The sequence below is a fragment of the Streptomyces sp. NPDC059832 genome (genome assembly GCF_042731715.1).
In the GTDB taxonomy this organism is placed as follows: domain Bacteria; phylum Actinomycetota; class Actinomycetes; order Streptomycetales; family Streptomycetaceae; genus Streptomyces.
This window is the reverse complement of the sequence record NZ_JBHWIY010000004.1, coordinates 465,684-522,042: the sequence shown is the minus strand read 5'-3', so window position 1 is coordinate 522,042 and position 56,359 is coordinate 465,684. Positions and strand designations below refer to the sequence as shown.

Genomic DNA, 56,359 nt, shown 5'->3' with positions numbered 1-56,359 from the left:
GACCAGGTGGAGGAAGGCCTCTTCGACGGTGTCCGCGCGGGCGTCGGCGCGCAGTGCCTCGGGGGTGCCGTCGGCGAGGATCTCGCCCTCGCGCATGAGGAGCAGGCGGTGGCAGCGCTCGGCCTCGTCCATGACATGGGAGGAGACGAGGAGCGTGGTGCCGTGGTCGGCGGCGAGGCGGTGGAAGAGGTTCCACAGGTCGCGGCGGAGCACGGGGTCCAGGCCCACGGTGGGTTCGTCGAGGACCAGGAGTTCCGGGGTGCCGAGCAGGGCCACGGCAAGGGAGGCGCGGGCGAGCTCGCCGCCGGAGAGGGTGCCCGCGAGGTCGTCGGCGTGGCCGGTCAGGTCGACCTCGGCGATGGCGCGGGCGACGGCGGCCCGGCGGGCGTCCCGCGGTCGGCGGCCCGGCCGGAGGATCGCCGCGAAGTAGTCGAGGTTCTGCCGGACAGTCAGGTCGGTGTAGACGGACGGGGCCTGGGTGACGTACCCGATGCGCGGGCGGAGAGTGGGGTGGCCCGCGGGGCTGCCGAGCACGTCGAGGGTGCCGGTGACCTTGGCCTGGGTGCCGACGACGGCACGCATCAGGGTGGATTTGCCGCAGCCGGAGGGGCCCAGGAGGCCGGTGATCCTGCCGGGTTCGACGGTGAAGTCGAGGTCGCGGAGGACGGTGCGGTCGCCTCGTACGACGGTGAGGCCGCGGGCCTCGATGGCGAAGCCCGGAGAATTCATCATGTGATGAATTTTGATCCTGACGGTGGCTGCCCGTCAAGAGCGCTGTGCGGTCCGGCCTGTGGGGCGGCGGGGGTCCGTGCGGCGCGGCGTGGTGCGTGGTGTGGGCGCAGGCGGTTGGGGGCGCGATCGGACGGGGGCATTCCACCTCTTTGTGCTTCCGCGACCATCAGCCGGTTCCGGATCCGGGCCGGGCATTCAACTCCCGTAAAGGACAATGAATTTCACCGTCCCTCGGTACCCATGCATCTCCCTGTCCATGACGTGTCCGTCAGTCGATGGAGGTGCTTCTCGTGCGTGGTTTTCCGAACTTCCCGAGCATTCGGCCCATTCCGATATCGCGAGCCGACTTCGCCGCTTCGCTCGTCGTCTTCCTGGTCGCCCTGCCGCTGTGCGTGGGGGTGGCCGTCGCCTCCGGGGTGCCGGCCGAGCTGGGCCTGATCACCGGGATAGTCGGCGGGCTCGTCACGGGCCTGCTCCCGGGCAGCAGTGTGCAGGTCAGCGGGCCCGCCGCCGGACTGACCGTGCTCGTGTACGAGGCGGTGCACAGCTATGGGGTCGGCGCCCTGGGGGTGCTGGTGCTGGCCGCCGGGCTGGTCCAGGCGGGGCTGGGGGTGCTGCGGCTCGGGCGGTGGTTCCGGGCCGTGTCCGTAGCCGTGGTGCAGGGGATGCTCGCCGGGATCGGCCTGGTGCTGGTCGTGGGGCAGCTGTACGTGCTCGCCGGCGCGGCGGCGCCCGGTTCCATGGGGCAGAAGCTCGGCGGGCTGCCGCGGCTGGTGCTCGGTACGGGAGTAACGGCCAGCGCGGTCGCCGTCGGGGTCGGGACGCTCCTCGTACTCACGCTGTGGCCGAAGTGGCGGCGGGCAGCCCGGATGGTGCCCGCGCCCCTGGTGGCGGTGGGACTGGCGGCCGGGGCGACCTGGCTGTTCGACCTGCCCGTGCGGCGGGTGGCGGTGGGCGGGCTGCTGGATGCCGTGCGGCCGCCGGGGCCCGGGGACTGGGCGCGGCTCACGGAAGTGGGTGTCATCGGCACCGTCCTCACGTTCGCGCTGATCGCGTCGGCCGAATCGCTGTTCAGCGCGGCGGCCGTGGACCGGCTGCATGACGGGAAGCGGACGGACTACGACAAGGAGCTGATCGCGCAAGGAGCGGGCAACGCGGTCTGCGGACTGCTCGGCGCGCTGCCGATGACCGCGGTGATCGTGCGCAGCGCGGCCAATGTCCGGGCCGGGGCGAGGACGAAGGCGTCGCGGGTGCTGCACGGGGTGTGGCTGTTGGTCTTCGCGGCTGTGCTGCCGAGCGCCCTCGGGGTGATTCCGGTGGCGGCGCTGGCAGCGGTGCTGCTGCATGCGGGCTTCAAGCTCGTTCCCGTACGGGCGTTGATGCCGCTGTGGCGTGAGCATCCTGGGGAGGCGGTGGTGCTCGTGGTGACGGCGGGGACGATCGTGGCGACAAGTCTCTTCGAGGGGGTGCTGGTGGGTCTGCTGCTGGCCGTCGCCAAGACCGCCTGGGACATCAGTCATGTGCACGTCGAGACGCACGAGGGCGACGACGGGACGTTACGGGTACGGGTGGCGGGCCACGCCACGTTCCTGCGGCTGCCGAAGCTGCTGGACGCGCTGGACGGCCTTCCGCACGACCGGGCCGTCGTGCTGGACCTCACCGGGCTGCACCACACCGACCACGCGTGCGCCGCGGCCCTGGAGGGCTGGGCCGCGGAGCGGGAGGCGCGCGAGGCGCTTCGGTGTGCGGATCAGGAGCGCGGCGGGGGTGAGGCCGGGGACGGGCCCGGACGGATCGCCACGCTCAGGTCGACCACGTAACTCTCCTCGACCGTGCCGCCCGGGAAGAGCTCCGCCAGTCGGTCGCGCTCCTCGGTGAGGAATCGGTGCGTGGGTTCCTCACCGAGGACGAGGAAGGCGGAGTGGCTGCCGAGGTTGGCGAGGTGAGTGTCGAGGGACACCCGTCGGCTCCAGGGCACCCGGCGGTACGCGAAGTGGAGCCCGGACGTCAGGTCGCGGGGGCGGACGGGCGAGCCGTGGGCGGAGTCGCCGGCGCCGAAGAAGCGGCGGAGGCGGGCGTCCTGCTCGGCGATCCAGGGGACGGAGTGGTCGGAGACGTTCCACCAGAGGGCGAGTGCGCCGCCGGGGCGCAGGACGCGCAGGGCCTCGGGGGTGGCGCGGCTCCGGTCGGTCCAGTGCCAGGACTGGGCATATGTGATCAGGTCGGCCGATGCGGTGGCGAGGGGGAGGCGGTTGCCGTCGCCGCGCACGATCGGCACGTACGGGAGTGCCCGGTGCAGTTCTTCCGCCATGCCGGGGCCCGGTTCGACTGCGGTGACCCGGGCGCCCCGGTCCTGAAGGAGTCGGGTGGAGATGCCCGTGCCCGCACCGACGTCGATGGTGCGGGCTCCGCGCAGGGGGCGGCCGGCCAGTTCCTCGACGGTGTCGAAGAGTGCGGGCGGGTAGCCGGGGCGGGCCGCGGCGTACTGGGCGGCTGCGCGGTCGAAGGAGAGGGCGCGAGGTGGAGCCGGGGTGGCGGATGAGGAGGTGCGCGACCGGGAATCGGAGTCGGAGTCGGAAGGGAGCATGGGGTCATCGTGGCCCGCACGGGGGGCCCTGCGCCGGTGCTCGCGGGTACTTGACCCGCGCTTGTGGGGCCCTACTTGCGCTTGGGGCGCTTGCCCTTGCCGGTCCTGCGGGCCGCCGGGTTCCCGGTGCGGGCCGAGCGGCGCTTCTCGTAGCGGGCCAGGGCCGTCTCGTACTCCGTGCGGTGCAGTTGCTCGCCCGGCGCCTCCCGGAACGTACGGAGGAAGTACGCGATCAGCGAGCCGACGAAGCCGATCGTCTTGAGACCGCGCAGATTGGCCTCGCGCGCCGGGTCGGCGGGGCGGCGGCTGAACCCTTCCCAGGTCTTGCGGAAGGCGATGGCGCTGCAGATGGCGAACATCAGGACGACCAGAATGCCGACGAAACCGCCGACGTCGGCGATCTGCAGTCCCTGGTAGGCGAAGCGGAGCACGAAACAGGCGGCGACCGCGGCGGCCAGGGAGCCGACCGCGGCACCGGCGCGGCGCAGCCCGTAGCCCCCACTGTGGTCGACCCAGGTCGTACCGAAGAAGCGCAGGGGCTCGGGCTGCGGGCCGGGCGTGGTGGAGCCGGGCGTGGCGCCGGCGACGGGGGCTTCGCTGTTCTCGCTCACGAAGTCGATTATCCCCGGGCGGCCGGGGTCCCGGACGCGCCGGTCGCGATCCCGGCCGCCGTCCCGGTCAGTCGCAGCGCGGCGCGATGTAGCCGTCGCTGCCCGTGTGGACGTAGGCGTCCGCCACGAACTGGCCGTTGGCGATGTTGTCCCAGAGGTTCGAGGTGCCGTACGGGCCGGTGACCCGCTCCCCCGGCTTCTGGCAGTAGACCGGCACCTTCATTCCGTACGGGAGGGTCCTGACGATCCCGTACTTGGTGCCCGGTCCCGTGCGGACGTTGACGCGGTAGCCGGGCGCGATCGGATACCTGGTGACGTCGTCGTTCCCGGCGAGCGTCTCCACGTCCTCGGTGACGTCGGTGACATCGGCTGCGGCGGTCGTGCCGCCGGTGTGCTCGTCCATGGCCATGAGGCCCTCCCCCGTCGAGAGATGGTGTGTACGACGTGTACGACGCGCAGGCTACAAGCCCCGTCCGGATCGCACGCACCATCGACTAGGCTCCGTGCGTCGCGCTTGCGGACGAACACACGGGGGTGGGCGATGCCGCCGCTGCGAGGTACCGGAGCCAATCCGGAAGCGGAGCATCCGGAGTACGCCGGGCAGTACCGTCTTGAGGCACGTCTCGGCGCGGGCGGCATGGGAGTCGTGCACCTGGCGCGCTCCGCCTCCGGGCTGCAGCTGGCCGTCAAGGTGGTGCACCAGCAGTACGCGGCGGACCCCGAGTTCAGGGCACGTTTCCGGCAGGAGGTCGGGGCGGCCAGGCGGGTCAGCGGCGCCTTCACCGCATCGGTCGTCGACGCCGATCCGGATGCCGTACGGCCATGGATGGCCACCCTGTACGTGCCCGGTCCCACGCTCGCCGACCAGGTGAAGCGGAACGGGCCGATGGCCCCCGCCGAACTGCGCAGGCTGACGGCGGGACTCGCCGAGGCGCTGCGCGACATCCATCGGGCCGGGGTGATCCACCGCGACCTCAAGCCGAGCAATGTGCTGCTCTCCGACTCCGGGCCCAAGGTCATCGACTTCGGGATCTCCCGGCCGTACGACAGCGATCTGCGCACCGAGACCGGCAAGTTGATCGGCTCGCCGCCGTACATGGCGCCCGAGCAGTTCCAGCGACCGCGCGAAGTCGGGCCCGCCGCCGATGTGTTCGCCCTGGGGGCCGTGCTCGTCCACGCGGCGACCGGCCGGGGGCCCTTCGACTCGGACAGTCCGTACATCGTGGCCTACCAGGTGGTGCACGACGAAGCCGATCTGGCGGGGGTGCCGGCGGACCTGGCTCCGCTGATCGGGCAGTGCCTGGCGAAGGACCCCGCCGGGCGGCCCACCCCGGACGAGATCATGACGACGCTGCGCCCGCCCTCGTACGACGCCGCCGCGTTCATACCGTCGCAGCGGCGGCCGGTCACCGCCGCGGCCCCCGTCCCGGAGACCGGGGCGGACGCGGGGGCGGCGGCCGACGCGGACACGCATGTGGGCGCGGGCGCGGCGGCGCGGGGCAGGAAGGCGGCCGGGGACGGCGGCGGCAGGCGGCGGTGGCTGGCGGCCTCCGCGGCGCTGCTGGTCATGGGGGCCGGCGGGGTGTGGGCCGTCGGCGCGGGGGGCGACCTCGGCGGCTCGGGCGGGACCGGTGAGCCGGGCGGGACGAAGGGGGCGGCGCAGGCGTTCGGCCCGTGGCGGATGTCGTTGCGGACCGCCGGCAGGGCGACGCCGGTCTGTTCCCCGGTGGACGGCTCCGGGGAGTCCGGAAAGGAGGCGTCCGACCGGTCCGCGGCTCTGTACTGCGCGGCGGGCGGTGTCGGTGTCGCCCGGCTGGACCCGGCGGACGGCCGGGTGCTGTGGTCCCGTCGCCCGGCGGGGGACAGCCCGACGGTCGGCGTGGTGTCGGTCTCCGGCGGTCTGGTGCACACGGCGGTGCCGGGCGGGAAGCTCCGGGCATACGACCCCACCAAGGGCGAACAGGTCTGGGACGCGGACCTCTCCCCGTACCTGGGCACCCCCTTCGACGCGGGTGACACGCTGCTGCTGGTCGCCGAGGACGGCACGACCGAGGCGCTCGACTCCGCGACCGGTGTCTCCCTCTGGCGGCATCCGCTCGCCGGGCACCGGCGCCCGGACTACGCGCTGTACGACGGCAGGACCGGGCTGGCCTACGCGTTCGAGCACTCGGCCTACGGGTCCACCACACTGGTCACGGCCGTCGACGCCGCGACCGGGCGCACCGCGTGGCAGCGCAGGCTGGACGGGATGCTGACCCCGGTGGGGACCTCGGACGGCGCGCTCGTCCTGACGGCCATGAACGGGGACGCCCAGACCGTCGGGCTCGTCCGCTACGAACCGGGGACGCGGCGGGTCGTACGGATGGCGCTGCCGTTCCGGATGAATGAACCGGAGGTCGTGCTGGGCGGGGACACCGCCTATCTGCTGGCGCACGGCGGGACGCTGGTCGCCGTCGACACCCGCCCGGCCGACGGCGGCAGGACGGTCCGCTGGCAGCTGGAGACCGCTGCCGGGCGAACGTCCGCGCCCGTCCTCGCCACCGGGAACCGGCTGTACTTCTCGACGGCGGACGGGCGGCTGCTGGCCGTGGACACCGAGCACGGGAAGCTGCTGGGGCAGACGGGCCCACGGCTGCGGAACGGGCGGCTCACGTACTCCTCGGCGCTGCCCGCCCCCGTCGCCGCCGGCCGGACCGTCTTCGGAACCGCGCCCGACGGGTCCGTGTTCGCCGTGGACGGACAGGACCCCGCTCGCTGGTGAGCGCGAGCGGGGTCCTCGTCGGTCGGCGCGTCGTCCGGCGCGTCGGTCGGCGCGTCGGTCAGCCGAGCTTGGACACGTCGCGCACCGCGCCCCGGTCGGCGCTCGTCGCCATCGCCGCGTAGGCGCGCAGTGCCGCCGAGACCTTGCGCTCGCGGTTCTTCGGCGCGTAGACGCCGTTCAGCGCCTCGCGGCGGGTGGCCAGCTCGGCCTCCGGGACGAGGAGCTCGATCGAACGGTTCGGGATGTCGATCCTGATCCGGTCGCCGTCCTCGACCAGCGCGATCGTGCCGCCCGACGCGGCCTCCGGCGACGCGTGGCCGATGGACAGACCCGACGTACCGCCGGAGAAGCGGCCGTCGGTCACCAGGGCGCAGCTCTTGCCGAGACCGCGGCCCTTGAGGAAGGAGGTCGGGTAGAGCATCTCCTGCATGCCGGGGCCGCCGCGCGGGCCCTCGTAGCGGATGACGACGACGTCGCCGTCCTTGATCTCCTTGCGGAGGATCTTGTCGACGGCCTCCTCCTGCGACTCGCAGACGACCGCCGGGCCCTCGAAGGTCCAGATCGACTCGTCGACGCCCGCCGTCTTGACGACACAGCCGTCCACGGCGAGGTTCCCCTTGAGGACCGCGAGGCCGCCGTCCTTGGAGTACGCGTGCGCCACGTCGCGGATGCAGCCGCCGGCCGCGTCCAGGTCGAGGGTCTCCCAGCGCTCGGACTGCGAGAAGGCGGTCGCGGAACGGACGCAGCCGGGGGCCGCGTGCCACATCTCGACGGCCTCCGGCGACGGCGAGCCGCCGCGGATGTCCCAGTTCTTCAGCCACTCGGCGAGGGAGTCGGAGTGGACCGAGTGCACGTCCTCGTTGAGCAGGCCGCCGCGGTGCAGTTCGCCCAGGATGGCGGGGATGCCACCGGCCCGGTGCACGTCCTCCATGTAGTACGTGCCGCCGGGGGCGACGTTGGGCGCGACCTTCGACAGGCAGGGGACGCGGCGCGAGACCTCGTCCATGTCGCCGAGGTCGTAGTCGAGCTCCGCCTCCTGGGCCGCGGCCAGCAGGTGCAGGATCGTGTTGGTGGAGCCGCCCATCGAGATGTCGAGTGCCATGGCGTTCTCGAACGCGGCACGGGTGCCGATGGAGCGGGGCAGGACCGAGGCGTCGTCCTGCTCGTAGTAGCGCCTGGTGATCTCGACGACCGTGCGGCCGGCCTCCTCGTACAGCGCCTTGCGGGCGGTGTGCGTGGCGAGGACGGAGCCGTTGCCGGGGAGGGAGAGGCCGAGGACCTCGGTCAGGCAGTTCATCGAGTTGGCGGTGAACATGCCGGAACAGCTGCCGCAGGTGGGGCAGGCGTTCTCCTCGATGCGGAGGATGTCCTCGTCGGAGATGCTCTCGTCGACTGCGTCGCTGATGGCGTTGACCAGGTCGAGCTTGCGGACCGTGCCGTCGACGAGGGTGGCCTTGCCGGCCTCCATCGGGCCGCCGGAGACGAAGACCGTCGGGATGTTGAGGCGCATCGCGGCCATCAGCATGCCGGGGGTGATCTTGTCGCAGTTGGAGATGCAGATCAGCGCGTCCGCGCAGTGCGCCTCGACCATGTACTCGACGGAGTCGGCGATCAGGTCGCGGGAGGGGAGGCTGTACAGCATCCCGGCGTGGCCCATCGCGATGCCGTCGTCGACGGCGATGGTGTTGAACTCGCGGGGCACGGCGCCCGCGGCCTTGATGGCATCGGAGACGATCCGGCCGACCGGGGCCAGGTGCGTGTGGCCGGGGACGAACTCGGTGAAGGAGTTGGCGACCGCGATGATCGGCTTGCCGATGTCCTCGCTCGCTACGCCCGAGGCCCGCATGAGGGCGCGGGCGCCCGCCATGTTGCGGCCGTGAGTGACAGTGCGGGACCTCAGCTGGGGCATCGTCTCTCGCTCCTTCGACGTTAAAGACTGTCTCCGAGCGTACGCCTCCGACTCCAAGATCTGGACACAGTGTCCGAAATGCGGGATGAATTGCTCGGTGGGTGGGCGGGCCGGCGGCGTGCGCGATTCCGTGGGGCTCGGGGGCCCTCAGGCTTCCGTCAGGTAGCGCTGCAGGGTCGGTGCGACCATCCCGACGATCTTCTCGGGGTCCGCCGAGGCCAGCGGTTCCGCCCGGATCACATAGCGGAGCATCGCGATCCCGATCATGTGCGAAGCCGCCAGCTCCGCGCGGAACGTGGCGTCCGGTACGTCGAGTGCCTCCGCCACGCGTTCCAGGAGCCGGCGCAGGACGAAGCCCCGGAGGACCTTCGCCGCCGCCTCGTGCGTCAGCGCGGATCGCATGATCGCCAGCAGCGGGGCCCTGGACGCCGGGTTCTCCCACACGGAAATGAAGTAGCGGGCCAGCCGCTCCCCCAGGCCGTCCGTGCCGTTGCCGAGGACGGCCGGGAGCACCAGGGCCGGCTCGAAGGAGAGCTCGATCGCGGCCGCGAAGACCTCGTCCTTCGTACCGAAGTAATGGTGGACCAGGGCGGAGTCGACGCCCGCCGCCTTGGCGATGCCCCGGACCGACGTCTTGTCGTAGCCGCGCTCCGCGAATTCGGTGCGGGCGGCCTCCAGGATGCGGGTGCGCGCGTCGGGGCCGGTGGGGGCGGCGGTACGGGAGGGACGGCCGCGACGCTTGGGTGCGGGGCCGCCGGTGGGGCCGGTGGGGTCCGAGTGGCCGCCGGGGTCCGAGTGCCCGCCGGGGTCCGAGTGGCCGCCGGTCATGGGCGCGGCGCGCGGATCGGGGACGACGCCAGGTGGAGCCGGGTGAAGGCCAGCGCCTCCGCCAGGTCGGCCTCGCGTTCGGCGGTGGACATGGCACGGCGGGTGTTGACCTCGATGACGACATGGCCGTCGAAGCCGGTGCGGGCCAGGTGCTCCAGGAGTTCGGCACAGGGCTGGTCGCCCCGGCCGGGCACCAGGTGCTCGTCCTTGTTGGAGCCCTTGCCGTCGGCGAGGTGGATGTGGGCGAGCCGGTCGGCCATCCGCTCGACCATCGCCATGCCGTCGGTGCGGGCCGTCGCGGTGTGCGAGAGGTCCACGGTGAAGTGGCGGTAGTCGTCGTTGGTGACGTCCCAGTCGGGGGCGTACGCGAGCATCTCGCGGTCCCGGTAGCGCCAGGGGTACATGTTCTCGACGGCGAACCGCACATCGGTCTCGTCGGCCATGCGCCAGATCCCGGTGACGAAGTCGCGCGCGTAATTGCGCTGCCAACGGAACGGCGGATGGACCACCACCGTCGTCGCCCCGAGCTTCTCCGCCGCGGCGCGGGCCCGCTGGAGCTTCACCCAGGGATCGGTGGACCAGACGCGCTGCGTGATCAGCAGACAGGGCGCGTGGACGGCGAGGATCGGAACCTGGTGGTAGTCCGAGAGCCGTCGCAGCGCCTCGATGTCCTGGCTGACGGGGTCCGTCCACACCATGACCTCGACGCCGTCGTAACCGAGGCGCGCGGCGATCTCGAAGGCCGTCGCCGTCGACTCCGGGTAGACGGAAGCCGTCGACAGGGCGACCTTCGCATCCGGGATGCGCACCACTGGTTCTGCCACTGGGCCAGCGTACGGGCAGTGGTACGCCGCGCCGAGGGATCCCGGCGGAAAGTGAGCAGGGCCATGGCGGACTTCCGGCCACCCGGCGGCACTCGGCCCGGCGCACTCAGCCCAGCGCGGCCCGCTCCGCCGGCAGGTGGTCCAGGCGGCGCAGGATGACGCCCTCGCGCAGCGCCCAGGGGCAGATCTCCAGCTCCTCGACCCCGAACAGATCCATCGCTCCCTCCGCGACCAGCGCCCCGGCGAGCAGCTGCGCGGCCCGGCCCTCGGAGACGCCGGGCAGATCGCCCCGCTGCTCGACGGTCATCGCCGCCAGCTTCGGCACCCACTCCTCCAGCGCCTTGCGGGTGAGGCCGCGCTGCACGTACAGGCCCTCGGCGGAGCGCGCGGCGCCCGCGATCCTGGCGAGCTGCCTGAAGGTCTTGGACGTGGCCACGACATGGTCGGGGCGCCCGAGGCGGGTGAACTCCCCGACGCTGCGGGCGATCCTGGCCCGGACATGGCGGCGCAGCGCCTTCACCTCGGCCGGGTCCGGCGGATCGCCCGGCAGCCACCCCGCGGTGAGCCGGCCGGCCCCGAGCGGCAGCGACACCGCGGCGTCCGGCTCCTCGTCCATGCCGTACGCGATCTCCAGCGAACCGCCCCCGATGTCCAGGACCAGCAGCCGTCCCGCCGACCAGCCGAACCAGCGGCGCGCGGCGAGGAAGGTGAGCCGGGCCTCCTCGGCGCCGCTGAGGACGGCGAGGTCGATGCCCGTCTCGTCGCGCACCCGGGCGAGCACCTGGTCGGCGTTGCTCGCCTCCCGTACCGCGGACGTGGCGAACGGCAGGACGTCCTCGCACCCCTTGTCCTCGGCGGCCTGGAGCGCGTCGGTGATCGTCGCCACGAGCCGGTCCACACCGTCGGGGCCGATCGCCCCGTCCTCGTCGAGGAGTTCGGCCAGGCGGAGCTCCGCCTTGTGCGAATGCGCGGGCAGCGGGCGCGCGCCGGGGTGCGCGTCCACCACCAGCAGATGCACCGTGTTCGAACCGACGTCGAGGACTCCGAGTCTCATACCCGGAACGCTACCGGGACCGCGGACCCGGGCCGACCAGTGATCGGAACCGCGGACTCGGGGCCGGCCGCCTTACTCTTGGCGCGTGCCAAAGACGAAAAAGGCGAAGCCGGGCAAAAACACGAAGAAGCAGGGAACGAAGCAGGAGATGCGGCAGCAGGAAGTGAACGGACCGAACCGGTCCGAGGACGAGACGGGGATCGACTTCGCGCGCGCCTGGGTGGAGTTCCCGGACCCCGCGGACGAGGAGCAGATCTTCCGCTGCGACCTGACCTGGCTGACCTCCAGGTGGACCTGCATCTTCGGCAGCGGCTGCCAGGGCATCCAGGCGGGCCGTGCGGACGACGGGTGCTGCACGCTGGGCGCGCATTTCTCGGACGAGGACGACGAGAAGCGGGTGGCGAGCCATGTCGAACGGCTGACCCCCGATCTGTGGCAGTTCCACGACGTCGGCACCGGTACCGGCTGGGTCGAGGTCGACGACGACGGGGAGCGCCAGACGCGGCGCTGGAAGGGTTCGTGCATCTTCCAGAACCGGCCCGGATTCGCGGCGGGCGCGGGCTGCTCCCTGCACATCCTGGCGCTGCGGGAGGGCAAGGAGCCCCTGGAGACCAAGCCGGACGTCTGCTGGCAGCTGCCGGTCCGGCGTACGTACGACTGGATCGACCGGCCCGACGACACGCGGGTGCTCCAGGTGTCGATCGGCGAGTACGACCGCAGGGGCTGGGGCCCCGGCGGTCACGATCTGCACTGGTGGTGCACCTCGGCGACCTCGGCGCACGGGGCCGGGGAGCCGGTGTACGTCTCGTACCGGCCCGAGCTCACCGAGATGATGGGCAAGGAGGCGTACGAGCGGCTCGTCGAACTGTGCGAGGAGCGGCTGTCCTCGCTGCTGCCGATGGCACCGCACCCGGCGGATCCGGTCGATCCGGCGTGACCACTGTGACGACCGGGGCGACCGGGGCGTGAATCCCGGGCGGGGTGGGGCGGCCGGGCCCGGCGGCCGGGCGCGGGCCGCGGACGGCCCGGTTCAGCCCGTCGCGCCCTGCCCCGGGTCGGTGGGGGTCGTGGAGTCGGACGGGTCCGGGGACGGCGACGGGTGATCGGTCGGGTCCGTCGGTGACGGTGTGGGGTCGCTCGGGTCGGGTGTCGGGTCGGTGGACGGTGTGGGACCCGGCGAGGACGTGGGCGGGCCGGGGGTGGCGGAGGGTTCGGCCGGGTGCCCCGGGCCGCCGGGCGAGGGCGTCGCCCCGTGCCCCCGGATCACCACCGCCGAGCCCGACGGGGCGAGGGCGATGCGCGCGCTCCACGGGCCGCCCGGTTCCCGCCAGTGGTCGACGAGGACGCGGACCGTGATGCTCTCGCCCGCGGCGAGCGTGCCCGAGGAGCGGCTCAGCCGGACCCAGGACACGTCCGCGCGGGCCGACCAGGCGACGGGCGCGCCGCCCGACGCGGTCAGCCGGATCAGGGTGGTGCCGCCGGAGGAGCGGGCCTCGACGGTGAGCCCGCCGGCGCCGTCCCGGCCCGGACCCGAGCTGATCACCTCCGCCGAGACGTCCGGGGCGCGGCCGTCCTCGAAGCGGGCGCCGGGCTCGGGGCGGGCATTGCCCGCGTTCTCGTAATGGCCGTCCGCGGTGCCGTCGGGTCCGTGCCGGGCATCGGTCTCGGTGGCGGTGACCGACGAACCCTCGTGGCCCTCGCCGGTCTGCGGGGCGCCGCGGTAGGCGGTCCACAGCGCGATCACCGGGGCGGCGACGACCGTGGCCACCACCGTCGTCGTCACGACCCTGGCCCGCAGCCGGTCCCGGCGCGCGGCGTGGTCCTTCGGGTCCATGGGGAAGCCCGCCCGGTCGAAGCGCGGGCCGCCGGAGCGGTTGCGCTGGGCGTGGACCATCGCGACGTACGCCGAGGGCCGGGGCGCCTCGACGACCGGCAGCGCGGCGGCCGGGGTGACCGCGGCGCCGGGCCACGGGCCCTCGGCCCCGGCCCGTTCGGCGGCCCTGCGGCAGCGGGGGCAGTCGTCGACATGGCGGACGAGTTCGCGGCGCAGGGCGGCGGAGAGCAGAACGCGGTGTTCGCCGGTGAGCCGGGCGACGATGGGGCAGTTGCCGGTCTCGACGACGGCGAGGGCGGCGCGGGTGCGTTCCACCTCGCAGGCCGCGGCGGCCAGGAGCTCACGGGTGGCCGCCGGTTCGAGGCCCAGGACGGAGGCGACGGCGCGCGGGGCGAGGCGGTGGCGGACCGCGAGTTCGAGTGCTTCGCGCTGCTCGGGGGTGGTGCCCGCGGCCTCGGGCCAGGCCAGCTGGGCGAGCTCACGGCGGTGCGCCTCGTCGGCGGCCTCGGTTTCGGGGGCGCGGGCCGGGCCGACGGGGGCGCCGCCCGGCGTGAACCCGGCGGGGGCAGAGGTCTTCGCCGCGACGGCGGGGGGCGTACGGCGTCCCGCGCGCGCCCCCTGGATGGCCGTTCCGCCCGGCTGCTTGCCCGGAGGCCCGCCCGCCCGCCTCGTCTCCTGCTTCGACGGCTTCGACGGTGCCGCCTGCTTCGAGGAGAGTCGCCCCGGCTGCTTCCCGGCCTTGTGCCGGTGCGCCTGACGGCCCTGCTTCTGCTCGGTGAGCTTGCGCAGGCACATCCATCTGGCCAGCGCGTACAGCCAGGATTTACGTTCCTCCTCGCCCGCCGGGCACCGGCCGCCCTGCCGTTCCGCAATCGCGAGCACACCGCCGAGCGCCTCGGTGGCGGCGTCGTGGTCGCAGAGCACGGAGAGGCAGTAGGTGAACAGGCCGTCGAGATGCGGTTCGTAACGGGCGGGTGGCCGACGCGGCGAAGAGGGCGTCGAGAGGCGGGGCGCACTGCGCCGCGCCCGGTGTGCGCCGGTGGTGTGCGTGGGGGGCTCCAGACCGCTGCTCGTCACCTTGCGACCGTAGGCAGCACAGGGCACACCTTTAGCTCCCCTTGAGCACTTTTAACCCTTACGGGTGAACGTATCCCTCAAAAGAGGACAGGAATTCCCGATTCCACCGGAAGCGCCCCGGCGCTCACCCGGAAGTTCCCCGGCCTCCGGAGGGCGCGCACCCGCCACCGGGCGCCGCCGCCGGACCGCGCCGGGCGGCACTGTCGTACCCCACCTATACGGTTGCGCCATGGCTGCCCGTACGAAATCCGCGAAGGACCGGCCGTCCTACCGCTGCACCGAATGCGGCTGGACGACCGCCAAGTGGCTCGGCCGCTGCCCCGAATGCCAGGCGTGGGGGACGGTCGAGGAGTTCGGCGGCGCCCCCGCCGTGCGGACCACCGCGGCCGGCCGGGTCAGTACCGCCGCGCTCCCCATCGGCCAGGTCGACAGCCGGCAGGCCACCGCCCGGTCGACCGGCGTCAGCGAGCTGGACCGGGTGCTCGGCGGCGGTCTCGTCCCGGGCGCCGTGGTGCTCCTCGCGGGCGAACCGGGCGTCGGCAAGTCGACGCTGCTGCTGGACGTCGCCGCCAAGGCGGCGAGCGAGGACCACCGCACGCTCTACGTCACCGCCGAGGAGTCCGCGAGCCAGGTGCGGCTGCGCGCCGACCGGATCCGGGCGATCGACGACCATCTGTACCTCGCCGCCGAGACCGACCTGTCCGCGGTCCTCGGCCATCTGGACGCCGTCAAGCCCTCGCTCCTCGTCCTCGACTCCGTGCAGACCGTCGCATCGCCCGAGATCGAGGGGGCGCCGGGCGGCATGGCGCAGGTCCGGGAGGTCGCCGGGGCCCTCATCCGGGCCTCCAAGGAGCGCGGCATGTCGACGCTCCTGGTCGGCCATGTCACCAAGGAGGGGGCAATCGCGGGGCCCCGGCTGCTGGAGCATCTCGTCGACGTGGTGCTGTCCTTCGAGGGCGACCGCCATGCCCGCCTGCGGCTCGTACGGGGCGTCAAGAACAGGTACGGCGCGACCGACGAGGTCGGCTGCTTCGAGCTGCACGACGAGGGCATCACCGGCCTCGCCGACCCCTCCGGGCTGTTCCTCACCCGGCGCGACGAGCCCGTGCCCGGCACCTGCCTGACCGTCACCCTGGAGGGCAAGCGTCCGCTCGTCGCCGAAGTGCAGGCGCTGACGGTCGATTCCCAGATCCCTTCGCCCCGGCGCACCACCTCGGGCCTGGAGACCTCCCGGGTGTCGATGATGCTCGCGGTCCTGGAGCAGCGCGGCCGGATCAGCTCGCTGGGCAAGCGGGACATCTACAGCGCGACGGTCGGCGGTGTGAAGCTCTCCGAGCCCGCCGCGGACCTCGCCGTCGCGCTGGCCCTGGCCAGTGCCGCGAGCGACACCCCACTGCCCAAGAACCTGGTGGCGATCGGCGAAGTGGGCCTCGCGGGCGAGGTCAGAAGGGTCACGGGGGTCCAGCGCAGGCTGGCCGAGGCGCACCGCCTGGGCTTCACGCACGCGCTGGTTCCGACCGACCCGGGGAAGGTCCCGGCCGGTATGAAGGTCACAGAAGTCGCCAACATGGGCGATGCGCTGAGAGTCCTCCCGCGCCGGTCTCGTGCACAGGCCCCCCAGGAGGAGAGCGCACGCCGGTAGACTTTGCCCTGGTCTCGCCCGTCCGTACGAACGGTACGAGGGACGTAAGGGCACCGCAAACCTGTGACCGGAGGAGTGCAGTGGCAGCCAACGACCGGGCAGCATCGCCCGGAAAGTCCGGCCAAGGCACCGGTAATGAGGCGCTGATGCGCGCCTCGCTGAGCGCCGTGGCGCCCGGAATGGCGCTGCGGGACGGCCTGGAGCGCATCCTCCGTGGCAACACCGGCGGGCTGATCGTGCTCGGCATGGACAAGACCGTCGAGTCGATGTGCACCGGCGGATTCGTGCTGGACGTGGAGTTCACCGCGACGCGCCTGCGTGAGCTGGCCAAGCTCGACGGCGCGCTGATCCTCGACAAGGACATGACCAAGATCCTGCGCGCCGGCGTGCAGCTGGTGCCGGATGCCTCCATCCCCACCGAGGAGACCGGCACCCGCCACCGCACGGCGGACCGGGTCTCCAAGCAGTGCAACTTCCCGGTCGTCTCGGTCTCGCAGTCGATGCGCCTGATCGCGCTCTACGTGGACGGGGAGCGCCGGGTCCTGGAGGAGTCCGCCGCGATCCTCTCCCGCGCCAATCAGGCACTCGCCACCCTGGAGCGGTACAAGCTCCGGCTCGACGAGGTCGCGGGCACGCTCTCCGCGCTGGAGATCGAGGACCTGGTGACGGTCCGGGATGTCACGGCCGTCGCACAGCGGCTGGAGATGGTCCGCCGGATCGCGACCGAGATCGCGGAGTACGTGGTCGAGCTGGGCACCGACGGCCGGCTTCTCTCCCTCCAGCTCGACGAGTTGATCGCGGGCGTCGAGCCGGAGCGCGAGCTGGTCGTGCGCGACTATGTGCCGGAGCCGACCGCGAAGCGGTCCCGTACGGTCGCCGAGGCGCTGACCGAGCTCGACGCGCTCTCCCACACCGAACTGCTCGAACTCGCGGTCGTGGCACGGGCCCTGGGCTACAGCGGCTCGCCCGAGACGCTGGACTCGGCGGTCTCGCCGCGCGGCTTCCGGCTGCTGGCGAAGGTACCGCGGCTGCCCGGGGCGATCATCGACCGGCTGGTGGAGCACTTCGGCGGTCTGCAGAAGCTGCTCGCCGCCAGCGTGGACGACCTCCAGACGGTGGACGGCGTCGGCGAGGCGCGGGCGCGCAGCGTGCGCGAGGGCCTGTCACGGCTGGCCGAGTCGTCGATCCTCGAACGGTACGTGTAGAGCCGGTTCGTGCAGAGCCGGTACGCGCAGAGCCGGTACGCGCCGCGGCGCGCAGGACGATCGGGGCCCGGGAGACCGGGCCCCGCCGTTTCTCCGGGCCCGCCCCGGCGCTCGCGCGCTCGGCCCTTCGCGAGGACGTCAGTCCTTCGCGAGGACGTCAGTCCTTCGCGAGGACGAACGAGGCGCGCTGCACCGGCTCGCCCGGCGCCTTCGCCTCGACCAGATACGTACCGGGCCCCGCCGTCCCCGCGGGCGGCGTCGCGCACTGCGGGGAGCTCTTCCTGCGGTCCCACTCCACGGTGTGGACGACGGTCTCGCCCGCCGGAACCCTCAGCAGCAGAACGCCCGCGTCGCGCGGGCAGTCCTTGGAGGACCACACCTGGCTGTCGTCGCCGCCGGCCTCGGTGATGGTGAGCACCGCGCTCTTCGGCCCGAGGTCGGCCTTGCAGGTGGTGGCCGAGGTGTTCTTGACGACCAGCTTGAACTTCGGCTTCTCGCCGGGGCTGTAGTTGAGCTCGGTGCTCAGGCTCAACCGCAGTGCCGCGGAAGTGCAGTCGGGGAGCGGGGAGGAGGCCGGGACCTGCCGGCCGGCCGTACCGCCACCGCTCGCGCCGCCGGCTCCGGTGTCCGTACCGCCGCCGGCGTCCGTACCGCCGCCGCCCGTGGCGTCGCCCGCGCCCGTACCGCCGCCGTCACCGCCACCGCCGTCACCGCCCGAGTCGCCCGACTCGTCGCGTCCGCCGGGCTGTTGGGTGATGGCCGGGCCCGATCCTCCGGGGCCCGGCGTGATCTCGTGTGCGGGGCCCGACCCGGCGGGCCGGGAGTCGTCCTTGCTCTCCTTGTCCCCGCCCGAGGTGACGACCCATACGATCAGCAGCGCGAGCAGCGCAACGAGCGTCGCCGCTACGGCCCTCCGTCGCCAGTAGATGGTGGAGGGAAGCGGACCGATCGGATTACGCAAAGATCCCACGGCTCAAACTGTACGAGAGATCGGCACCAACTCCCGCCCCACCCGCCGCCCTGGGTCTCAAGTTTTACGGATCATCATCACGGACGGCCCGTTCCGGCCCCGTACCACCGCCGAGTTGGCCTCCGGGCATCGCCCGGATGAACTCCCGGTTTCATTGACTACCCTCTGTCACATGGATAGTTCAGTTACGGCCCCGCTCTACCGGGACATCACCGACTTCGCACATGACATGCCGTCATGGGTGCAGCATCTGGCCGAGATATGGACGGAGCTCGGGCTCCTGGTCTTCGGTGCCCTGTTCATCACCGGGTGGTGGCGTGCCCGGAACCAGGGCGACGGCGCCCTGGCGCTTGCGGTGCTCGCGCCCGTCGCGACGGCCTTCGGCTATGTGGCCAGCGAGGTGCTCAAGTCGGTGGTGGACGAGGAGCGCCCGTGCAGAGCGGTCGTCGGCGCCGCGGCCTCGCTGGTGACCTGCCCGCCGACCGGCGACTGGTCGTTCCCCAGCAACCACTCCGCGATTGCCGGTGCGGCGGCGGTCGCTCTGGCGCTCGCCCGGCCCCGGCTGGCCTGGCTCACGGTGCCGATGGCTCTGCTGATGGCCTTCTCCCGGGTCTTCGTCGGCGTGCACTATCCGCATGACGTGGCGGTCGGGCTGCTGCTGGGCGCCGTGGTCTCGGCCGTGGTGGTCGCCGTGCTGCGCCGCCCGGCACAGTCGCTCGCCCGGACGGTGCGGAGCAGCCGGGCGCCGGTGGCGGCCTGGGCGTCGGGGCCGGGCGAGGCCCCGGCCGGCCGCTCCCGGCATCGGGCCAAGCGGCGCTGACGGCTCCGGCCGAACCCGGCCGGGCCCGCTTGGGCCGGTTGCCGGACCGCCGGGGCGCGGACGGGTGGCATTATCACCCCAAGGGCCCTCAGGAGGAGCAACACCACCGTACGCGGAACCGTCGTCCGCCCTTCCGTGCCAGGATCGGCGGTGCGATGACTGCCATGACTGCGACACAGACGCCCCCCACCTCCCTCCATTCCCCCGTGATCGGGTGGTTCGACCAGCACGCCCGCGATCTGCCCTGGCGCCGCCCCGAAGCGGGCGCCTGGGGCGTGATGGTGAGCGAGTTCATGCTGCAGCAGACCCCCGTGAACCGGGTCCTCCCGGTGTACGAGCAGTGGCTCGCCCGCTGGCCCCGTCCCGCCGACCTGGCCGCCGAACCGCCCGGCGAGGCGGTCCGCGCCTGGGGCCGGCTCGGCTATCCCCGCCGGGCGCTCCGCCTGCACGGAGCCGCGCAGGCCATAACGGAGCGGCACGGCGGCGACGTACCGAGCGAGCACGGCCAGCTGCTCGCCCTGCCCGGGATCGGCGAGTACACCGCGGCGGCCGTGGCCTCGTTCGCGTACGGGCAGCGGCATGCCGTGCTCGACACGAACGTCCGCCGGGTGTTCGCACGGGCCGCGACCGGGATCCAGTACCCGCCGAACGCGACCACCGCCGCCGAGCGCAAGCTCGCCCGAGCGCTGCTCCCCGAGGAGGACGAGCGGGCCGCCCGCTGGGCCGCCGCGACGATGGAGCTCGGGGCCCTCGTCTGCACCGCGAAGAACGAGGACTGCACCAGGTGCCCGATCGCCGGGCAGTGCGCCTGGCGGCTGGCCGGGAAGCCCGCCCACCAGGGGCCCCCGCGGCGTGGTCAGACCTACGCCGGCACCGACCGGCAGGTCCGCGGACGGCTGCTCGCCGTGTTGCGCGAGGCCATGACGCCGGTGCCACAGTCGGCGCTGGACGCGGTGTGGGACGAACCGGTGCAACGTGCCCGCGCGTTGGACGGCCTGGTCGCCGACGGCCTGGTCGAACCGCTGGCCGGGGGGCAGTACCGGCTGCCGCTGAGCTGAGCTCCTCGCCCGCTCCGCTCCCCCGCTGTTACACAACCGATGGACAGCCGTGCGTCGGCGTATGGCTGCTCCGCACAACCCCGTGACAACAGCTCCGTAGCGTCTTCGACATCAGCCCGACCGATCGATGGCTGACGGCGGTACTACGGGGATCCACGGGGACGGAGGCGGTTGGAATGGCGCATGGCGAGGTGCTCGAATTCGAAGAGTACGTACGCACTCGGCAGGACGCGCTGCTGCGCAGCGCGCGGCGGCTGGTCCCGGACCCTGTGGACGCACAGGACCTGCTCCAGACCGCGCTGGTCCGTACGTACGGCCGCTGGGACGGCATCGCCGACAAGTCCCTGGCCGACGCCTATCTGCGCCGCGTCATGATCAACACCCGTACCGAGTGGTGGCGGGCCCGCAAGCTGGACGAGGTCCCCACCGAGCAGCTTCCCGACGCGAGCGTCGAGGACGGCACCGAGCAGCGCGCCGACCGCGCCCTGCTGATGGATGTGCTGGGCGTACTGGCTCCCAAGCAGCGCAGCGTCGTCGTGCTGCGACACTGGGAGCAGATGAGTACGGAGGAGACGGCTGCGGCGCTCGGCATGTCTGCCGGTACGGTGAAGAGCACGCTGCACCGTGCGCTGGCACGGCTGCGCCAGGAGCTGGAGAGCCGTGAGGCGGCGAGCAGGGAGGCCCGGATCCGCGAGGAGCGGGGTCCGGCGGCCGACCGCGCTCCGGTACGTGCGCGGGCGCAGGTGGGCAGGCATACGGACGAACGGGGGCGGGAGCGTTGCGCGGCCTGACAGCCAGCGGCGACGGGGACGACCGTGGCGGTGAAAGAGACGACGGTGGCCGCGCGGCCACCATCAGACGTGGCCGGGTACTGACCGGCTGGGCGGCGAGCGCCACGACCCTGGTCGGGCTCGCCGCCTTCGGGCTGCTCACTGTCGGCTGCTCGACCGGCGGCACCGGCACCCGGGACGAGGGCCCGGCCGGCACCCAGCCCGTCGCCCAGGTCACCCCCAGCGACGAGCCATCCTCCTCCGCGAAACCCTCCTCGCGGATCGATCCCGTGACCCTGCTCAAGCACGACCCGAAGGTCAGCGAGCGGGTCAGAACGGATCTGAGGCCCTGCACCGGCTCCGAGTACCCGGTGGACACCTCGTACGGCACCATGACCGGCGGTCCCTCGGCCGATGTCGTGGTGAACGTGATGACCTGCGGCGATTCGGTGGGCGTCGGCACCTATGTGTACCGCCCGCGGACCAACGGCGGGTACGAGAACGTGTTCGCCATCGAGCAGCCCGCGGTCTACGGCACCATCGACCGCGGTGATCTGGTGGTGACGACCCAGGTGTACGAGAAGAAGGACTCGGTCGCGTACCCCTCCGGCGAGGAAGTGATCACCTACCGCTGGGCGGGCAGCCGCTTCAACGAGCACGACCGGGTGCACAACGACTTCAACCGAGCCGTCGGCAGCGGCGGAGCGGCTCTTCCGGGGGCCGCCGAACCGGCGGGGAACTGAGAGCAGCCTGATGGCCGAGACCCACGTCCTGTTCGTCGAGGACGACGACGTCATCCGCGAGGCCACCCAGCTGGCGCTGGAGCGCGCCGGCTTCGTGGTCACCGCCATGCCCGACGGCATGTCGGGCCTCGACGCCTTCCGGGCCGACCGCCCCGACATCGCCCTGCTGGACGTGATGGTGCCGGGGCTCGACGGGGTCAGCCTCTGCCGTCGCATCCGCGACGAGTCGACGGTGCCCGTGATCATGCTGTCCGCCCGCGCGGACTCGATCGATGTGGTGCTCGGCCTGGAGGCCGGCGCGGACGACTACGTCACCAAGCCCTTCGACGGGGCCGTCCTGGTCGCCCGGATCCGTGCCGTGCTGCGCCGTTTCGGCCATGCCTCGGGCGGTCAGCCGGGCAACGGGGAGCCGGAGCCGCAGCCCGTCGGCGGGGTGCTGGTCTTCGGCGATCTGGAGGTCGACACCGAGGGCATGGCGGTCCACCGGAGCGGCGAACAGGTGGCGCTGACCCCGACCGAGATGCGGCTGCTGCTGGAGTTCTCCGCGGCGCCCGGCACGGTGCTCTCCCGCGACAAGCTCCTGGAGCGGGTCTGGGACTACGGATGGGGCGGTGACACCCGGGTCGTGGATGTCCATGTGCAGCGGCTGCGCACCAAGATCGGCCAGGACCGGATCGAGACGGTCCGCGGCTTCGGCTACAAACTCAGGCCATGAAGCGGCCGGCCCTGCGGACGGGAGTCCGCTGGAAGATCAGCATCGCGATTGCCGCGGTCGGCGCGCTGACCGCGGTCGCGCTCAGCTTCGTCGTCCACAACGCGGCCCGGGTCTCGATGCTGGAGAACGCCCGCGAGGTCCAGCTGGAGCGGCTGACGTACGCGCAGCTGCTGTACGAGGCGACGAAGACGAAGAAGGCCGACCCCCGGTTCGGCGCCAAGCTCAACGACCCGACCATGCCCCGCAGCCTGCGCGCGGAGACCGCCAGGAACCGGCGCGCCACCCACGTCGAGGAGTCCGCCACGGGGGTGCCCGACGTGTGGGCGGCGGTGCCGGTCGGCCACGGCGACGTGCTCTCGCTGCACACCCGGTTCGCGGGCCGCAGCTCCACGATCATGCGCGATCTCGACCGGGCGCTGATCATCGGCTCGGTCTCGGTGGTGTTCGGCGGCTGTGCGCTGGGTGTGCTGATCGGCGGGCAGCTGTCGCGCCGGCTGCGCAAGGCGGCGGCCGCGGCGGGCAGGGTCGCGCAGGGCAACACGGATGAACGGGTCAGGGAGGCCGTCGGCGGTGTCGTCCAGGACGAGACCGATGAGCTGGCCGGTGCGGTGGACGCGCTGACGGACGCGTTGAACGCGCGGATCGAGGCGGAGCGCCGGGTCACCGCGGACATCGCTCACGAGCTGCGTACGCCGGTGACCGGGCTGCTGACGGCGGCCGAGCTGCTGCCGCCCGGCCGCCCCACCGAGCTGGTACGGGACCGGGCGCAGGCGATGCGCACGCTCGTCGAGGACGTGCTGGAGGTGGCCCGGCTGGACAGCGCGTCGGAGCGGGCCGAGCTCCAGGAGGTCGCGCTGGGCGAGTTCGTCAGCCGGCGGATCGCGCTGCTGGACCCGGACGTGCGGGTGCGGGTCGTGCACGAGTCCTGGGTCAGCACCGATCCGCGCCGGCTGGAGCGCATCCTCGGCAATCTGCTGGGCAACGCCGCCAAGCACGGCGCCACTCCGGTGGAGGTCACGGTCGAGGGCCGGGTGGTCCGGATCCGCGATCACGGTTCCGGGTTCCCAGCGGCGCTGCTGCGCGAGGGGCCGAGCCGGTTCCGTACCGGAAGCAGCGACCGGGCCGGGCGCGGGCACGGTCTCGGGCTGACGATCGCGGCCGGTCAGGCGCGGGTCCTCGGAGCCCGGCTGACCTTCCGCAACGCGGCGCCGGAAGGGGCGGCGCAGGGCACAGGCGGCGCCATCGCCGTGCTGTGGCTGCCCGAGCACGCGCCGACGAACACCGGCAGCTTCCCGATGCTCCAGGTGTCCGAGCAGCGGGGCCCGGACGGCGACGAGGCGCAGAGCACGAAGTCGGGCCGCGGGCGGTCCGACGGCTGAGCCGGACACGGCGGCCGGCCTCCGGGGGCCGGATACGACGGGAGGCTCCCGGGGCGCGCGCCCCGGGAGCCTCCTCGTACACCGCGCAGGGTCAGACGGCCTCGGCCTGCTTGGTGACCGGGCCCGCTCCGCGCAGCGGTACCTCCTTGACGAAGACCGAGGCGACCAGGGCGATCAGGCCGACCGAGGCGCCCACGAGGAACGCGATGTGCGTGCCGGAGGACACCGCGAACTGGTAGGCCTCGCGGGCCGCCGCCGGCAGCTTCGCCAGGCTCGCCGCGTCCAGCTGCGCGGACTTCGCGGTGGCCGCCCCGCCGCCGCGGGCCATCATCTCGTCCTGCACCCGCCCGGTGAACAGCGCGCCCATGATCGCGACACCGAAGGAGCTGCCGAGCGTACGGAAGAGGGTCGTCGCCGAGGAGGCGACGCCCATGTCCTTCATCTCCACGCTGTTCTGCGCGACGAGCATCGTGATCTGCATCAGGAAGCCCATGCCCGCGCCGAGCACCGCCATGTAGACGCCGGAGGTGAACCGCGTGGTGTCGACGTCCATCCGGGAGAGCAGGAAGAGACCGGTCACCATCAGCGCGGAGCCCACCACGGGGAAGATCTTGTACTTGCCGGTGCTGGTGGTGACCCGTCCGGCGATCAGCGAGACGACCATCATCGCCAGCAGCATCGGCAGGAGCAGCAGACCCGAGTTGGTCGCCGAGGCGCCCTGGACGGACTGCTGGTACAGCGGCAGGAAGAGCACCGCGCCGAACATCACGAAGCCCGCCATGAAGCCGACGACGGACATCAGGGTGAAGTTGCGGTTGCGGAAGATGTGCAACGGAATGATCGGTTCTGCTGCCTTCGTCTCGACGAAGAGGAAGCCGACGAGCGAGGCGACACCGATCGCGATGAGCTCCATGATCACGGCGGAGTTCCAGTCGTACTCCGTACCGCCCCAGGTGGTCACCAGCACGATCGAGGTGATGCCGAGGGTCAGCAGCCCGGCGCCGAGGTAGTCGACCTTGGCCTGGGCCGCCTTCCGCTTCGGCAGGTGCAGCACGATGGTGACCATGGCGAGGGCGACCGCGCCCAGCGGCAGGTTTATGTAGAAGCTCCAGCGCCAGCCGAGGTGGTCGGTGATGGTGCCGCCGACCAGCGGTCCGCCGATCATGGCGATGGCCATGACCCCGGCCATCATGCCCTGGTACTTGCCGCGCTCACGGGGCGGGACAAGGTCGCCGATGATCGCCATGACGCCGACCATCAGGCCGCCCGCGCCGAGCCCCTGGACCGCCCGGAAGCCGATCAGCTGGCCCATGTCCTGGGCCATACCGCTCAGCACCGAGCCGATCAGGAAGATCACGATGGACGTGAGGAAGATGCCCTTGCGCCCGTACATGTCACCGAGCTTGCCCCAGATGGGGGTGGAGGCGGCGGTGGCCAGGGTGTACGCGGTGACGACCCAGGACAGGTGCTCCAGGCCGCCGAGGTCACCGACGATGGTCGGCATGGCCGTGCCGACGATCAGGTTGTCCAGCATGGCGAGCAGCATCGTGATCATCAGGGCGAGCATCACCACCCGGACGCTGCGCTGCTGCGTCTCGGGTTTCCCGGCCGGGCGGTCGACGACTGCCGCCGTCCCGCCCGCCGCCTTCTTCAGATCGGACATCGATCCCCACTCCCCTGTGATCCCCTGTGCGGGCCGGACACTTACTTGCCGCCCGGCTAGTAACTACACTGGGGAAAGTAGACCCCCAACTAGCCGGGCGTCAAGTAAGTTTTTTTAGGGAGAGCTTCATGGGGAGCACGCCGCACCAGCGCCGTGGCAACACGCGCCAGCGCATTCAGGACGTCGCCCTGGAGCTCTTCGCCGAACAGGGCTACGAGAAGACCTCGCTCCGCGAGATCTCCGAGCGGCTGGATGTCACCAAGGCCGCGCTGTACTACCACTTCAAGACCAAGGAAGACATCCTGGTCAGCATCTTCGAGGACCTCAACCGTCCGGTCGAGGAGCTGCTCGCCTGGGGCAAGGAACAGCCGCGCACCCTGGAGACGAAGAAGGAGATCCTCAGCCGCTACAGCGAGGCCCTGATCGGCGCCGCCCCGCTGTTCCGCTTCATGCAGGAGAACCAGGCGGCCGTACGGGACCTGAGCATCGGGGTGACGATCAAGCAACGCGTCGTCGCCCTGTTCGCCCTGATCCAGGAACCCGGCGCGTCACTGACCGACCAGGTGCGCTGCTCCACCGCGCTCTTCGCGACGCACGCGGGCCTGTTCGCCCTCAAGGACCTCGAAGGCGACCCCGAGGAGAAGCGCAAGGCCGTCCTCGAAGTCGCCTTCGAACTGGTCACCCGGGCACATGGCCAGGAGTCCGCGGAGTAACGCGGGCAAGGGTCCGCGGGGCAACGCGGGCAGGGGGCGTCCGGATCAGACGCGCACACCCTCCTTGTGCAGGAAGCTGACCGGGTTGACTGCGGAGCCGTAGTCGGCGGTGTGCCGGATCTCGAAGTGCAGGTGCGGGCCGCTGGAGTTGCCGGTGTTGCCGGAGAGCGCGATCTTTTCGCCCGTCTTCACGGTCTCGCCGATGCGCACTTCGATCTTCGACAGGTGGGCGTACTGCGAGTACGTGCCGTTGGCGTGCTTGATCACGACGGCGTTGCCGTACGCGGGTCCGTCGCCGCCGCCGTTGGGGCCGGCCTTCACGACGGTGCCGGTGTGCGCGGCCTCGACCTTGGTGCCGACCGGCACGGCGAAGTCCTGGCCGGAGTGCTTGTGCGCCCAGCGGCTGCCGTCGTTGCCGAAGCTCGCGCTCAGCTCGTAGCGGCTCACCGGGGCCTCCCAGCCGTGGGCCTTCTTCAGGGCGGCCTTCTTCGCCGCGGCCGCCTTCTTGACCGCCGCCGCCTTCTTGGCCGCGGCCTTCTCGGCGACCTTGCCCTGCACGGCCGCCTGCTCGGCGACCGATTCGGCCGCGCCGGTGTTGACCAGGTTCACGGAATCCGGGGTGCCCGCCGAGCCGGCCGCGAACGCAGCGCCCGCACCGAGAACCATCGACGTCCCCAGGCCGGCTGCCACGACGGCGCCACGGACACGGGACAGGGACGGGCGGCGGGAGTGCTGGAACGAAACGCGCTTCGACATAAGCGGAGAACCTCCGGAGATGACTGGACCCGGCGCTCCGGCCGGGCTGGCCATTCCTTGGTAACCCGCACCCCGGCCATTGCTCAAACACCCCATCTACGAACAAAAGCCGTATCCGGATCCCCGGGAATTCGCCGCAGCAGGTTTCGCGCGACGCGCGCCCGAACCCGTCGAAACTCTTGTTTCCGGCCAGGTTTAACCCCAGCTCCAAACCGCTCGAATCGGACAGATCCTGGCGATCCGGGCCCCTGGGTGTCCGGCATCGAAAGCCCCCTCCACCGCAGGGCCGAAGGTCCCCGCGCCGATCACGGCACCCTCCCCTACCGCGCCTAGTAGGCCCGGAACGGGCTGTGCGCCTTGTCACCGCCGGCGGGCCCGAAGGCTGTCCGTTTCGGGACCATCGGCCTGTGCGCGGGACAGCCCTTAGGCTGACCCGACGACCAGGCCGACTCCGGGGGACATGCCATGGCCAGTGACGCCGCAGCCACCAGCGACATGGACGGCATCGAACTCGCCGATGCCGTCGAGTCGATCCGCAACCAGCTCATCGACGCCGCGGGCCGCGCCACCGGCCGCCCCGTGGCCTTCGAGGTCGGCGACATCCAGATGGAGTTCACCCTCGAACTCCGCAAGGAGATCAAGGGCGGCGGCAAGGTCAAGGCCTGGGTGGTCGAGGCGGGCGCCGACGCCTCCCGCGCGACCGGCCGCACGCACAAGGTCGCGTTCACCCTGAAACCGCGCGACGTCGCGACCGGCGGGCCCTGGCAGATCGGCCACGGGGACCAGGGCAGCACCGCCCACTTCGGCGGTGGGGCGGCACGGCCGTGACCACCGCGCCGCCCACCGCGCCGCCCACCGCGCCCGCGGCGCGCACGGTCGTCGTCCTCGGCGCCGGAACCGTCCAGGGCAGCGGCGCCCTGCTCACCGACCGGCTCGTGCTGACCTGTGCCCATGTGGTCCGGGGCGGCAGCCGGGCCACCGTCGCCCACCCCGGGCGGGCGGACCACGCGACGGCAACGGTCGCCTGGGTCGACCACGACCTCGACGCCGCCCTCCTGCTGACCGCCGACCCGGTGCTCCCCGTCTCCGCGGTGCGGCTCGGCGTCCTCCACTCCGAGCAGGCGGTCTCCGGATGCGAGATCACCGGCTTCCCCGACATCCAGCGGTACGGCCCCGAGCGGCATCTGGAGGCCGACCAGTACACGGCCACCGCCCTGCCGATGGCCGGACACCTGCGCGGACTGCTGGTCTGCGAGCTGGACGGCCCGCCGCCCCCGGGAAACGACTCGGAGCCCCCGTCGCTGCGCGGCATGTCCGGCGGACCGGTCTTCGCCGGGAACGTCCTCATCGGCATCGCCCGGCAGATCCCCCGGCAGCGCGGCGGCCGGCGCGTGGAGTGCGTACCGCTCGCCCCGCTCATCGCCTCGCAGCCGTTCGAGCTCGTCTACCGCCAGACCGGCACGGCGCTGCGCCACGAGCAGGTCCACGGCCGCTTCCCCGGGGACGCGCGGTACGAGGAGGAGTACGCGGCGGCGCTCGGGGCCGCGTACCGCCGTACGAAGATCTTCGGCCTCGACGAGCTGGGCCGACGCGACTCCGAGTGGGATCTGGACACCGCCTACCTGAGCCTGGAGGCCCAGCAGACCTCCGGGCGCGCGGGGCCGCCGCCCATGCGGATCGACACGCTGCTCCCGGACCGCCCCCGGGTCCTGCTGCGCGGCGACGCGGGCGCCGGGAAGACCACGCTGCTCTGGTGGCTGGCGGCGCACGCCTCGGCCGGCACGCTGGGCCCGGAGCTGGCCGCGCTCAACAGCCTGGTCCCGTTCGTCGTACCCCTGCGCACCCTGCGCGCCCAGGGCGGCACGTTCCCCGCCCCCGCGCAGCTCCCCGACGCGGCCCGGCTGGTGATCGACGAGGCCCCCGGGGGCTGGGTCGGCCGGGTGCTGGAGTCGGGCCGGGCGCTGCTGCTGGTCGACGGTCTGGACGAGGTCCCGCGCGACGACCGCGAGCAGGCGCACCAGTGGCTGTCCCGTCTCCTCGACCGGTACCCGGACATCCGCTGTGTGGCCACCGTGCGCCCGCTGGCCGTCGAGCCGGGCTGGCTGATGTCCCAGGACTTCGACGAGCTGCGGCTGCTGCCGATGCGGGACGAGGACATCGAGGCCTTCGTCGCCGCCTGGCACCGGGCCGCCCGGCTGGACGACGAGGACCACGAGACGCTCGGCAGGCTGGAACGGGACCTGATCCAGCAGTTCGCCCAGAACCGGACCCTGCGCGATCTGGCCCGTACGCCACTGCTCTGCGCGGTGATCTGCGCCCTGCACCGACGCCGCCAGGGCATCCTGCCGGAGACCCGCTGGAGCCTGTACGACTCGGCCCTCACCATGCTGCTCGGCGACCGCGACAAGCAGCGCAGGATCGAGGCCCCCGAGGGCATCACGATGAACGTGGCGGAACAGGCCCAGCTCCTCCAGCGCATCGCGATCTGGCTGGTGCGGGGCGGCCAGTCGGAGCTCCACCGCTCCGCGGCGCTGCATCAGCTGGAGCGCGCCCTGCCGGGCATGGAACGGCTGCGCGGCCAGGGCTCGGCCGAAGAGATCCTGACCCATCTGCTGAACCGCAGCGGAGTCCTCCAGGAGCGTGCCGACGACGTCTACCAGTTCGCCCACCGCACCTTCCAGGACTTCCTCGCCGCGAAGGAGTTCGTCGAGGGCGACCAGCTGAACGAACTGCTCGGCCGGGCGGGCGCACAGCACTGGTACGACGTCATCCTGCTCTCGGCCGGCCACTGCGGCCGCCGTGAACACCCGGTACTGGTCAACGGGCTGCTGGACGCGCGTCCCGGCCTCGCCGACACCGTGACCCGGGACGAGGTCGTCGTCCTGGCAGCGCTCTGCGCGCAGCACGCGACCTGGCTGGACGAGACGACACGGGACAGGGTCCGCACGGCCGTCGGGGCGCTGTTCCCGCCGAAGGACGGCGGGGACGTACGGCTGCTCGCCCGGCTCGGTCCGGCCGCTCTGGACTTCCTGCCCGACCCGGACCACGTATCCGGCAGGGAGCAGGCCGACCTGTTCATCGACCTGATCAGCGAAATCGGCGGAGCGGAGGCCGTACCGCACGCCCGCCGCTGGGCACTCGCCCACCCGGCACACAGCCACCTGTTCGAGGCGTACTGGAACAGGTATCCGGTACGGGCATACGCCCAGCAGGTCCTTGCCATCTGCGATCTGACGCACGACGCCCTGCAGATCGACGCCCCGGAGAAGCTGGCAGCACTGCGCGACCTGCCGTCCGCCACGAACCTGGAGATCGCCGGGGCCCTCACCGCCGCCGAACTCCACGCCACCCTGCGCGACGGCCCATGGACCGGACTGGCCTTCCTGCGGAACCCCTACCTGACCGACCTCTCGTTCCTGACGGACTGCGCCGAGCAGCTCAAGTCCCTGTCACTGAGCGACTGTCCCGGCGTACGGGACCTCGACCCGCTCACCGGGCTCCCCGCGCTGAAGTCGGTCGAGCTCGACATGAGCCATCTCCCCGGCAGTGCACTGGCCGCCACGGCTTCGGGAGCACTGCACTCCCTGTGGCTCAGCCGCCTGACGGCCGAACGGCTCTCCCAGCTGCCCGCCCACCCTGAGCTGAGCACACTGACCATCGAGCAGGCAGCCTCGCTGGAGGTGGACTCGCTCGACGGCTGGACGAACCTGCGCCGGCTCGGACTGGGAACCCGCACCCCGGTCCGACCGCTGCTCGCCGCTCTCCGGCGGGCTCCGCAGGTGACCCACCTCACCCTGCCCCTGTCGTCCGCGACGGAGTTCGCCGGGGAACAGCCCGTGCCTTCCCTCGGCAGCCTGGACCTCTACCTCGACACCGATGTGCTCGAAATGGAACAGATCCCCCGGGTCTTCCCCGCTCTGAAGCGGGTGGCGATCGTTTCGCCCAGGCATGTCGACCGCATCGACATTTCCCCGATCCGGGCGATGCCCAACTGTGAGGTGGCGGCCGGCCCCGCAACGATCGTGGGCGACGACCCACCCCGCTGACCCCTCGGCAAAGGGGCTGCCCCGGACCGTTCGCACGGTCCGGGGCAGCCCCTTCTGCTTCTGCTCAGGCGCTCGGGGGCGTCCTCACACGTCCTTCGACATGTTCGGGCCCGCGCCGCCTGCCGCCTGCTCGATCGGGGGGACGTCGGGCAGCGCCGACTTCTCCTCGCCGCGGAAGGTGAAGGTCTTCTCCTCGCCCTCGCCCTCGGTGCCGACGACCACGATGTGACCGGGGCGCAGCTCACCGAAGAGGATCTTCTCGGAGAGGATGTCCTCGATCTCGCGCTGGATCGTCCGGCGCAGCGGCCGGGCGCCCATCACGGGGTCGTAGCCCTTCTTCGCCAGGAGCGACTTGGCTTCCGAGCTCAGCTCGATGCCCATGTCGCGGTCCTTCAGGCGCTCGTCCACCTTGGCGAGCATGAGGTCGACGATCTGGATGATGTCTTCCTCGGTGAGCTGGTGGAAGACGACCGTGTCGTCGACACGGTTGAGGAACTCGGGGCGGAAGTGCTGCTTGAGCTCTTCGTTGACCTTGTTCTTCATCCGCTCGTAGCCGGTCTTGACGTCACCCTGGGCGGCGAAGCCCAGGTTGAAGCCCTTGGAGATGTCCCGGGTCCCGAGGTTGGTCGTCATGATGATGACCGTGTTCTTGAAGTCCACGACCCGGCCCTGGGAGTCGGTCAGGCGACCGTCTTCCAGAATCTGGAGCAGGGAATTGAAGATATCGGGGTGGGCCTTCTCGACCTCGTCGAAGAGGACGACGGAGAACGGCTTGCGGCGCACCTTCTCGGTGAGCTGGCCGCCCTCTTCGTAACCCACGTAACCGGGGGGAGAACCGAAGAGGCGGGAAACCGTGTGCTTCTCGCTGAACTCCGACATGTCGAGGGCGATCAGCGCGTCCTCGTCGCCGAAGAGGAATTCGGCGAGCGTCTTGGAGAGCTCTGTCTTACCGACACCGGACGGGCCGGCGAAGATGAACGAGCCACCGGGGCGCTTCGGGTCCTTCAGACCGGCTCGCGTACGGCGGATCGCCTGCGAGAGGGCCTTGATGGCGTCCTTCTGCCCGATGACGCGCTTGTGGAGCTCGTCCTCCATGCGCAGCAGACGGGAGGACTCCTCCTCCGTCAGCTTGAAGACCGGGATGCCGGTCGCGGTGGCGAGGACCTCGGCGATCAGCTCGCCGTCGACCTCGGCCACGACGTCCATGTCGCCGGCCTTCCACTCCTTCTCGCGCTTGGTCTTCGCCGCCAGCAGCTGCTTCTCCTTGTCACGGAGGGAAGCCGCCTTCTCGAAGTCCTGGGAGTCGATGGCCGACTCCTTGTCGCGGCGGACGCCCGCGATCTTCTCGTCGAACTCGCGGAGGTCCGGCGGCGCGGTCATCCGGCGGATGCGCATCCGGGAACCGGCCTCGTCGATCAGGTCGATCGCCTTGTCCGGCAGGAAGCGGTCCGAGATGTACCGGTCGGCCAGCGTCGCGGCCTGGACCAGTGCCTCGTCCGTGATGGAGACGCGGTGGTGGGCCTCGTAGCGGTCGCGCAGACCCTTGAGGATCTCGATGGTGTGCGGCAGCGACGGCTCCGCGACCTGGATGGGCTGGAAGCGGCGCTCAAGAGCGGCGTCCTTCTCCAGGTGCTTGCGGTACTCGTCGAGCGTGGTGGCACCGATGGTCTGGAGCTCGCCGCGGGCCAGCATCGGCTTGAGGATGCTGGCGGCGTCGATCGCGCCCTCGGCGGCACCCGCACCCACGAGGGTGTGGAGCTCGTCGATGAACAGGATGATGTCGCCGCGGGTGCGGATCTCCTTGAGGACCTTCTTCAGGCGCTCCTCGAAGTCACCGCGGTAGCGGGAGCCGGCGACCAGCGCGCCGAGGTCGAGGGTGTAGAGGTGCTTGTCCTTGAGGGTCTCGGGCACCTCGCCCTTGACGATGGCCTGCGCCAGTCCCTCGACGACCGCCGTCTTGCCGACGCCGGGCTCGCCGATGAGAACCGGGTTGTTCTTGGTGCGGCGGGACAGCACCTGCATGACCCGCTCGATCTCCTTCTCGCGCCCGATGACCGGGTCGAGCTTGGATTCGCGAGCGGCCTGGGTGAGATTCCGGCCGAACTGGTCGAGCACCAGGGACGTGGAGGGCGTGCCTTCCGCGGGGCCGCCCGCGGTCGCCGCCTCCTTGCTGCCCGAGTACCCGGAGAGCAGCTGGATGACCTGCTGCCGCACCCGGTTCAGGTCGGCGCCCAGCTTCACGAGGACCTGGGCGGCGACGCCCTCGCCCTCGCGGATCAGGCCGAGCAGGATGTGCTCGGTGCCGATGTAGTTGTGGCCGAGCTGAAGGGCCTCGCGGAGCGAGAGCTCCAGAACCTTCTTGGCCCGGGGCGTGAAGGGGATGTGCCCGGACGGGGCCTGCTGGCCCTGGCCGATGATCTCCTCCACCTGCTGGCGGACCGCCTCGAGCGAAATCCCGAGGCTCTCCAGGGCCTTAGCGGCGACACCCTCACCCTCGTGGATAAGGCCCAGGAGGATGTGCTCGGTGCCGATGTAGTTGTGGTTGAGCATCCGGGCTTCTTCCTGAGCCAGGACGACAACCCGCCGCGCGCGGTCGGTGAACCTCTCGAACATCGTTAATCGCTCCTCAGAGCGGTCAGGCAGTAAGGGGTCGGTCCCCTCCCTGTCCTTCCGCAGCTTAGTCCCGCAAGCGGGGACCGCTCATTCCAACTGCCGACACCGTCCTTGGCCTCCTGCCCCGAACGCTGACAACTTCTCCAACCCGATGGTGCGAGACGATGTTCCCGCAGGCCAGGCAGATACCCCTTTCGCCAGTACGCCGATGGCGAACGTGAGATGCCCGAACCTGCGTGTCGCCCCTCCCCACTAGGGATGTCTTACCCGCAATTACAGACAGTCCATGCGGTGCACGCCGGTTCCCTCCGCTACGGGCGAACATATTGGCGCTCCCGAATGCGCCCCTACGCACCCATCCCGGACACATTGCGCGCCCACTCGGGGACTCTGCGTAACCCCAGGGGTCTCCGGGCCGTTCTTCCGGCATGGCCATCACCGTCCCGCGTCCCGTGCCGTCGGTCACCGGCGGGCGGGAGAGCGGCGACTGCGCCCGGTGGGCGCAGTGGTACGAACGCGAACTCGGCTGGGCGACGGCGGGCACCGCACCGGTGCGCCTGCTGACCGGGCTGCGGTTCGACGTGCTCCAGGTTCCCTCGGCCGCCGGTCAGGCGGCGCTGCGGCGGCTGGACCGCACCGGGCCCGTGGCGCTGTCGGGCGCGCGGATGAGCCTGCTGGTGGCGGTGGGAAGCGCCGACGAGCTGCCCGGACTGCTCGACTGGCTGGAGTGGGGAGGTGTCGCCCTCTCCCTGACCGCCATCGGTGCGGGCGGCCGGATCACGGCGCCGGTGCCGCCCGGACGGATGGCGGGCCGGCCGGGGGCCGCCGCATGGCTGCGACCCCCTGGGCCACGACACGAGGAAGGGTCGGAGTTCCCGGCCCTCGCCGGCCTCGGGAGCAGGGGTGGGGGTGCTCCCGATCTCGTACGGCTGGTGGACGCGGTGGCGACGGAATGCCACCGGGCCCGGTTGATGCTGGCCCGGACAGGGCCGTCGACCGTCGGGTCGACGGCTCAGCCGTTGGCCTTCTCGTAAGCTTCGCGGATCTCCGCGGGAACACGGCCACGGTCATTCACATTGTGGCCGTTCTCGCGGGCCCACTTACGGATCTCGGCGGTGTCCTTGTTGCCACCCGTAACGGCGCGGCCCTTGCCACGGCCGGCCGACGCGCGGCCACCCGTACGCCGACCACCCTTGGTGTACGGCTCAAGAAGACCACGGAGCTTGTCCGCGTTGCTCGTCGTGAGGTCAATCTCGTACGTCTTGCCATCGAGAGCGAACGTGACCGTCTCGTCCGCCTCGCCGCCGTCGAGGTCATCGACAAGAAGGACCTGAACCTTCTGTGCCACTGGATTCCCTTTCATCGAAAATGCAGTACGCGGAAAGGAAACCGCTTTTCCCCGGAAAACACAAACCCCCGGGAGAGGTTCAGGATCACGAGAAGACGGGAAACATGCGCGATTCGGACATAGGGTTCCGGCTTCTTGTGGCGGTCGCAGATGACGGTCACAGATGCAGAAGCATCCGACTGTTGCCCAAGGTGTTCGGCTTCACTCGTTCGAGACCCAGGAACTCTGCTACACCCTCGTCATAGGAACGCAGCAGCTCGCTGTAGACATCTCCGTCGACCGGCGTCTCTCCGATCTCCACGAAGCCGTGCTTCGCGAAGAAGTCCACTTCGAAGGTGAGACAGAAAACCCGCCGCACGCCCAGCCAGCGGGCGGTCTGCAACAACTTGTCCAGCACTTGATGACCGACTCCGGCACCCCTGATGCTGTGATCGACGGCGAGAGTACGCACTTCGGCGAGGTCTTCCCACATCACGTGCAGTGCGCCGCAGCCGATGACACGGGCGTCCTCGTCGCGTTCCGCGATCCAGAACTCCTGGATGTCCTCGTAAAGCGTCACGGTCGCTTTGTCCAGCAGGATGCCTTCGCGTACGTACCCGTCGAGGAGACGGCGGACCGATGCCACATCGCCGGTCCTGGCACGTCGGACTGTGATGGCCGTGTTTATGACCGACGGTTCGGTACGGGAATCGGCATGCGGAAGCTCTGAGGACATACCCCCGACGCTATCGCCCGGCCCCCGGGCCCGCCCCATCGGCCGGATCTCCGGCCGCTTCTCCGGCTGGTTCATCGGCCGTTTCATCGCCCGGTTCATCGGCCGGTTCATCGGCCGGTTCACCCGTCGCCGCTCCGGCCGGTTCGCCGGGCGTGGGCCCGGGGGCTCCGGACAGGTTGGGCAGAACGATCCGCATGGCGTCCTGGAGGGCCTCGCGCTGCTCGGCGGACATCATGCCGAAGAAGGCGACAAGAGCGGCCGCGGGGTTGTCACTGCGCGACCAGGCTTCGTTCATCAGTGCGGCCGAGTAGGCGGCGCGGGTCGAGACCGCCGTATATCTATATGCGCGGCCGTCGACTTCCCTGCGCACCCAGCCCTTCTGATGGAGATTGTCCATTACCGTCATGACGGTGGTGTAGGCGATGGAGCGTTCCTGCTGAAGGTCCTCAAGGACTTCCCGCACGGTGACCGGGCGGTTCCATTGCCAGACCCGTGTCATCACGGCGTCTTCCAGATCTCCCAATTGGCGGGGCACAATGTCACTTTAGTGCCAGATGCCTGGAATGACCGGTTTATTTGAGCAGCAAAAGGGCGCACGGCTCCTGGTGAACCGTGCGCCCTTCGTGTGCTGCGGAGTGCCGGGGTCAGGCGCCGCCGGTCCGCGGTGTCTGCTGGACCGACTCGGCGCGGCCGATCGCCAGGTCCACGGCCGCGTCCTCCTTGGCCTTGTTGGGACCGCCCTGGCTCTTGACGATCGTCACGACGAGGCCGATGAAGAAGGCGGCCATCACCACGGGGGGCACGAGCGCGGATACGTAGTCCATGGCGTCCAGAGTAGCGAGGCCGGTACGGACTTCCGCGCCGCCCCTCCGCTACCCCGCGGCGCGCTCCTCCTCCTGCGGCGGCGCCGGGCGACGGCGGGGCGGGAAGACCTCCGAGGGCTTCGGCGCGGGGCGCCCGGACGGCCGGGTGGGCCGGGCGGGTACCGCCGGGACCTTGGGCCGTTCGGGTTCGGCGTCGGCCGCCCGGCCGCCGGGCAGGGCCAGGAGCCGGCTGCGCGGCGCGGGAGTCCTCGCCGACGCGACGCGTCCGGCGAGGCGGGCCTGTACCGACCGCTCCGCCAGCACCTGACAGCGCTCCAGGAGCGCCGCGGCCACCGGCCTGTGGCGCAGGGCGCGCAGCGCGGCGAGGTCGTCGGGGCCGGGGTCGTACCCGCCCGCCAGGGCGTCCTGGAGCAGCTCCAGGTAGCCGCCGACCGAGCCGGGGAGGGCGTTGCGGTAGCGGACGAGGTCGGCGAGGAGGAACGTGCGCAGCCGTCCCGCCTCGCCGACCGCCTCGTCCACGGCACCGGCCAGCCGCAGGCAGTCCTGGACGTCCTCGTCCGGCAGGGGCATGGGGTGAAGGGCGATGGCGAGGGCGCGTCGGAGCACACGCAGCTCGTCCGCGCTGAACGCCATGCCGCCGCGTGATCCGTATGGCGTGGGCATGGAGCGACAATACGTGCTAAATGGACAAAATCGGCTTAACTGGCCGTCGGCGGCGCGGCGGCGGCCCCGCCCCCCCGCGAGCCGTTCCCGCAGGTACGCCGCCTGTCCGCTACAGCCGGGACACGTTCCGCTCGTACACCAGGCGCAGGCCGATGAGGGTCAGCCAGGGCTCGTGCTCGTCGATGACGGAGGACTCGCCCAACACCATCGGCGCAAGGCCGCCCGTCGCGATGACGGTGACGTCCTCGGGGTCGGCCGCCAGCTCCTTCTTCATCCGTGCGACGACGCCGTCGACCTGGCCGGCGAAGCCGTAGATGATGCCCGACTGCATCGCCTCGACCGTGTTCTTGCCGATCACGCTGCGCGGCCGGGCCAGCTCAATCTTGCGGAGCTGGGCGCCCTTGACGCCGAGCGCCTCGACCGAGATCTCGATGCCGGGGGCGATGACACCGCCGGTGTACTCGCCCCTGGCGGAGACCGCGTCGAAGGTGGTGGCCGTGCCGAAGTCGACGACGATCGCCGGACCGCCGTACAGGTCGACGGCGGCGACCGCGTTGATGATGCGGTCCGCGCCGACCTCCTTCGGGTTGTCCATCAGGATCGGCACCCCGGTCTTGATGCCCGGCTCGACGAGGACGGCGGGGACGTCGCCGTAGTAGCGGCGGGTCACCTCGCGCAGCTCGTGCAGGACGGCCGGGACCGTGGAGCAGATCGCGATGCCCTCGATGCCGTCGCCCAGCTCCATGCCGAGCAGCGGGTGCATGCCCATCAGGCCCTGGAGCAGCACGGCGAGCTCGTCGGCGGTGCGGCGGGCGTCGGTGGAGATCCGCCAGTGCTCGACGATCTCCTCGCCGTCGAACAGGCCGAGGACGGTGTGGGTGTTGCCGACATCGATGGTGAGCAGCATCAGACGACGGCCCCGTCGGTGTCGCGGAAGTCCAGGCCGATGTCGAGGATCGGCGAGGAGTGGGTGAGCGCGCCGACGGCCAGGTAGTCGACGCCCGCCTCGGCGTAGGCGCGGGCGGTGTCGAGGGAGAGCCGGCCGGAGGACTCCAGGACCGCGCGGCCGCCGACCAGGGCGACCGCCTCGGCCGTCTGCAGCGGGGTGAAGTTGTCCAGCAGGATCAGGTCGGCGCCCGCGTCGAGCACCTCGCGGACCTGCTGCAGGGTGTCGACCTCGACCTCGATCGGTACGTCCGGGAACTCGTCCCGCACCCGCTTGAAGGCCTCGGCCACGCCGCCCGCCGCGATGACGTGGTTGTCCTTGACCAGCGCCGCGTCCGACAGCGACATGCGGTGGTTGACGCCGCCGCCGCAGCGCACCGCGTACTTCTCCATGGCGCGCAGGCCCGGGGTGGTCTTGCGGGTGTCGCGGACCCTGGCCTTCGTGCCTTCGAGCACATCGGCCCAGGCGCGGGTGGCGGTCGCGATGCCGGAGAGCCGGCACAGCAGGTTGAGCGCGCTGCGCTCGCCGGTGAGCAGGTCGCGGGTGCGGGTGGTGACGGTCAGCAGCTTCTGGCCGGGGGCGACCCGGTCGCCGTCCTCGACGTGGCGCTCGACCGCGAACTCGTCCGTGCAGACGATGGACAGGACGGCCTCGGCGACGCGCAGACCGGCCACGACACCCGCCTCGCGGGCGGTGAAGTCACCGGTGGCCACGGCGTCCTCGGCGACGGTCGCGACGGTGGTGACGTCCACACCGCCGTCGAGGTCCTCCTCGATGGCGACGTGCGCGACGTCCTCGACCTGGACCGGGTCCAGGCCCGCGTCGGCGAGGAGCTGGGCGAGGGCGGGGTCGAGGCCGCACTCCAGCGGGTCGACCTCGTAGAAATCGTCCCCGCCGCAGCCGCAGCCGTCCCCGCAGCCACCCGCGGACGGTGCGGGCGCGCCGATCTGGATCAGCGGTACGTCCACCGGTGTGGGGCGCGGATTCTCTTCGGGCGTGCTCACGGTTACGGCTCCTCGGTGACGTCGGCGGGGTGGGTCTGGGGTGCTGCTGCGCAGTCTGGTGCCTGCGTGGGGCGTACGGGCCCGAATGCCTCGGTCTCCGTCCGACGGAGGACCGGTTGACGCTCCGGGGTGAGCCGGACGACGAGGTGGCGGCGCCAGTTCTCGTCGTCGCGCTCGGGCCGGTCCTCGCGCCAGTGGCAGCCGCGGGTCTCCTCGCGCCGCCGGGCGGCGGCGACCAGGACGCGCGAGACGAGCAGCAGGTTGGTCGCCTCCCACGCCTCGACGCCGGGCACCGCGACCTTGGGCTCGTCCGCCTGCACGGCCAGGACGGCGCTGTCGTGGAGGGCCTCCAGCTCGTCGGCGGCGGCGGCCAGGCTCTCGGCGGAGCGGAGCACTCCGGCGCCCCGGGTCATGATGCGCTGGATCGTGCTGCGGGCCTCCGGGGCGATCAGCGGGGACGGCGCGCGGTCGTCGCCGGTCTCCGCGGCGCCCGCGCGGGGCCGCTCCCCGACGATGTCCGCCGCGATGCGCTCGGCGAAGACGAGGCCCTCCAGGAGGGAGTTGGACGCCAGCCGGTTCGCGCCGTGCACGCCGGTGCAGGCGACCTCGCCGCAGGCGTACAGGCCGGGCACCGTGGTACGTCCCCGCAGGTCGGTGCGGATGCCGCCGGAGGCGTAGTGCGCGGCGGGGGCGACCGGTATCGGTTCGGTGATCGGGTCGATGCCGTGGGCGCGGCAGGCCGCCAGGATCGTGGGGAAGCGCTGCTCCCACATCTCGGCGCCGAAGTGGCGGGCGTCGAGGTACATGTGCTCGGTGCCGTGCAGTTCCATCCGGCGGGTGATGGCCTTGGCGACGATGTCGCGCGGGGCCAGCTCCGCCAGTTCGTGCTGTCCGAGCATGAAGCGCGTACCGGACGCGTCGACGAGATGGGCGCCCTCGCCCCGTACCGCTTCCGACACCAGCGGCTGCTGGCCCTCGGAGCCGGCGCCGAGGAAGAGGACCGTCGGGTGGAACTGGACGAATTCCAGGTCGGAGACCTCCGCGCCGGCCCGCAGCGCCAGCGCCACGCCGTCGCCGGTGGAGACCGCCGGGTTGGTGGTGGCGGAGAAGACCTGGCCCATGCCGCCGGTGGCGAGGACCACCGCGGGGGCGTGGACCGCGCCGACGCCGTCGTGCTGGCCCTCGCCCATGACGTGCAGCGTGACGCCCGCGGTACGCCCTTCGGCGTCGGTGAGGAGGTCCAGGACGAGCGCGTTCTCCACGGTGTGCAGGGCGGCTTCGCGGACCGCCTCGACCAGGGCGCGGGAGATCTCGGCGCCCGTCGCGTCGCCGCCCGCGTGGGCGATGCGGCGGCGGTGGTGGCCGCCCTCACGGGTCAGCGCGATGTCGCCGCTCTCCGTGGTGTCGAAGTGGGCGCCGGTCCCGATCAGCCGGCGCACGGCGTCCGGGCCCTCGGTGACCAGGGTGCGGACCGCCGTCTCGTCGCACAGGCCGGCGCCCGCGACCAGGGTGTCGTCGAGATGCTGCTCGGGGGTGTCGCCCTCGCCGAGGGCGGCCGCGATGCCGCCCTGCGCCCAGCGGGTGGAGCCGTCGTCGAGGCGGGCCTTGGTGACGACGACGGTGGCGAGGCCCGCGGCGGCGCAGCGCAGTGCGGTGGTGAGACCGGCCACGCCGGAGCCGACCACCACGACGTCGGCGTCGATGGACCAGCCGGGGGCGGGGGCGGTCAGCCGTATTCCGGTCACGTGGTGGCTCCGAAGGTCAGCGGGATGTTGTCGATGAGGCGGGTCCTGCCGACCCGCGCGGCGATGGCGAGGATCGCCTCACCGGAGGTGCGGTCGTCGGGGATCTCGGTGAAGTCGGCCGGGTCCACGAGCGCCAGGTAGTCCAGGGCGAGCGGGGGCTGCGCGCCCGCCGCGTCGTCGAGGATCAGGAGCGCCGCGGCCCGTACCGCCGAGGGGCCGTCGACCGGGCGGGCCAGGGCCACCGCCTGGGTGTCGGCGGCCGCGCGGGCCTCGCCGAGCGCGGTGAGCGCGGCGGCCCGGCCGGTGGTGGCCGCGGTGGTCTGCGCGCGGGCGTGCAGCGCCTGCTGGGCGGCGAGCCGGTCGCGGGCGGCGAACAGGGCCCGGGACAGGGCGAGGGCGGTGTGCCGTTCCTCCGCGTCCAGGAAACGGTTGCGGCTGGAGAGCGCGAGGCCGTCCGGCTCGCGGACCGTCTCCACGCCGGCGATCTCCACCGGGAAGTTCAGATCGCGCACCATGCGGCGGATCAGCGCCAGCTGCTGGGCGTCCTTCTGCCCGAAGAACGCGACGTCGGGGCGGGTGAGGTGGAGGAGCTTGGCGACGACCGTGAGCATGCCGTCGAAGTGCCCGGGGCGCGAGGCGCCTTCGAGCCGCTCGCCCATCGGGCCCGCGGAGATCCGGACCTGCGGTTCGCCGCCGGGGTAGACCTCGTCGACGGACGGCGCGAAGACCGCGTCCGCCCCGGCGGCGCCCGCCACGGCGAGGTCGGCGTCGAGCGTACGGGGGTAGCGGTCCAGGTCGGCGGCCTCGCCGAACTGGAGCGGGTTGACGAAGACGGTGGCGACCACCTGGCCGTCGGGCCCCGCCGCCGCGCGTGCGGCGCGGATCAGGGTCGCGTGGCCCTCGTGCAGGGCGCCCATGGTCATGACGACGGCCCGCGGCCCCTTGAGGGGGGCGAACGCGCCGAGCTCGGCCGCGGTACGGAGCAGGGTGGCGGCGGGACCGTGGGACGTCTGCGGTGCGACGGGGCGGGGGGTGCCGGGCCTGCCGGTCGTGTCGGTCATCGGGGCTCCTGTGATCCGGTGCCGCCCGTGGTGCCGGTGCCCGTGCCGTCGGCCAGGACCCCGAGCAGGTCCTCGGCCAGCTCCGGCTTGAGCATGCCGTGGGCGAGCGCGCGGTCGGCGGTGGCGCGGGCCATCGCGACGTATCCGGCCACGGCCTGCGGGGCGTGCCTGCGCAGCTCGCCGATGTGCGCGGCGACCGTACCGGCGTCGCCGCGGGCCACGGGGCCGGTCAGCGCGGCGTCGCCGGAGCGCAGGGCGTTGTCGAGCGCGGCGCCGAGGAGGGGGCCGAGCATCCGGTCGGGGGCGGCGACCCCGGCCGTACGCAGCAGCTCCATCGACTGGGCGACCAGGGTGACCAGGTGGTTCGCGCCGAGGGCGAGCGCCGCGTGGTAGAGCGGACGGGACTCCTCCGCGATCCATTCGGGCTCGCCGCCCATCTCGATGACCAGCGCCTCGGCGGCGAGCCGCAGCTCCTCGGGGGCGGTCACGCCGAAGGAGCAGCCGGCCAGCCGCTGGACGTCGACGGAGGTGCCGGTGAACGTCATCGCCGGATGCAGGGCGAGCGGCAGGGCACCGGCCCGCAGCGCCGGGTCCAGGACCTTCGTCCCGTACCGCCCCGAGGTGTGGACGATCAGCTGTCCCGGCCGCACCGCACCGGTCTCGGCGAGGCCTTCGACCAGGCCGGGCAGGGCGTCGTCGGGGACGGTCAGCAGCACCAGCTCGGCGCGCGCGAGAACCTCGGCGGGCTCCACCAGCGGTACGTCGGGCAGCAGGGCGGCCGCCCTGCGCACGGACGCGTCGGAGACGCCCGAGACGGCGACCGGCCGGTGCCCGGCGAGCTGCAGGGACGCGGCGAGAGCGGGGCCGACACGGCCCGCGCCCACGACGCCGACCGTGAGGCGGGCGGGGCGGTCCCTCGCGTCGAGGGGTTCATGGGGGGCTGTTGCATTCACGCGGCGGGGCCTTCCGTTCCAGTCCGCGGGGGGTACCGGACGATTTCTCTGCATGCTACGCCAGCGTTTGGCCCGGACTCCTGGCCGTCCACAGCCTGTGGGTGAAGTCCGGGCGGGGGCGCGGCCCGGAGCCGGGGCGCCCGGAAAACCGTGCGGGCCCGAGCTGCGCGCTGCGTGATGATCGTCCCATGACAGACACAGCAGACCTGGACGGGCAGCCGCGGCCGGAAGCGCGGGAGGAATCCCAGGAGGAAGCGCAGCGGCTGCGCAGGATCAACGCCTGGCACGCGGCCGAACGAGTCCTGATCAGGCCACCCATGAATCTCTCGCTCGGCGAACGGCTGGCCGCGCTGGCGGCCGGGGCCGGGGCCGTCACCGATCTCGACCGCCCCGCGGACATCTACGGCAACGGCGTCGTCGCCGAACTGGAGGAGCGGATCGCGGGCCTGCTGGGCATGGAGGCCGCCGCGTTCTTCCCGACCGGGACGATGGCGCAGCAGGTCGCGCTGCGGTGCTGGGCCGGGCGGACCGGCGATTCCACGGTGGCGCTGCATCCCCTCGCCCACCCCGAGGTGCACGAACGCGGCGCGCTGGGGGCGGTGAGCGGGCTGCGTACCGTCCATCCGACGTCCGAGCCCCGGCTGCCCACGGCCCAGGAGATCCGCGACTTCGACGAGCCTTTCGGCACGCTGATGCTGGAGCTGCCGTTGCGCGACGCCGGTTTCGTCCTGCCGACGTGGGAGGAGCTGGAGGCCGTGGTGGCGGCCGCGCGGGAACGCGATGCGGTGGTGCACATCGACGGCGCGCGGCTGTGGGAGTGCGCCCCCCACTTCGGGCGGGAGCTGCCGGAGATCGCGGCGCTCGCGGACAGCGTGTACGTGTCGTTCTACAAGACCCTCGGCGGAATCTCCGGGGCCGCGCTGGTCGGTCCCGGGTCGCTGATCGAGGAGGCCCGCACCTGGCGCCACCGGTACGGCGGGCAGCTCTTCCAGCAGTTCCCCGCGGCGCTCGCCGCCCTGATCGGCCTCGATCAGGAGCTGCCGCAGCTGCCTTCGTACGTGGCGCAGGCGAAGGTGGTGGCCGGGGCGCTGGCCGAGGGCTTCTCGGCGGCCGGCACCGGGTGGTTCCGGGTGCATCCGGAACCACCGCACACGCATCAGTTCCAGGTGTGGCTGCCGTACGCGGAGGACGTCCTGACGGAGGCGGCGGTGCGGCAGGCGGAGGAGACGGGGGTGTCCCTCTTCCGCAAGTGGTACCCCGCGGCCGCCGGGCCGCCCGGACTGTCGTTCACCGAGGTGACGGTGGGGCGGGAAGGGCTGGAGTGGACGGCTGAGGATGTACGGGACGCGGTACGGGAGTTCGTGGCGCGGCTGGCCTAGCAGGGGCCTGCCGGGCCGACCGGGGAACGGCCGGGAGCACCGGAACCGTCGGCTCCGCGGTTTCGGCCCGACCCGGCTCCGCGGCTTCGGGTGAACAGGGACCGCAGCGCCGCCCGTCGGCGACCGCGCGCCGGGCGGCCCGCGATCACCGCGTCGAACCGGCGCCGGTCGCGTGCCTCGCGCACCACTTCCCAGTCGTGCCGGCCCGGCAGCGGCGGCGGAAGTTCGCCCCGCTGGGCCGCGCGATAGCTGTCGATCATGTGCTGCTGAAGGGCGTCCATGGGCCTCAGCTTGGGCCGCTCCCGGCCCGTCCGGCCCGCCGATTGACGACCACCGTCAAATGGCGCGATCCCTTTCGCGGGCACCCCGCACTATGGAGGGGTGAGCGTGCACATCGACATCGCCGGGCTGGCGCCCGACCGCATCGTCTTCGAGACCTCCCCCCTCGCCGAGCTGGGGCTGGCCCTGCATGCCCTCTCCGAGCCGGGGCACCACCCGGGCCTGCACGGCTGGGCGACGGCGACCTCCAGCGCGCTGGACCCCGACCTCGCCGACCGGCTGCACGAGGCCGATTTCCTGTGGCGCCACACGTTCTCGGACATCTTCATGCCGTTCGCCGGGATCCGCGGCGGCAACGGCAGGGCGGGCGCCAACCTCGCCGAGGACCTCGACATCCTCGACCGGCTGGACGACGAACGGTTCGTCGCCGCCGCCCTGGAGTTCACCTGCACCAGCCTGTACGGGCTCGGCGCGCCCTCCCCGCTCAGCGACCCGACGATGCGCACCCGCGCCCTGGACATGGCGGCGGCACGCGGCCCCCGGCAGGTGGAGTTCGCCCAGCAGCTGCTGGGCGATCCGGCCCCGGTGCGCGCCTGGGTGCGGCGCCTGTTCGAGGACTGCGACCGGGCGTTCTTCGCGGACACCTGGTGCCGGGTGCGGGTCCAGCTGGTCGCCGACGCCCGGCACAAGACCGATCTGCTGCGGCGCAAGGGGATCGGCGAGGCGATGGGCGCGGTGTCCACGGCGCTGACCGTCGACGAGGCCGGGACCCGGATCAGCGCCGACAAACTGACCGAGGGCCGCACCAGCGCCGTCGGCCCCGGGCTCACCCTCATCCCGTCCACCTTCGGCTGGCCGCACCTCAACCTGCTGCACGCACCGGGCTGGCGCCCGGTGATCCACTACCCGGTGCACCAGCCCGAGCTGCCCTCCCCCTCCTCCGTGGAGCTGCTCCAGCTGCGCATGGAGGCGCTGGCCCACCCGATGCGGATGCGCCTCTGCCGCCATCTCGCCCGCTCCCCGCACACGACCGGCCAGCTCGCCGATACGCACGGCATCACGGCCCCCGAGGTCTCCCGGCACCTCTCGGTCCTGAAGAAGGCGGGCCTGGTCACCACCCGTCGGCGCGGCCGGTACGTGCTGCACCAGCTGGACCTGACCTCGGTGGCACGGCTCGGCAGCGACTTCCTGGAAGGCATCCTGCGCTGACCGGAAGGCACCCCGGGCCGAGCCCCGGCTCGGGGCGTCGACCCGGATCGGCGGACCCGCGGGTCAGACCGCCCCGCCACCGGCCCGGACCAGCCCGGTCTCGTACGCGAGGACCACGACCTGCACCCGGTCGCGCAGGTTCAGCTTGGTGAGGATGCGGCCCACGTGCGTCTTCACGGTCGCCTCGGAGAGCACCAGGCGCGCCGCGATCTCGCCGTTCGACAGGCCCTGCGCGACCAGCAGCATCACTTCGCGCTCGCGCTCGGTGAGCTTGGCGATGTCCTTGTGCTGGGGTTCGCCGGTGCCGCTCGGCAGCATCGGGGAGAACCGGTCGAGCAGCCGGCGGGTGGTGGACGGGGCGACGACGGCGTCGCCGCTGTGCACGGAGCGGATCGCGGCCAGCAGTTCGGCGGGCGGCACGTCCTTGAGCATGAAGCCGCTGGCCCCGGCCTTCAGCCCGGAGAAGGCGTACTCGTCGAGGTCGAACGTGGTCAGGATGAGCACCTTGGGCGCGTCCGGCTGCGCACAGATGCGCCGGGTGGCCTCGACACCGTCCAGCCTCGGCATCCGCACATCCATCAGCACCACATCGACAGCGGTGGCACGAAGGTTCTCGATCGCCTCCGCGCCGTCGCCGGCCTCGGCCACGACCTCCATGTCCGGCTGGGCGGCGAGCACCATCCGGAAGCCGGTGCGCAGCAGCACCTGGTCGTCGACGAGCATCACGCGGATCGCCATGAGGGGTCCTGTCTCCTGTCCTACGTCCGGTGGGCCCGGTACGTCGTCCCGTGGGCCCGGTCCTGCGTCTAGTGGGCCGGCTTGAGCGGCAGCAGCGCGCTGATCCGGAAGCCGCCGCCGGGCCGCGGCCCGGCGTCCAGCGTGCCGCCGACCATGCCGACCCGCTCGCGCATCCCGATCATCCCGTGGCCCGCGCCGTCGGCGCCGCCGTCCTCGTACAGTTCGTGCGCCGCGCCCCGCCCGTCGTCCTCGACCAGCAGTCCGAGCCCGTCGTCGAAGTAGACCAGACGCACGCTGGCCCCCGCGTCCGGGCCGCCGTGCTTGCGGGTGTTGGTCAGGGCCTCCTGCACGATGCGGTACGCGGTCAGCTCGACGCCGCTGGGCAGCGGGCGGGGGGTTCCCTCGATCTTGAAGTCGACGGCCAGGCCGGTCTGTCTGACCTGTTCGATCAGATCCTCGATCTGGTCCACATCGGGCTGCGGGACGTACTCCCCGCTCTCCTGGGCATCGCCCGTCCGCAGCACCCCGAGCAGCCGCCGCATCTCCGCGAGCGCCTGCCTGCCGGTGCTGGAGATGGTCTCCAGGGCCTGCTTGGCCTGGTCGGGGGCCGCGTCCATGACGTATGCCGCACCGTCGGCCTGCACCACCATCACCGACACGTTGTGCGCGACGACATCGTGGAGTTCCCGGGCGATACGGGCCCGCTCGGCCGCCACCGCGACCTTCGACTGCGCCTCGCGCTCCCGCTCCAGCCGGGCGGCGCGCTCCTCCAGCTGGCTGAAGTAGGCGCGCCTGGTCCGCATCGAGTCGCCGAGCACCCAGGCGAGCACGAACGGCACGGTCAGCACGACGACGATGAAGATCTCCTCGGCCCAGCCGGTCCGCGGCCCCTCGCCCGGCCAGCGCAGCTTGGACAGCCCCGCCGCGCACAGGCTGCAGACCAGCGCGAGCCGGGACGCCCAGCGCTCCCCGACGGTGGCCACGGTGAAGACGATCACCAGCATCGCGAAGTTCATGACACCGGGTCCCACTCCGGTGACCAGCTGCACCACCCCCATCGCGATGGCGAGCAGCAGCATCTTCGCCGGCGCGCGCCGGCGCAACGCGACAACGGCGCAGAGCCCGAGGATGACCGGAACGGCAGCGACACGCTCCCCAGCACTTCGCCCCATACCCACCATGGACAGGCCGGAGAGCCCGAGGAGGACGACGGCCCAGAAGGTGTCGACGCCCGTCGGGTGTCTGCGGAGGAAGTCGTAGAGGCGCTGCACGTCACCCAGCGTAGGGACAGACAAGGGGCGCACGGGTCAGCCGGAGGGCCGATCCGGCTTCTGGGACCGTACTCCCCAAGGTGGAGACTTGGATACGTGACGGATGAGTGGCGTGGGTGGCAGGAGGCGGCAGCGACCGCTTTGTACGGGGACGGGGGGTTCTACCGGAGCCCCGAAGGGCCGGCGGGCCACTTCCGTACCTCCGTCCACGCCTCCCCGCTCTTCGCCTCCGCCGTCGCCCGGTTGCTGGTCGCGACGGCGCGGGAACTGGGCACCGGATCGGTCGACCTGGTGGACCTGGGCGCCGGGCGGGGCGAGCTGCTGACGGGGGTGCTCGCGGCGCTCCCGGCCGCGGGCGCCGACGGCCTCGCCGTACGCACGTACGCCGTGGAGCTCGCCGACCGTCCGCCCGGACTGGATCCCCGGATCGAGTGGTGCGCCGAACCGCCGCCGCGGACGTACGGCCTGCTGTTCGCCAACGAGTGGCTGGACAACGTCCCGACCGAGGTCGCCGAGACCGACGCGGACGGCGTCGACCGGTACGTCCTCGTCCGGACCGAGGACGGCACGGAACGGCTGGGCGAGCCGGTGGCCGGGGCGGACGCCGAGTGGCTGCGCCGCTGGTGGCCGTCGGCCGGACCGGGCAGCCGCGCGGAGATCGGCCGCCCCCGCGACGAGGCCTGGGCACGGGCGGTGGACACGCTGGCCGGAGGGCTCGCCGTGGCCGTGGACTACGCCCATGCGCGGGAGGCGCGGCCCCCGTTCGGCACCCTGACCGGCTTCCGGGCCGGCCGCGAGGTCCGGCCGGTGCCGGACGGCAGCTGCGACCTCACCTCGCACGTGGCCCTGGACGCCTGCGCGGCGGCCGGGGCCGGGGCCGGGGCGCCGCCCGAGCTGCTGAGCCAGCGCGAGGCGCTGCACCGCCTCGGCGTCAGCGGCGGACGCCCGCCCCTGGCCCTGGCGTCGGCCGACCCGGCCGGCTACGTACGGGCGCTCGCCTCGGCGGGCGAGGCCGCGGAGCTGACCGCCCGGGGCGGCCTCGGCGACTTCGGCTGGCTGATGCAGCGCAGGGACCGGGAAGCCGCCCCGTCGGCGGACCGGGGCCGGGGCCCGGGGCCGGTCCGCGGCGCATTCACGTAATACTGGCCGCATGACGGAGACGACAGTCGGCATCGGCGGCGCGGCGGAGAGCACCGACATGGTGCTCAACATCGGCCCCCAGCACCCCTCCACCCACGGCGTGCTCCGTCTGCGCATCGTCCTGGACGGCGAGCGCATCCAGCACGCCGAGCCGGTCATCGGCTACATGCACCGCGGCGCGGAGAAGCTCTTCGAGGCCCGCGACTACCGGCAGATCGTGATGCTCGCCAACCGCCACGACTGGCTGTCGGCGTTCTCCAACGAGCTGGGCGTCGTGATGGCCGTGGAGCGCATGCTCGGCATGGAGGTGCCGGAGCGCGCGGTCTGGACCCGCACCCTGCTCGCCGAGCTGAACCGGGTCCTGAACCATCTGATGTTCCTCGGCTCGTACCCGCTCGAACTCGGCGGGATCACCCCGGTGTTCTACGCCTTCCGCGAGCGCGAGGAGCTCCAGGCCGTGATGGAGGAGGTCTCCGGCGGCCGGATGCACTACATGTTCAACCGCGTCGGCGGTCTCAAGGAGGACCTCCCGGCCGGGTGGCTCGGCCGGGCCCGGGACGCGGTCGCCTCGGTCCGGTCCCGGATGGACGTCTACGACGACCTGGTGCTCGGCAACGAGATCTTCCGGGGCCGCACCCGCGGCGTGGGCGTGCTCTCCGCCGGGACCGTGCACGCGTACGGGGTGTCCGGGCCGATCGCCCGCGCCTCGGGCGTCGATTTCGATCTGCGGCGCGACGAGCCGTATCTCGCGTACGGGGAGCTCCAGGACACCCTGAAGGTGGTCACCCGCACCGAGGGCGACTGCCTGGCCCGCTTCGAGTGCCTGCTGGAGCAGACGCACAACGCCCTGGACCTCGCGGACGCCTGCCTGGACCGGATGGCCGCCCTGGCGCCCGGCCCGATCAACCAGCGGCTGCCCAAGGTGCTGAAGGCCCCCGAGGGCCACACCTACGCCTGGACCGAGAACCCGCTCGGCATCAACGGCTACTACCTGGTGTCCAAGGGCGAGAAGACCCCGTACCGGCTGAAGCTCCGCTCCGCCTCGTACAACAACATCCAGGCGCTCACCGAGCTGCTGCCGGGCACGCTGGTCGCCGACATGGTGGCGATCCTGGGCTCGCTCTTCTTCGTCGTCGGCGACATCGACAAGTGATCGACACGCAGCGGCCGCCGTCCCGGGCCCGGGACGGCGGCCGTTGCTTCTGCTTCTGCTTCTGCTTCTGCTTCTGCTTCTGCGGGATCGCGCCGCGCTACGAGATCGCGCTGCGCAGCTCCGCCACGTCCAGCTGCTCGGTCTCGTCGTGCGCGGTCAGGTCGATGACCTCGCCGACGACCCGGTTCCCGGCCGTGCCCGTACGGTGCGCGGCCAGCGCCTCCTCGCCCACCACGTCGGCGAGGTCCTCGTCCTGCACGGACTCGATCGCGGCGCGCGCCTTCTGCGTACCGAAGAAGTCGAAGCTGCCCTGCGGCACCAGGTGGCGGCGGGAAGCCGCGTACGGGGCGACGGCGGTGGCCGGGGCGGTGCGCGCCGGGGGCAGCGCGGCGGACGGCCGGGGCGCGGGCAGGGCGGCCGGCGGGCGCAGGTGCTGCGCGCCGGTCCGGTCCTCGTCCGCGGCGTGCTTGCCCTGCCGCTCCTCCGCCTCCCGGGAACGCTCCGCGAGATCACGCTTCCTGGCCTGCTCGGCGGTACGGCGCGCCTCCTGGAGCGCCCCGTTGCGCGAGAGGTCCTCCAGCGCCTGGGCGGCCCGCAGATAGGCGGCCGGCGTCGGGGTGCTGCGCGCGGCGGGCAGCTCCCGGGGCGCGGCGGCGGCCTCGATGGCGAGCTGCCTGCGGCCCTCCAGCGCGCTGGCCCGCTCGGTCTCGGCGTTGGCGTACCGGCGCAGCAGCGCGGCGTGCTCCCCGCGCAGGTTGGCGAGCTCCACGCGCTTGCGGCGCAGCTTCGTCTCCAGCCGGGCGCGCAGCTCCCGCGACTCCTCCAGGTCGGCCTCCAGCTCGGCGATCCGCTCCTCGGCCCGCCATTCATCACCGGCGCGGGCCCGCGTCAGCTCCGCGACCCGGCGGCCGGCTTCCTGGTCCCAGCTGCGCATCAGATACGCGCCGGTCACGGCGGCGACCGCCGAGGCGGCCACCAGACCGCGCAGGACCAGGGGCTCGGCGAGCAGCCAGGCGCCCCCGGCACAGAGGACCGAGACTCCGGCGACTGCCGACGGCGGAAGGATTCTGTGCAGAGGTGGCGAATGGCGATGACGTCCACGTGGCATGGCCTGAAATTTACCGTGTGTACGGGGCACTTGGGGGGCCGCCCGCCAATCTGTTCCCTGCCGGTTACCTGACGGCCCCCATTCCCCCCGATTCCTACTTCTCGACGAGGCCCTTCGACCGCAGATAGTCCTTGGCGACATCGGCGGGCTTTGCGCGCTCGGCGTCGACCTTGCGGTTCAGTTCCGCGAGATCCTCGGTGGTGAGCGCCTTGGTGAGCTTGCCGAGTGCGTCGGCAATGTCCGGGGAACCGGCGTCCTTGGCATTGAGGACCGGCAGTACGTTGTCGGCGTTCTGGAGCTTCTTGTCGTCCTCCAGGAACACCAGGTCGTAGCTGTCCAGCACCGCGTCCGTGGTGGTGGTGAGGACCAACTGGTCCTTGCCGTCCTTGACCGCCTGCTTGGACTGCGGCGTACCGACTCCCTTGGGGTCTATACCAGTGACATTGATGCCGTACGTCTTCTTCAGACCCGGTGCGCAGAACGGCCGCACCTCGCACTCGTCACCCGCCGCGATCTTCACTCCGGCCTTCGACCTGCCGAGGTCCGAAAGAGTCTTGAGCTTGTTCTTCGCGGCGAATTCCTTGGTCACCGCGAAGGCGTTCTGGTCCACGGCCGCACCGGCCGGGAGCACCTTCAGTCCGCGCGGGGTGGCGAGCTTCTCCAGCGCGGCGACCGTGGCCGCCGTGTCACCGGAGGCGACCGGCGCCTTCTCGGCCTTCTTCGAACCGTTCACCTTGGCATTGAGGAATTCGGCGATCGTCGCGGCGTATTCGGGGACGACATCGATCTCGCCCTTCTCCAGGGACGGCTCGTACAGTTCCCGGTTCGCCACCGTGGTGACCGAGGTGCTGTATCCGGCGTCGCCCAGGATCTGCGCGTACAGCTCCGCGAGCACCTTGGACTCGGTGAAGGAGGCCGCGCCGACGACCAGCGAACCCTTCTTGCCGGAGCCCGCGGCGCCGCCGGAGGATGCCGGGCCCGCCTTGTCCTTCTCCAGGCTGTCGCCGCCGCAGGCGGCGAGCGAGCCGGCCAGCGCCACCATGCCGATGACCGCGCCGGCTATGCGCGAGGTCTTGCTCATTGTCGTTCTCCGTCCACGGCCACGGGGGCCGTATGAGTCCACAGCAACAGGGTCTGTACGAGATCGGGGTCCGGGGATGGCGGATCGGGTTTCATGTGGCTGTCACACCGCCGTCATGCCGTCCGGCGGCGGCGCAGCGGTGACAGCAGCCGGTCCAGGCCCACCAGCACCGCCTCCACCAGCAGCGCGAGCACGGCGACCAGCACCGCCCCCGCGACCACCTGCGGGGTGTTGTACGTGTTGAACCCGGCGGTGATGATCCGGCCGAGACCGCCCTGGCCGACCATCGCGGCGATGGTGGCCGTGGCGACCACCTGGACCGCGGCGGAACGCAGCCCGGTCATGATCATCGGGTAGGCCAGCGGGAGCTCGACCCGGACGAAGAGCTGCCACCCGGACATCCCCATGCCGCGTGCCGCCTCCGTCACCGACCGGTCGACCTCCGTCATCCCGACGTAGGCGTTGGTCAGCAGCGGCGGCACGGCGAACAGCACCAGCGCGATGACCGTCGGCACATATCCGGCGTTGCGCAGCGGCGAGACCATGAAGAGGGCCAGCACCGCGAAGACCGGGATCGCCCGCCCCACGTTGGAGAGGTTGACGGCCAGCGTGCCGCCCTTCCCGATGTGCCCGAGGTACAGCGCGACCGGCAGCGCAATCGCGCACGCCAGGGCGAGCGCGACACCGCTGACGTACAGATGCTCACCGAGCCGGTGGGCCGCCCCGCTCTCCCCCGACCAGTTGGCGCCGGTGGTGAGCCAGGTCCAGGCCTCGCCGAGAACTCCCATGGGTCAGACCGCCTTTGCCACGGTGCCCGCGTCCGCGTGTGCGGCGCGTATTCGGGTCCAGGGGGTCAGCAGCCGCTGCACGCCGAGCAGCAGCAGATCCGCGATGACCGCGAGCAGTACGCACAGGACCGAGGCGGTGAGCACCTGGGCCTTGAAGAAGCTGGGGAGGGCGTCCCCTATGAGATTGCCGAGGCCGCCTCTGCCGATGATCGACCCGACCGTCGTCAGCGCGATCGTCGAGACCGTGGCGATCCGCACCCCCGCCATCAACGCCGGCATGGCCAGCGGCAGTTCGACCTCCCACAGCAGCCGGACCGGTCCGTAGCCCATTCCCTTCGCGGCTTCCTTCGCCTCCTGGGGAACGGCTTCGAGACCCGCCAGGATGTTCCGCACGAGAATGGTCAGCGAATACAGCACCAGACCGGTCACCACCAGCGCGGCGGAAAGCCCGAACAGCGGCAGCAGCAGCGAGAACATGGCGAGCGAGGGCACGGTGTAGAGAACCGTCGTCAGCCCGAGCACCGGTCCGGCGAAACGGCGGCTGCGGCGCGCGAGCAGCGCCAGCGGAAAGGCCACCAGGAGTCCGATCGCCACCGAGACCGCGGTGATCCAGATGTGCTGGACCGTCGCATCGGTCAACTCCTGGCTGCGGGAACGGAGATACTCCCCGCAGATCCAGTCGTTCGTCACCAGGCAGTTCTGTCCCGCGGCCATCCTTCCCCACCTCCCGGTCACCGCTTCGTACGTATGTCTGGCGACCCTATCCTCGACCACTGACAATCGCCGGAGCCGTTGTATTTCAGCAACATGTCCTTCACAGAACACGCGCCACAATGGGGAACCATGATCCGTTTCGAGCATGTCACCAAGCGGTACGCGGACGGCACCACCGCCGTCGACGACCTTTCCTTCGAGGTCGCCGAGGGTGAACTGGTCACGCTCGTCGGACCGTCGGGGTGCGGCAAGACGACCACGATGAAGATGGTGAACCGGCTGATCGAACCGACCGAGGGCCGGATATTCGTCGACGGGGACGACATATCCGCCATCGACCCCGTCCGGCTGCGCCGCCGTATCGGTTATGTGATCCAGCAGGTGGGGCTCTTCCCGCACCGTACGATCCTGGAGAACACCGCGACCGTCCCGCATCTCCTGGGCTGGAAACGGGGAAAGGGCCGGGAACGCGCGGCCGAACTCCTCGACCTTGTCGGACTTGACCCTTCCGTTTATGGCGACCGGTATCCGGAACAGCTCTCCGGCGGTCAGCGCCAACGCGTCGGTGTGGCAAGGGCGCTGGCCGCGGACCCGCCGGTGCTGCTGATGGACGAGCCTTTCGGCGCGGTCGACCCGGTCGTGCGGGAACGACTGCAGAACGAATTCCTGAAACTTCAGGAACAGGTCCGTAAAACCGTCCTGTTCGTCACGCACGACATCGAGGAAGCGGTCCGGCTCGGCGACCGGATCGCCGTCTACGGGCAGGGCTCCATCGAGCAGTTCGACTCCCCCGCCACCGTGCTCGGCGCCCCCGCCACCCCCTATGTCGCGGACTTCGTCGGCGCCGACCGCGGCCTCAAGCGGCTCTCCGTGACCCCCATCGAGGAGGGCGACCTCGACCAGCCGCCGGTCGTCCACCTCGACGACTCGCTGGCGCGGGCGACCGAGCGGCTGCGGGCCGAGGGCGCGCGCTGGGCCGTGGTACTGGACGGCCAGGACAATCTGCACGGCTGGATCGCGGCCGACGGCTCCGCCGCCGGGGCCGGGGACACGGTGCGCGCACACGCCCGCAGGATGGAGGCGTGGCTGCCCGTCGGCGCCCCGCTCAAGCAGGCGTTCGCCACCATGCTCCAGCACGACGCGGGCTGGATCGCCGTCATCGACGCGGAGAGCACCGGCCGGTTCCTGGGCGTGCTCACCCCGGCCCGGCTGCACGAGGCACTGCGCCGCTCGATCGACGCGGACGCCCAGGACGTCCCGCGCGCCGAGGTGGCGGTCGAGAGCGTGGAGAGCGTCACCAAGGCCGCCACGCGGTGAACCGGGGGCGCCCGGTTCACCGCCTGGCGGCCCGTGTCAGTTCTCGCTGAGCCGGCTGCTCAGCCAGTCCAGCGCCGAAGGGATCTCCCGCCGCCAGGTGTTGAAGTTGTGCCCGCCGCTGTCGAGCACGATCGACGAGACCTGGGCGGGCGACTTCACCTTGGCCATGAACTGCAGCGTGGTGCGGTAGTTCCCCTCGCCGTGCTTGGAGGTCGTGACGAGGAAGGACGAGTCGGGCTGCTTCGGCATGTGGTCCAGGGTCCACATCAGATCGGCGCGGTCCCGCGCGCTCTGGTCGCCCTGGAAGAGATCGCCGGTCGTCGGGTCCTCGGCCGCCTTGTAGTACGCGGAGAGCCCGACGCTCGCCCCGAACCGGTCCGGGTGGTGGAGCCCGATCTTCAGGGCGCAGTAACCGCCGGTCGAATTGCCGATGATGCCCCAGTTACGGGCCATTTTGCCGACCCGGTACGACTCCGAGATCACCCGCGGCAGGTCCTCGGCGAGGTAGGTCTCGGTCTGCGGCCCGCCCTTCACATCCACGCACTCGGTGTCCCGCGGCGGCGCGACCGTCGGCCGGAGCATCACCAGGATCATCGGCTGGGCCCGGCCGGCCTTCACCCGTTCGTGTGCCGTACGCGGGTACCGAAGGCTCTTCAGGAGGTTCTCCGAGACGCCCGGGTAGCCGGTGAGCACGACGACCGCCGGGAACTTGCGGCGGGCGAAGGCCGGCTGGAAGTACTCAGGCGGCAGGTACACGTACGCCGAGCTCTCGATCTTCGACTGCCGGCCCGCGATCACGACCTTGTCGATCCGCCCGCCCATCGTGGGCCGCGAACCGCCGGGCACGTCCGGCCGCTGGATCCCGACCCGGACGATGTTCTTCGACGCCAGCGTTCCGGCCGCGTGGTCCGTGACGACACCCAGATCCTGCTTCTGGCCGAACAGGTCGGCCCACGATCCGTAGAAGAGGAAGGAGTTGTTCGCCACCAGGGCCACCGTGACGAAGATCGTCACCTGGGTCGCCAGCAGCAGGCCGACCCTGCCGAACACCGCGGGCACGCTGCGACGGGCCAGCCGGGGCCAGAGCCAGACCGTGACGGCGAAGAACACCACGGCCAGCACGATGGCCAGAACCAGAAATGTCTTGCTGGTAAGACCCATGGGTGTTGAGCTTTCTTGTCTGGAAATTTCCGGCCGACGGGTGAACCCACGGCCCGGAAGCCTCGTCCTACAGGTCGCACATCGTCCGGAGGGCTACGACCGAAGGACTCAAGAATCTCTCGCGGAACCACGGGAAGCGATGTCTGTCACGCTAGATGGGGATAAATCGGGATCGGTTCCGAGTCCCGTACGCAAGTTCGTACGTGGCCCTCGCCCCGAGTCCGTACCGACGCTGGTCGGTACCGCCTGCACCGCCGTCGGCCTGATCGATGTCGCCGCGGGTGTCTTCCCGCGCTTCCGGCACAGCCGGATGCACACGCTCGCCGAGGTGCTGCCCGGCGCCCTCGGGCCGTTCGCCGCCGCGCTCTCGCTGAGCGCGGGCGTCCTGCTGCTGCTGCTCGCCCACGGCCTCAAGCGGCGCAAGCGGCGGGCCTGGCGGGCCGCCGTCGTGC

General features: G+C 71.8%; 52 protein-coding genes (2 of these 52 only partly in view). 21 read left to right on the top strand and 31 right to left on the bottom strand.

The window, feature by feature from the left end:
- Positions 1-732 carry the 5' portion of an ABC transporter ATP-binding protein gene (locus ACFV8T_RS10165; RefSeq protein WP_385326216.1) on the bottom strand. It extends 36 nt beyond the left edge of the window, so 732 of the gene's 768 nt are visible here — the first part of the coding sequence; the start codon lies at positions 730-732; its stop codon lies off the left edge, out of view.
- A gap of 275 nt (positions 733-1,007) precedes the next feature.
- On the opposite strand from ACFV8T_RS10165, the gene ACFV8T_RS10160 reads away from it, so the two are divergent.
- Positions 1,008-2,552 carry a SulP family inorganic anion transporter gene (locus ACFV8T_RS10160; RefSeq protein ID WP_385326214.1) on the top strand — a complete coding sequence of 515 codons (1,545 nt, stop codon included), beginning with the start codon at positions 1,008-1,010 and terminating at the stop codon, positions 2,550-2,552.
- Here the strand turns inward: ACFV8T_RS10160 and ACFV8T_RS10155 are convergent.
- From ACFV8T_RS10155 to ACFV8T_RS10145, 3 genes are all read right to left on the bottom strand, one after another.
- The gene (locus tag ACFV8T_RS10155; RefSeq protein ID WP_385326213.1) at positions 2,483-3,319 is read right to left on the bottom strand and encodes a class I SAM-dependent methyltransferase; all 837 of its coding nucleotides are present in this window, start codon (positions 3,317-3,319) and stop codon (positions 2,483-2,485) included. The two genes, ACFV8T_RS10160 and ACFV8T_RS10155, sit on opposite strands and share 70 nt — an antisense overlap.
- 71 nt (positions 3,320-3,390) lie before the next feature.
- Positions 3,391-3,930 (bottom strand): hypothetical protein, encoded by a 540-nt coding sequence (locus ACFV8T_RS10150; protein WP_266417804.1) that lies wholly within the window; start codon positions 3,928-3,930, stop codon positions 3,391-3,393.
- 67 nt (positions 3,931-3,997) lie between these two features.
- On the bottom strand, positions 3,998-4,339 hold the full coding sequence (locus ACFV8T_RS10145) for an SH3 domain-containing protein (RefSeq protein ID WP_266417802.1): 342 nt from the start codon (positions 4,337-4,339) through the stop codon (positions 3,998-4,000).
- 132 nt (positions 4,340-4,471) lie between these two features.
- On the opposite strand from ACFV8T_RS10145, the gene ACFV8T_RS10140 reads away from it, so the two are divergent.
- Positions 4,472-6,691 carry a serine/threonine-protein kinase gene (locus ACFV8T_RS10140; protein ID WP_385326211.1) on the top strand — a complete coding sequence of 740 codons (2,220 nt, stop codon included), beginning with the start codon at positions 4,472-4,474 and terminating at the stop codon, positions 6,689-6,691.
- A gap of 58 nt (positions 6,692-6,749) precedes the next feature.
- On the opposite strand, the gene ilvD is transcribed toward ACFV8T_RS10140, so the two are convergent.
- From ilvD to ACFV8T_RS10120, 4 genes are all read right to left on the bottom strand, one after another.
- Positions 6,750-8,600 carry a dihydroxy-acid dehydratase gene (ilvD, locus tag ACFV8T_RS10135; protein WP_385326209.1) on the bottom strand — a complete coding sequence of 617 codons (1,851 nt, stop codon included), beginning with the start codon at positions 8,598-8,600 and terminating at the stop codon, positions 6,750-6,752.
- A 147-nt stretch (positions 8,601-8,747) separates the two neighbouring features.
- On the bottom strand, positions 8,748-9,428 hold the full coding sequence (locus ACFV8T_RS10130) for a TetR family transcriptional regulator (protein WP_385326208.1): 681 nt from the start codon (positions 9,426-9,428) through the stop codon (positions 8,748-8,750).
- Positions 9,425-10,252, bottom strand: a complete 828-nt coding sequence (locus ACFV8T_RS10125) for a sugar phosphate isomerase/epimerase family protein (RefSeq protein WP_385326206.1) — start codon at positions 10,250-10,252, stop codon at positions 9,425-9,427. The genes ACFV8T_RS10130 and ACFV8T_RS10125 overlap by 4 nt, the downstream gene beginning before the upstream one ends.
- A 106-nt stretch (positions 10,253-10,358) precedes the next feature.
- Positions 10,359-11,306: a Ppx/GppA family phosphatase gene (locus ACFV8T_RS10120; RefSeq protein WP_385326205.1), complete on the bottom strand. Its 948-nt coding sequence runs from the start codon at positions 11,304-11,306 to the stop codon at positions 10,359-10,361.
- Positions 11,307-11,391: 85 nt separating this feature from the next.
- On the opposite strand from ACFV8T_RS10120, the gene ACFV8T_RS10115 reads away from it, so the two are divergent.
- Positions 11,392-12,243, top strand: coding sequence for a hypothetical protein (locus tag ACFV8T_RS10115; protein WP_385326203.1), 852 nt, complete (start codon positions 11,392-11,394; stop codon positions 12,241-12,243).
- Positions 12,244-12,336: 93 nt separating this feature from the next.
- Here the strand turns inward: ACFV8T_RS10115 and ACFV8T_RS10110 are convergent, their stop codons facing one another.
- Positions 12,337-14,217: a hypothetical protein gene (locus ACFV8T_RS10110; protein ID WP_385326202.1), complete on the bottom strand. Its 1,881-nt coding sequence runs from the start codon at positions 14,215-14,217 to the stop codon at positions 12,337-12,339.
- A 229-nt stretch (positions 14,218-14,446) separates the two neighbouring features.
- Between ACFV8T_RS10110 and radA the strand changes: the two genes are divergently transcribed.
- Together radA and disA are read left to right on the top strand one after the other, a co-directional pair.
- On the top strand, positions 14,447-15,859 hold the full coding sequence (radA, locus tag ACFV8T_RS10105; protein ID WP_385326201.1) for a DNA repair protein RadA: 1,413 nt from the start codon (positions 14,447-14,449) through the stop codon (positions 15,857-15,859).
- A gap of 80 nt (positions 15,860-15,939) precedes the next feature.
- Entirely contained in the window at positions 15,940-17,064 is a 1,125-nt protein-coding gene (gene disA / locus ACFV8T_RS10100; RefSeq protein ID WP_266731937.1) for a DNA integrity scanning diadenylate cyclase DisA, read from the top strand.
- 157 nt (positions 17,065-17,221) lie between these two features.
- On the opposite strand, the gene ACFV8T_RS10095 is transcribed toward disA, so the two are convergent.
- Positions 17,222-18,034, bottom strand: coding sequence for a hypothetical protein (locus tag ACFV8T_RS10095; protein WP_385326200.1), 813 nt, complete (start codon positions 18,032-18,034; stop codon positions 17,222-17,224).
- A gap of 172 nt (positions 18,035-18,206) precedes the next feature.
- Here ACFV8T_RS10095 and ACFV8T_RS10090 point away from each other — a divergent pair, with 172 nt between their 5' ends.
- From ACFV8T_RS10090 to cseC, 6 genes are all read left to right on the top strand, one after another.
- Positions 18,207-18,854 carry a phosphatase PAP2 family protein gene (locus tag ACFV8T_RS10090; RefSeq protein ID WP_385326198.1) on the top strand — a complete coding sequence of 216 codons (648 nt, stop codon included), beginning with the start codon at positions 18,207-18,209 and terminating at the stop codon, positions 18,852-18,854.
- A 155-nt stretch (positions 18,855-19,009) separates the two neighbouring features.
- Positions 19,010-19,912 (top strand): A/G-specific adenine glycosylase, encoded by a 903-nt coding sequence (locus ACFV8T_RS10085; protein WP_266417737.1) that lies wholly within the window; start codon positions 19,010-19,012, stop codon positions 19,910-19,912.
- 176 nt (positions 19,913-20,088) lie between these two features.
- The gene (locus ACFV8T_RS10080) at positions 20,089-20,703 is read left to right on the top strand and encodes a SigE family RNA polymerase sigma factor (RefSeq protein WP_385326197.1); all 615 of its coding nucleotides are present in this window, start codon (positions 20,089-20,091) and stop codon (positions 20,701-20,703) included.
- Positions 20,691-21,425, top strand: a complete 735-nt coding sequence (locus tag ACFV8T_RS10075) for a hypothetical protein (RefSeq protein WP_385326195.1) — start codon at positions 20,691-20,693, stop codon at positions 21,423-21,425. The genes ACFV8T_RS10080 and ACFV8T_RS10075 overlap by 13 nt, the downstream gene beginning before the upstream one ends.
- A gap of 10 nt (positions 21,426-21,435) precedes the next feature.
- Entirely contained in the window at positions 21,436-22,140 is a 705-nt protein-coding gene (gene cseB, locus ACFV8T_RS10070) for a two-component system response regulator CseB (protein WP_385326193.1), read from the top strand.
- Positions 22,137-23,519 carry a two-component system sensor histidine kinase CseC gene (gene cseC, locus ACFV8T_RS10065; RefSeq protein ID WP_385326191.1) on the top strand — a complete coding sequence of 461 codons (1,383 nt, stop codon included), beginning with the start codon at positions 22,137-22,139 and terminating at the stop codon, positions 23,517-23,519. Before cseB ends, cseC begins: the two co-directional genes overlap by 4 nt.
- A gap of 91 nt (positions 23,520-23,610) precedes the next feature.
- On the opposite strand, the gene ACFV8T_RS10060 is transcribed toward cseC, so the two are convergent.
- The gene (locus tag ACFV8T_RS10060) at positions 23,611-25,182 is read right to left on the bottom strand and encodes an MDR family MFS transporter (protein WP_385326190.1); all 1,572 of its coding nucleotides are present in this window, start codon (positions 25,180-25,182) and stop codon (positions 23,611-23,613) included.
- A gap of 128 nt (positions 25,183-25,310) precedes the next feature.
- Here ACFV8T_RS10060 and ACFV8T_RS10055 point away from each other — a divergent pair, with 128 nt between their 5' ends.
- Positions 25,311-25,895 (top strand): TetR/AcrR family transcriptional regulator, encoded by a 585-nt coding sequence (locus ACFV8T_RS10055; RefSeq protein WP_385326188.1) that lies wholly within the window; start codon positions 25,311-25,313, stop codon positions 25,893-25,895.
- 45 nt (positions 25,896-25,940) lie between these two features.
- On the opposite strand, the gene ACFV8T_RS10050 is transcribed toward ACFV8T_RS10055, so the two are convergent.
- Positions 25,941-26,651, bottom strand: coding sequence for a M23 family metallopeptidase (locus ACFV8T_RS10050; RefSeq protein WP_385326187.1), 711 nt, complete (start codon positions 26,649-26,651; stop codon positions 25,941-25,943).
- A 465-nt stretch (positions 26,652-27,116) separates the two neighbouring features.
- Here ACFV8T_RS10050 and ACFV8T_RS10045 point away from each other — a divergent pair, with 465 nt between their 5' ends.
- Both ACFV8T_RS10045 and ACFV8T_RS10040 read left to right on the top strand, forming a co-directional pair.
- The gene (locus ACFV8T_RS10045) at positions 27,117-27,479 is read left to right on the top strand and encodes a trypco2 family protein (protein ID WP_385326185.1); all 363 of its coding nucleotides are present in this window, start codon (positions 27,117-27,119) and stop codon (positions 27,477-27,479) included.
- A complete protein-coding gene (locus ACFV8T_RS10040) occupies positions 27,476-30,697 on the top strand; it encodes an NACHT domain-containing protein (protein ID WP_385326183.1) in 3,222 nt (1,073 codons plus the stop codon). Before ACFV8T_RS10045 ends, ACFV8T_RS10040 begins: the two co-directional genes overlap by 4 nt.
- A gap of 84 nt (positions 30,698-30,781) precedes the next feature.
- Here the strand turns inward: ACFV8T_RS10040 and ACFV8T_RS10035 are convergent, their stop codons facing one another.
- A complete protein-coding gene (locus ACFV8T_RS10035) occupies positions 30,782-33,310 on the bottom strand; it encodes an ATP-dependent Clp protease ATP-binding subunit (protein WP_329820414.1) in 2,529 nt (842 codons plus the stop codon).
- A gap of 428 nt (positions 33,311-33,738) precedes the next feature.
- Between ACFV8T_RS10035 and ACFV8T_RS10030 the strand changes: the two genes are divergently transcribed.
- On the top strand, positions 33,739-34,344 hold the full coding sequence (locus tag ACFV8T_RS10030; protein WP_385326181.1) for an SCO3374 family protein: 606 nt from the start codon (positions 33,739-33,741) through the stop codon (positions 34,342-34,344).
- Here ACFV8T_RS10030 and ACFV8T_RS10025 read toward each other — a convergent pair.
- From ACFV8T_RS10025 to ACFV8T_RS09980, 10 genes are all read right to left on the bottom strand, one after another.
- Positions 34,323-34,658: an Lsr2 family protein gene (locus ACFV8T_RS10025; protein ID WP_266417706.1), complete on the bottom strand. Its 336-nt coding sequence runs from the start codon at positions 34,656-34,658 to the stop codon at positions 34,323-34,325. The two genes, ACFV8T_RS10030 and ACFV8T_RS10025, sit on opposite strands and share 22 nt — an antisense overlap.
- 157 nt (positions 34,659-34,815) lie before the next feature.
- On the bottom strand, positions 34,816-35,373 hold the full coding sequence (locus ACFV8T_RS10020) for an amino-acid N-acetyltransferase (RefSeq protein WP_385326261.1): 558 nt from the start codon (positions 35,371-35,373) through the stop codon (positions 34,816-34,818).
- Between the two features lie 10 nt (positions 35,374-35,383).
- Positions 35,384-35,908, bottom strand: a complete 525-nt coding sequence (locus tag ACFV8T_RS10015) for a BlaI/MecI/CopY family transcriptional regulator (RefSeq protein ID WP_385326180.1) — start codon at positions 35,906-35,908, stop codon at positions 35,384-35,386.
- 109 nt (positions 35,909-36,017) lie between these two features.
- On the bottom strand, positions 36,018-36,197 hold the full coding sequence (locus ACFV8T_RS10010) for a hypothetical protein (protein ID WP_385326178.1): 180 nt from the start codon (positions 36,195-36,197) through the stop codon (positions 36,018-36,020).
- Positions 36,198-36,245: 48 nt separating this feature from the next.
- The gene (locus ACFV8T_RS10005) at positions 36,246-36,830 is read right to left on the bottom strand and encodes a hypothetical protein (RefSeq protein ID WP_385326259.1); all 585 of its coding nucleotides are present in this window, start codon (positions 36,828-36,830) and stop codon (positions 36,246-36,248) included.
- 139 nt (positions 36,831-36,969) lie between these two features.
- Positions 36,970-37,767, bottom strand: coding sequence for a type III pantothenate kinase (locus ACFV8T_RS10000; protein WP_266417696.1), 798 nt, complete (start codon positions 37,765-37,767; stop codon positions 36,970-36,972).
- The gene (gene nadC, locus ACFV8T_RS09995; RefSeq protein ID WP_385326176.1) at positions 37,767-38,810 is read right to left on the bottom strand and encodes a carboxylating nicotinate-nucleotide diphosphorylase; all 1,044 of its coding nucleotides are present in this window, start codon (positions 38,808-38,810) and stop codon (positions 37,767-37,769) included. The genes ACFV8T_RS10000 and nadC overlap by 1 nt, the downstream gene beginning before the upstream one ends.
- A 2-nt stretch (positions 38,811-38,812) precedes the next feature.
- Positions 38,813-40,555 (bottom strand): L-aspartate oxidase, encoded by a 1,743-nt coding sequence (locus ACFV8T_RS09990; protein ID WP_385326174.1) that lies wholly within the window; start codon positions 40,553-40,555, stop codon positions 38,813-38,815.
- On the bottom strand, positions 40,552-41,616 hold the full coding sequence (panC, locus tag ACFV8T_RS09985; protein ID WP_385326172.1) for a pantoate--beta-alanine ligase: 1,065 nt from the start codon (positions 41,614-41,616) through the stop codon (positions 40,552-40,554). Before panC ends, ACFV8T_RS09990 begins: the two co-directional genes overlap by 4 nt.
- Positions 41,613-42,569: a Rossmann-like and DUF2520 domain-containing protein gene (locus tag ACFV8T_RS09980; RefSeq protein WP_385326170.1), complete on the bottom strand. Its 957-nt coding sequence runs from the start codon at positions 42,567-42,569 to the stop codon at positions 41,613-41,615. Before ACFV8T_RS09980 ends, panC begins: the two co-directional genes overlap by 4 nt.
- 188 nt (positions 42,570-42,757) lie before the next feature.
- Here ACFV8T_RS09980 and ACFV8T_RS09975 point away from each other — a divergent pair, with 188 nt between their 5' ends.
- Complete coding sequence (locus ACFV8T_RS09975; RefSeq protein ID WP_385326168.1) at positions 42,758-43,948, top strand: threonine aldolase family protein; 1,191 nt, start codon at positions 42,758-42,760, stop codon at positions 43,946-43,948.
- On the opposite strand, the gene ACFV8T_RS09970 is transcribed toward ACFV8T_RS09975, so the two are convergent.
- A complete protein-coding gene (locus tag ACFV8T_RS09970) occupies positions 43,945-44,229 on the bottom strand; it encodes a hypothetical protein (protein WP_385326166.1) in 285 nt (94 codons plus the stop codon). The two genes, ACFV8T_RS09975 and ACFV8T_RS09970, sit on opposite strands and share 4 nt — an antisense overlap.
- Positions 44,230-44,335: 106 nt before the next feature.
- Here ACFV8T_RS09970 and ACFV8T_RS09965 point away from each other — a divergent pair, with 106 nt between their 5' ends.
- Entirely contained in the window at positions 44,336-45,436 is a 1,101-nt protein-coding gene (locus tag ACFV8T_RS09965; RefSeq protein ID WP_385326258.1) for a DUF5937 family protein, read from the top strand.
- Between the two features lie 63 nt (positions 45,437-45,499).
- Here ACFV8T_RS09965 and ACFV8T_RS09960 read toward each other — a convergent pair whose 3' ends face one another.
- Positions 45,500-46,174 (bottom strand): response regulator, encoded by a 675-nt coding sequence (locus tag ACFV8T_RS09960; protein ID WP_385326164.1) that lies wholly within the window; start codon positions 46,172-46,174, stop codon positions 45,500-45,502.
- Positions 46,175-46,242: 68 nt separating this feature from the next.
- The gene (locus tag ACFV8T_RS09955; protein ID WP_385326163.1) at positions 46,243-47,445 is read right to left on the bottom strand and encodes a sensor histidine kinase; all 1,203 of its coding nucleotides are present in this window, start codon (positions 47,443-47,445) and stop codon (positions 46,243-46,245) included.
- A gap of 96 nt (positions 47,446-47,541) precedes the next feature.
- Here ACFV8T_RS09955 and ACFV8T_RS09950 point away from each other — a divergent pair, with 96 nt between their 5' ends.
- Entirely contained in the window at positions 47,542-48,585 is a 1,044-nt protein-coding gene (locus ACFV8T_RS09950; RefSeq protein ID WP_385326161.1) for an SAM-dependent methyltransferase, read from the top strand.
- Positions 48,586-48,595: 10 nt separating this feature from the next.
- Complete coding sequence (locus ACFV8T_RS09945; protein WP_385326159.1) at positions 48,596-49,738, top strand: NADH-quinone oxidoreductase subunit D; 1,143 nt, start codon at positions 48,596-48,598, stop codon at positions 49,736-49,738.
- 97 nt (positions 49,739-49,835) lie between these two features.
- Here ACFV8T_RS09945 and ACFV8T_RS09940 read toward each other — a convergent pair whose 3' ends face one another.
- The 4 genes from ACFV8T_RS09940 to ACFV8T_RS09925 form a co-directional block, all read right to left on the bottom strand.
- Positions 49,836-50,846 carry a hypothetical protein gene (locus tag ACFV8T_RS09940; protein ID WP_385326158.1) on the bottom strand — a complete coding sequence of 337 codons (1,011 nt, stop codon included), beginning with the start codon at positions 50,844-50,846 and terminating at the stop codon, positions 49,836-49,838.
- Positions 50,847-50,940: 94 nt separating this feature from the next.
- Positions 50,941-51,927 carry an ABC transporter substrate-binding protein gene (locus ACFV8T_RS09935; RefSeq protein WP_385326157.1) on the bottom strand — a complete coding sequence of 329 codons (987 nt, stop codon included), beginning with the start codon at positions 51,925-51,927 and terminating at the stop codon, positions 50,941-50,943.
- A gap of 113 nt (positions 51,928-52,040) precedes the next feature.
- The gene (locus ACFV8T_RS09930) at positions 52,041-52,715 is read right to left on the bottom strand and encodes an ABC transporter permease (protein WP_385326156.1); all 675 of its coding nucleotides are present in this window, start codon (positions 52,713-52,715) and stop codon (positions 52,041-52,043) included.
- A gap of 3 nt (positions 52,716-52,718) precedes the next feature.
- A complete protein-coding gene (locus tag ACFV8T_RS09925) occupies positions 52,719-53,429 on the bottom strand; it encodes an ABC transporter permease (protein ID WP_385326154.1) in 711 nt (236 codons plus the stop codon).
- Between the two features lie 129 nt (positions 53,430-53,558).
- On the opposite strand from ACFV8T_RS09925, the gene ACFV8T_RS09920 reads away from it, so the two are divergent.
- Positions 53,559-54,746, top strand: a complete 1,188-nt coding sequence (locus ACFV8T_RS09920) for an ABC transporter ATP-binding protein (RefSeq protein WP_385326152.1) — start codon at positions 53,559-53,561, stop codon at positions 54,744-54,746.
- Between the two features lie 36 nt (positions 54,747-54,782).
- Here the strand turns inward: ACFV8T_RS09920 and ACFV8T_RS09915 are convergent, their stop codons facing one another.
- Positions 54,783-55,907, bottom strand: coding sequence for an alpha/beta hydrolase (locus tag ACFV8T_RS09915; RefSeq protein ID WP_385326150.1), 1,125 nt, complete (start codon positions 55,905-55,907; stop codon positions 54,783-54,785).
- Positions 55,908-56,046: 139 nt separating this feature from the next.
- On the opposite strand from ACFV8T_RS09915, the gene ACFV8T_RS09910 reads away from it, so the two are divergent.
- Positions 56,047-56,359, top strand: the 5' end (the start) of a protein-coding gene (locus ACFV8T_RS09910; RefSeq protein ID WP_385326148.1) for a phosphatidylglycerol lysyltransferase domain-containing protein. Its footprint extends 1,529 nt past the window's final position; 313 of the gene's 1,842 nt are visible here — the first part of the coding sequence; it begins with the start codon at positions 56,047-56,049; its stop codon lies beyond the right edge, outside the window.

Coding starts and splice junctions, on each gene's coding strand:
- ACFV8T_RS10160 (WP_385326214.1), top strand. CDS start 1,008: ATGGAGGTGCTTCTCGTGCGTGGTTTTCCGAACTTCCCGAGCATTCGG.
- ACFV8T_RS10155 (WP_385326213.1), bottom strand. CDS start 3,319: ATGCTCCCTTCCGACTCCGACTCCGATTCCCGGTCGCGCACCTCCTCA.
- ACFV8T_RS10145 (WP_266417802.1), bottom strand. CDS start 4,339: ATGGCCATGGACGAGCACACCGGCGGCACGACCGCCGCAGCCGATGTC.
- ACFV8T_RS10140 (WP_385326211.1), top strand. CDS start 4,472: ATGCCGCCGCTGCGAGGTACCGGAGCCAATCCGGAAGCGGAGCATCCG.
- ilvD (WP_385326209.1), bottom strand. CDS start 8,600: ATGCCCCAGCTGAGGTCCCGCACTGTCACTCACGGCCGCAACATGGCG.
- ACFV8T_RS10130 (WP_385326208.1), bottom strand. CDS start 9,428: ATGACCGGCGGCCACTCGGACCCCGGCGGGCACTCGGACCCCGGCGGC.
- ACFV8T_RS10120 (WP_385326205.1), bottom strand. CDS start 11,306: ATGAGACTCGGAGTCCTCGACGTCGGTTCGAACACGGTGCATCTGCTG.
- radA (WP_385326201.1), top strand. CDS start 14,447: ATGGCTGCCCGTACGAAATCCGCGAAGGACCGGCCGTCCTACCGCTGC.
- ACFV8T_RS10090 (WP_385326198.1), top strand. CDS start 18,207: ATGGATAGTTCAGTTACGGCCCCGCTCTACCGGGACATCACCGACTTC.
- ACFV8T_RS10085 (WP_266417737.1), top strand. CDS start 19,010: ATGACTGCCATGACTGCGACACAGACGCCCCCCACCTCCCTCCATTCC.
- ACFV8T_RS10080 (WP_385326197.1), top strand. CDS start 20,089: ATGGCGCATGGCGAGGTGCTCGAATTCGAAGAGTACGTACGCACTCGG.
- cseB (WP_385326193.1), top strand. CDS start 21,436: ATGGCCGAGACCCACGTCCTGTTCGTCGAGGACGACGACGTCATCCGC.
- cseC (WP_385326191.1), top strand. CDS start 22,137: ATGAAGCGGCCGGCCCTGCGGACGGGAGTCCGCTGGAAGATCAGCATC.
- ACFV8T_RS10060 (WP_385326190.1), bottom strand. CDS start 25,182: ATGTCCGATCTGAAGAAGGCGGCGGGCGGGACGGCGGCAGTCGTCGAC.
- ACFV8T_RS10055 (WP_385326188.1), top strand. CDS start 25,311: ATGGGGAGCACGCCGCACCAGCGCCGTGGCAACACGCGCCAGCGCATT.
- ACFV8T_RS10050 (WP_385326187.1), bottom strand. CDS start 26,651: ATGTCGAAGCGCGTTTCGTTCCAGCACTCCCGCCGCCCGTCCCTGTCC.
- ACFV8T_RS10045 (WP_385326185.1), top strand. CDS start 27,117: ATGGCCAGTGACGCCGCAGCCACCAGCGACATGGACGGCATCGAACTC.
- ACFV8T_RS10035 (WP_329820414.1), bottom strand. CDS start 33,310: ATGTTCGAGAGGTTCACCGACCGCGCGCGGCGGGTTGTCGTCCTGGCT.
- ACFV8T_RS10030 (WP_385326181.1), top strand. CDS start 33,739: ATGGCCATCACCGTCCCGCGTCCCGTGCCGTCGGTCACCGGCGGGCGG.
- ACFV8T_RS10020 (WP_385326261.1), bottom strand. CDS start 35,373: ATGTCCTCAGAGCTTCCGCATGCCGATTCCCGTACCGAACCGTCGGTC.
- ACFV8T_RS10010 (WP_385326178.1), bottom strand. CDS start 36,197: ATGGACTACGTATCCGCGCTCGTGCCCCCCGTGGTGATGGCCGCCTTC.
- ACFV8T_RS10005 (WP_385326259.1), bottom strand. CDS start 36,830: ATGGCGTTCAGCGCGGACGAGCTGCGTGTGCTCCGACGCGCCCTCGCC.
- ACFV8T_RS10000 (WP_266417696.1), bottom strand. CDS start 37,767: ATGCTGCTCACCATCGATGTCGGCAACACCCACACCGTCCTCGGCCTG.
- panC (WP_385326172.1), bottom strand. CDS start 41,616: ATGACCGACACGACCGGCAGGCCCGGCACCCCCCGCCCCGTCGCACCG.
- ACFV8T_RS09975 (WP_385326168.1), top strand. CDS start 42,758: ATGACAGACACAGCAGACCTGGACGGGCAGCCGCGGCCGGAAGCGCGG.
- ACFV8T_RS09970 (WP_385326166.1), bottom strand. CDS start 44,229: ATGGACGCCCTTCAGCAGCACATGATCGACAGCTATCGCGCGGCCCAG.
- ACFV8T_RS09960 (WP_385326164.1), bottom strand. CDS start 46,174: ATGGCGATCCGCGTGATGCTCGTCGACGACCAGGTGCTGCTGCGCACC.
- ACFV8T_RS09945 (WP_385326159.1), top strand. CDS start 48,596: ATGACGGAGACGACAGTCGGCATCGGCGGCGCGGCGGAGAGCACCGAC.
- ACFV8T_RS09940 (WP_385326158.1), bottom strand. CDS start 50,846: ATGCCACGTGGACGTCATCGCCATTCGCCACCTCTGCACAGAATCCTT.
- ACFV8T_RS09935 (WP_385326157.1), bottom strand. CDS start 51,927: ATGAGCAAGACCTCGCGCATAGCCGGCGCGGTCATCGGCATGGTGGCG.
- ACFV8T_RS09930 (WP_385326156.1), bottom strand. CDS start 52,715: ATGGGAGTTCTCGGCGAGGCCTGGACCTGGCTCACCACCGGCGCCAAC.
- ACFV8T_RS09925 (WP_385326154.1), bottom strand. CDS start 53,429: ATGGCCGCGGGACAGAACTGCCTGGTGACGAACGACTGGATCTGCGGG.
- ACFV8T_RS09920 (WP_385326152.1), top strand. CDS start 53,559: ATGATCCGTTTCGAGCATGTCACCAAGCGGTACGCGGACGGCACCACC.
- ACFV8T_RS09915 (WP_385326150.1), bottom strand. CDS start 55,907: ATGGGTCTTACCAGCAAGACATTTCTGGTTCTGGCCATCGTGCTGGCC.